Origin of the sequence: uncultured Thiothrix sp. (assembly GCF_937873765.1) — a bacterium.
Taxonomy (GTDB): domain Bacteria; phylum Pseudomonadota; class Gammaproteobacteria; order Thiotrichales; family Thiotrichaceae; genus Thiolinea.
The window spans coordinates 1-56,849 of sequence record NZ_CALMZC010000006.1 but is presented as its reverse complement, the minus strand read 5'-3'; the positions used below and the strand labels follow the sequence as shown (position 1 = coordinate 56,849).

The 56,849-nt window shown below is 45.5% G+C and carries 49 protein-coding genes, 2 tRNA genes and 1 pseudogene; 14 read left to right on the top strand and 38 right to left on the bottom strand.

Annotation, left to right across the window (positions count from 1 at the left end; all coding sequences use genetic code 11):
• The first annotated feature begins 118 nt into the window (after positions 1-118).
• Positions 119-1,582, top strand: a complete 1,464-nt coding sequence (locus Q0307_RS01360) for a nucleobase:cation symporter-2 family protein (RefSeq protein ID WP_298655345.1) — start codon at positions 119-121, stop codon at positions 1,580-1,582.
• Between the two features lie 183 nt (positions 1,583-1,765).
• Here the strand turns inward: Q0307_RS01360 and Q0307_RS01355 are convergent, their stop codons facing one another.
• The 6 genes from Q0307_RS01355 to Q0307_RS01330 are packed head-to-tail and all read right to left on the bottom strand — an operon-like array spanning position 1,766 to position 7,460.
• Complete coding sequence (locus tag Q0307_RS01355; protein WP_298655342.1) at positions 1,766-2,863, bottom strand: BMP family ABC transporter substrate-binding protein; 1,098 nt, start codon at positions 2,861-2,863, stop codon at positions 1,766-1,768.
• Between the two features lie 31 nt (positions 2,864-2,894).
• The gene (locus Q0307_RS01350; RefSeq protein ID WP_298655340.1) at positions 2,895-3,824 is read right to left on the bottom strand and encodes an ABC transporter permease; all 930 of its coding nucleotides are present in this window, start codon (positions 3,822-3,824) and stop codon (positions 2,895-2,897) included.
• A gap of 2 nt (positions 3,825-3,826) precedes the next feature.
• Positions 3,827-4,906 (bottom strand): ABC transporter permease, encoded by a 1,080-nt coding sequence (locus tag Q0307_RS01345; protein ID WP_298655338.1) that lies wholly within the window; start codon positions 4,904-4,906, stop codon positions 3,827-3,829.
• Complete coding sequence (locus Q0307_RS01340) at positions 4,906-6,444, bottom strand: ABC transporter ATP-binding protein (RefSeq protein ID WP_298655335.1); 1,539 nt, start codon at positions 6,442-6,444, stop codon at positions 4,906-4,908. The genes Q0307_RS01345 and Q0307_RS01340 overlap by 1 nt, the downstream gene beginning before the upstream one ends.
• Positions 6,441-6,854 (bottom strand): XdhC family protein, encoded by a 414-nt coding sequence (locus tag Q0307_RS01335; RefSeq protein WP_298655348.1) that lies wholly within the window; start codon positions 6,852-6,854, stop codon positions 6,441-6,443. The genes Q0307_RS01340 and Q0307_RS01335 overlap by 4 nt, the downstream gene beginning before the upstream one ends.
• Before the next feature lie 3 nt (positions 6,855-6,857).
• Positions 6,858-7,460 (bottom strand): XdhC family protein, encoded by a 603-nt coding sequence (locus Q0307_RS01330; RefSeq protein ID WP_298655332.1) that lies wholly within the window; start codon positions 7,458-7,460, stop codon positions 6,858-6,860.
• A 258-nt stretch (positions 7,461-7,718) separates the two neighbouring features.
• On the opposite strand from Q0307_RS01330, the gene Q0307_RS01325 reads away from it, so the two are divergent.
• The 3 genes from Q0307_RS01325 (at position 7,719) to Q0307_RS01315 (ending at position 10,920) form a co-directional block, all read left to right on the top strand.
• The gene (locus Q0307_RS01325; protein WP_298655329.1) at positions 7,719-8,858 is read left to right on the top strand and encodes a GTPase; all 1,140 of its coding nucleotides are present in this window, start codon (positions 7,719-7,721) and stop codon (positions 8,856-8,858) included.
• Positions 8,830-10,392 carry a dynamin family protein gene (locus Q0307_RS01320; RefSeq protein WP_298655326.1) on the top strand — a complete coding sequence of 521 codons (1,563 nt, stop codon included), beginning with the start codon at positions 8,830-8,832 and terminating at the stop codon, positions 10,390-10,392. The genes Q0307_RS01325 and Q0307_RS01320 overlap by 29 nt, the downstream gene beginning before the upstream one ends.
• 177 nt (positions 10,393-10,569) lie before the next feature.
• On the top strand, positions 10,570-10,920 hold the full coding sequence (locus Q0307_RS01315; protein WP_298655324.1) for a hypothetical protein: 351 nt from the start codon (positions 10,570-10,572) through the stop codon (positions 10,918-10,920).
• 83 nt (positions 10,921-11,003) lie between these two features.
• Here the strand turns inward: Q0307_RS01315 and Q0307_RS01310 are convergent, their stop codons facing one another.
• The 5 genes from Q0307_RS01310 to Q0307_RS01290 all read right to left on the bottom strand — a co-directional run bounded on the left by Q0307_RS01310 (position 11,004) and on the right by Q0307_RS01290 (position 17,766).
• On the bottom strand, positions 11,004-11,726 hold the full coding sequence (locus tag Q0307_RS01310) for a MipA/OmpV family protein (RefSeq protein WP_298655321.1): 723 nt from the start codon (positions 11,724-11,726) through the stop codon (positions 11,004-11,006).
• Positions 11,727-14,033 carry a xanthine dehydrogenase molybdopterin binding subunit gene (gene xdhB / locus Q0307_RS01305; protein ID WP_298655318.1) on the bottom strand — a complete coding sequence of 769 codons (2,307 nt, stop codon included), beginning with the start codon at positions 14,031-14,033 and terminating at the stop codon, positions 11,727-11,729. It lies immediately after the preceding gene.
• Positions 14,030-15,505 (bottom strand): xanthine dehydrogenase small subunit, encoded by a 1,476-nt coding sequence (gene xdhA / locus Q0307_RS01300; RefSeq protein ID WP_298655315.1) that lies wholly within the window; start codon positions 15,503-15,505, stop codon positions 14,030-14,032. Before xdhA ends, xdhB begins: the two co-directional genes overlap by 4 nt.
• Positions 15,506-15,862: a hydroxyisourate hydrolase gene (uraH, locus tag Q0307_RS01295; protein WP_298655312.1), complete on the bottom strand. Its 357-nt coding sequence runs from the start codon at positions 15,860-15,862 to the stop codon at positions 15,506-15,508.
• Positions 15,863-15,999: 137 nt separating this feature from the next.
• Positions 16,000-17,766, bottom strand: coding sequence for a hypothetical protein (locus Q0307_RS01290; RefSeq protein ID WP_298655310.1), 1,767 nt, complete (start codon positions 17,764-17,766; stop codon positions 16,000-16,002).
• Between the two features lie 77 nt (positions 17,767-17,843).
• Here Q0307_RS01290 and Q0307_RS01285 point away from each other — a divergent pair, with 77 nt between their 5' ends.
• Both Q0307_RS01285 and Q0307_RS01280 read left to right on the top strand, forming a co-directional pair.
• Positions 17,844-18,770 (top strand): DMT family transporter, encoded by a 927-nt coding sequence (locus Q0307_RS01285; protein ID WP_298655307.1) that lies wholly within the window; start codon positions 17,844-17,846, stop codon positions 18,768-18,770.
• 24 nt (positions 18,771-18,794) lie between these two features.
• Complete coding sequence (locus Q0307_RS01280; RefSeq protein ID WP_298655304.1) at positions 18,795-19,622, top strand: dienelactone hydrolase family protein; 828 nt, start codon at positions 18,795-18,797, stop codon at positions 19,620-19,622.
• 50 nt (positions 19,623-19,672) lie between these two features.
• Here Q0307_RS01280 and Q0307_RS01275 read toward each other — a convergent pair whose 3' ends face one another.
• From Q0307_RS01275 to Q0307_RS01250, 6 genes are all read right to left on the bottom strand, one after another.
• Complete coding sequence (locus tag Q0307_RS01275; protein ID WP_298655301.1) at positions 19,673-20,233, bottom strand: ankyrin repeat domain-containing protein; 561 nt, start codon at positions 20,231-20,233, stop codon at positions 19,673-19,675.
• Between the two features lie 339 nt (positions 20,234-20,572).
• Positions 20,573-22,765 (bottom strand): exonuclease domain-containing protein, encoded by a 2,193-nt coding sequence (locus tag Q0307_RS01270; protein ID WP_298655298.1) that lies wholly within the window; start codon positions 22,763-22,765, stop codon positions 20,573-20,575.
• Positions 22,762-23,136, bottom strand: a complete 375-nt coding sequence (locus Q0307_RS01265; RefSeq protein WP_298655295.1) for a response regulator — start codon at positions 23,134-23,136, stop codon at positions 22,762-22,764. The genes Q0307_RS01270 and Q0307_RS01265 overlap by 4 nt, the downstream gene beginning before the upstream one ends.
• Positions 23,133-25,898 carry a sensor histidine kinase gene (locus Q0307_RS01260; RefSeq protein ID WP_298655292.1) on the bottom strand — a complete coding sequence of 922 codons (2,766 nt, stop codon included), beginning with the start codon at positions 25,896-25,898 and terminating at the stop codon, positions 23,133-23,135. Before Q0307_RS01260 ends, Q0307_RS01265 begins: the two co-directional genes overlap by 4 nt.
• A gap of 12 nt (positions 25,899-25,910) precedes the next feature.
• Positions 25,911-26,108, bottom strand: a complete 198-nt coding sequence (locus Q0307_RS01255) for a hypothetical protein (protein ID WP_298655289.1) — start codon at positions 26,106-26,108, stop codon at positions 25,911-25,913.
• 27 nt (positions 26,109-26,135) lie between these two features.
• Entirely contained in the window at positions 26,136-27,587 is a 1,452-nt protein-coding gene (locus Q0307_RS01250; protein ID WP_298655286.1) for a putative nucleotidyltransferase substrate binding domain-containing protein, read from the bottom strand.
• Between the two features lie 307 nt (positions 27,588-27,894).
• On the opposite strand from Q0307_RS01250, the gene ung reads away from it, so the two are divergent.
• From ung to Q0307_RS01225, 5 genes are all read left to right on the top strand, one after another.
• The gene (gene ung / locus Q0307_RS01245; protein WP_298655283.1) at positions 27,895-28,599 is read left to right on the top strand and encodes a uracil-DNA glycosylase; all 705 of its coding nucleotides are present in this window, start codon (positions 27,895-27,897) and stop codon (positions 28,597-28,599) included.
• A 172-nt stretch (positions 28,600-28,771) separates the two neighbouring features.
• Positions 28,772-30,421 (top strand): efflux RND transporter periplasmic adaptor subunit, encoded by a 1,650-nt coding sequence (locus Q0307_RS01240; protein ID WP_298655280.1) that lies wholly within the window; start codon positions 28,772-28,774, stop codon positions 30,419-30,421.
• Entirely contained in the window at positions 30,418-33,549 is a 3,132-nt protein-coding gene (locus tag Q0307_RS01235; protein WP_298655277.1) for an efflux RND transporter permease subunit, read from the top strand. The genes Q0307_RS01240 and Q0307_RS01235 overlap by 4 nt, the downstream gene beginning before the upstream one ends.
• An 85-nt stretch (positions 33,550-33,634) precedes the next feature.
• On the top strand, positions 33,635-34,981 hold the full coding sequence (locus Q0307_RS01230) for an FAD-dependent oxidoreductase (protein WP_298655275.1): 1,347 nt from the start codon (positions 33,635-33,637) through the stop codon (positions 34,979-34,981).
• 29 nt (positions 34,982-35,010) lie between these two features.
• The gene (locus tag Q0307_RS01225; RefSeq protein WP_298655272.1) at positions 35,011-35,349 is read left to right on the top strand and encodes a hypothetical protein; all 339 of its coding nucleotides are present in this window, start codon (positions 35,011-35,013) and stop codon (positions 35,347-35,349) included.
• A 61-nt stretch (positions 35,350-35,410) separates the two neighbouring features.
• On the opposite strand, the gene Q0307_RS01220 is transcribed toward Q0307_RS01225, so the two are convergent.
• The 5 genes from Q0307_RS01220 to rlmE all read right to left on the bottom strand — a co-directional run bounded on the left by Q0307_RS01220 (position 35,411) and on the right by rlmE (position 40,854).
• On the bottom strand, positions 35,411-35,989 hold the full coding sequence (locus tag Q0307_RS01220) for an alkylphosphonate utilization protein (RefSeq protein WP_298655270.1): 579 nt from the start codon (positions 35,987-35,989) through the stop codon (positions 35,411-35,413).
• A 20-nt stretch (positions 35,990-36,009) separates the two neighbouring features.
• A complete protein-coding gene (glmM, locus tag Q0307_RS01215) occupies positions 36,010-37,341 on the bottom strand; it encodes a phosphoglucosamine mutase (RefSeq protein ID WP_298655267.1) in 1,332 nt (443 codons plus the stop codon).
• A gap of 33 nt (positions 37,342-37,374) precedes the next feature.
• On the bottom strand, positions 37,375-38,181 hold the full coding sequence (gene folP / locus Q0307_RS01210) for a dihydropteroate synthase (RefSeq protein WP_298655264.1): 807 nt from the start codon (positions 38,179-38,181) through the stop codon (positions 37,375-37,377).
• Between the two features lie 67 nt (positions 38,182-38,248).
• A complete protein-coding gene (gene ftsH, locus Q0307_RS01205; protein ID WP_298655261.1) occupies positions 38,249-40,174 on the bottom strand; it encodes an ATP-dependent zinc metalloprotease FtsH in 1,926 nt (641 codons plus the stop codon).
• A 59-nt stretch (positions 40,175-40,233) separates the two neighbouring features.
• On the bottom strand, positions 40,234-40,854 hold the full coding sequence (rlmE, locus tag Q0307_RS01200; protein ID WP_298655258.1) for a 23S rRNA (uridine(2552)-2'-O)-methyltransferase RlmE: 621 nt from the start codon (positions 40,852-40,854) through the stop codon (positions 40,234-40,236).
• A gap of 47 nt (positions 40,855-40,901) precedes the next feature.
• On the opposite strand from rlmE, the gene Q0307_RS01195 reads away from it, so the two are divergent.
• On the top strand, positions 40,902-41,204 hold the full coding sequence (locus tag Q0307_RS01195; protein WP_298655255.1) for a YhbY family RNA-binding protein: 303 nt from the start codon (positions 40,902-40,904) through the stop codon (positions 41,202-41,204).
• Positions 41,205-41,270: 66 nt separating this feature from the next.
• Here the strand turns inward: Q0307_RS01195 and Q0307_RS01190 are convergent.
• The 7 genes from Q0307_RS01190 to recA form a co-directional block, all read right to left on the bottom strand.
• Positions 41,271-41,347, bottom strand: a tRNA-Arg gene (locus tag Q0307_RS01190).
• Positions 41,348-41,429: 82 nt separating this feature from the next.
• A tRNA-Ser gene (locus tag Q0307_RS01185) sits at positions 41,430-41,520 on the bottom strand.
• Positions 41,521-41,588: 68 nt separating this feature from the next.
• Positions 41,589-41,789 carry a carbon storage regulator CsrA gene (gene csrA, locus Q0307_RS01180; RefSeq protein ID WP_298655252.1) on the bottom strand — a complete coding sequence of 67 codons (201 nt, stop codon included), beginning with the start codon at positions 41,787-41,789 and terminating at the stop codon, positions 41,589-41,591.
• Positions 41,790-42,073: 284 nt separating this feature from the next.
• Entirely contained in the window at positions 42,074-43,306 is a 1,233-nt protein-coding gene (locus tag Q0307_RS01175) for an aspartate kinase (protein WP_298655249.1), read from the bottom strand.
• 78 nt (positions 43,307-43,384) lie between these two features.
• Positions 43,385-46,000: an alanine--tRNA ligase gene (alaS, locus tag Q0307_RS01170; RefSeq protein ID WP_298655246.1), complete on the bottom strand. Its 2,616-nt coding sequence runs from the start codon at positions 45,998-46,000 to the stop codon at positions 43,385-43,387.
• The gene (locus tag Q0307_RS01165) at positions 45,987-46,442 is read right to left on the bottom strand and encodes a regulatory protein RecX (protein ID WP_298655244.1); all 456 of its coding nucleotides are present in this window, start codon (positions 46,440-46,442) and stop codon (positions 45,987-45,989) included. The genes alaS and Q0307_RS01165 overlap by 14 nt, the downstream gene beginning before the upstream one ends.
• A gap of 31 nt (positions 46,443-46,473) precedes the next feature.
• Positions 46,474-47,523: a recombinase RecA gene (recA, locus tag Q0307_RS01160; RefSeq protein WP_298655241.1), complete on the bottom strand. Its 1,050-nt coding sequence runs from the start codon at positions 47,521-47,523 to the stop codon at positions 46,474-46,476.
• A gap of 389 nt (positions 47,524-47,912) precedes the next feature.
• Between recA and Q0307_RS01155 the strand changes: the two genes are divergently transcribed.
• Positions 47,913-48,518, top strand: a complete 606-nt coding sequence (locus Q0307_RS01155; RefSeq protein ID WP_298655238.1) for a PH domain-containing protein — start codon at positions 47,913-47,915, stop codon at positions 48,516-48,518.
• On the opposite strand, the gene Q0307_RS01150 is transcribed toward Q0307_RS01155, so the two are convergent.
• Positions 48,515-49,054: a CinA family protein gene (locus Q0307_RS01150; protein ID WP_298655235.1), complete on the bottom strand. Its 540-nt coding sequence runs from the start codon at positions 49,052-49,054 to the stop codon at positions 48,515-48,517. The two genes, Q0307_RS01155 and Q0307_RS01150, sit on opposite strands and share 4 nt — an antisense overlap.
• Before the next feature lie 74 nt (positions 49,055-49,128).
• Between Q0307_RS01150 and Q0307_RS01145 the strand changes: the two genes are divergently transcribed.
• Entirely contained in the window at positions 49,129-49,788 is a 660-nt protein-coding gene (locus Q0307_RS01145; RefSeq protein ID WP_298655233.1) for a DUF480 domain-containing protein, read from the top strand.
• A 231-nt stretch (positions 49,789-50,019) separates the two neighbouring features.
• Here the strand turns inward: Q0307_RS01145 and Q0307_RS01140 are convergent, their stop codons facing one another.
• The 8 genes and pseudogenes from Q0307_RS01140 to Q0307_RS01105 form a co-directional block, all read right to left on the bottom strand.
• Positions 50,020-50,556 (bottom strand): pseudouridine synthase, encoded by a 537-nt coding sequence (locus Q0307_RS01140; protein WP_298655230.1) that lies wholly within the window; start codon positions 50,554-50,556, stop codon positions 50,020-50,022.
• 3 nt (positions 50,557-50,559) lie between these two features.
• Positions 50,560-51,567: an FAD:protein FMN transferase gene (locus Q0307_RS01135; RefSeq protein ID WP_298655228.1), complete on the bottom strand. Its 1,008-nt coding sequence runs from the start codon at positions 51,565-51,567 to the stop codon at positions 50,560-50,562.
• 46 nt (positions 51,568-51,613) lie between these two features.
• On the bottom strand, positions 51,614-53,065 hold the full coding sequence (locus Q0307_RS01130; RefSeq protein ID WP_298655225.1) for a dynamin family protein: 1,452 nt from the start codon (positions 53,063-53,065) through the stop codon (positions 51,614-51,616).
• Positions 53,066-53,083: 18 nt separating this feature from the next.
• The gene (locus Q0307_RS01125; RefSeq protein ID WP_298655222.1) at positions 53,084-53,851 is read right to left on the bottom strand and encodes a hypothetical protein; all 768 of its coding nucleotides are present in this window, start codon (positions 53,849-53,851) and stop codon (positions 53,084-53,086) included.
• Positions 53,852-54,002: 151 nt separating this feature from the next.
• On the bottom strand, positions 54,003-54,650 hold the full coding sequence (locus Q0307_RS01120) for a hypothetical protein (RefSeq protein WP_298655220.1): 648 nt from the start codon (positions 54,648-54,650) through the stop codon (positions 54,003-54,005).
• A gap of 36 nt (positions 54,651-54,686) precedes the next feature.
• Positions 54,687-55,316, bottom strand: a complete 630-nt coding sequence (locus tag Q0307_RS01115) for an AAA family ATPase (RefSeq protein ID WP_298655217.1) — start codon at positions 55,314-55,316, stop codon at positions 54,687-54,689.
• 57 nt (positions 55,317-55,373) lie between these two features.
• Positions 55,374-56,609: a hypothetical protein gene (locus tag Q0307_RS01110; protein WP_298655214.1), complete on the bottom strand. Its 1,236-nt coding sequence runs from the start codon at positions 56,607-56,609 to the stop codon at positions 55,374-55,376.
• An 18-nt stretch (positions 56,610-56,627) separates the two neighbouring features.
• Positions 56,628-56,849: pseudogene (locus Q0307_RS01105) on the bottom strand (hypothetical protein); the annotation flags it as partial.

Here is a 56,849-nt window from a genome sequence, read left to right as displayed (position 1 = left end):
CGCTTAAGTTACTACCGCTTTAGTGGCTCTTCAACTCCTCTGGTGCATGACCAGTTTTTGAAAATAGGCACGGTGCTTGCATTACCACTTTGACTTGCTCACGACAGAAGGTGTCATTATGTCTGAATTAACTCATCCCGTGGACGAAATTCTTCCCTTTAACCGGCTAGCAACCTTGGGCTTGCAACATGTATTAGTCATGTATGCTGGTGCAATTGCCGTGCCGTTGATTATTGGCAAGGCACTACAACTTACTCCGGAGCAAATTGCTCTGCTCATTTCTGCTGATTTATTTGTGTGTGGTTTAGTGACCTTGATTCAGTCCTTTGGCGTCACGCAATGGTTAGGCATTCGTTTACCCGTGATGATGGGTGTGACCTTTGCATCTGTTGCACCTATGTTGGCCATCGCTAAGGCCACACCCGGTATTGAGGGTGCTCAGCACATTTTTGGCGCGGTGATTGGTGCAGGGATTATTTCTATCTTACTTGCCCCTTTAGTCAGTCGCATGCTGCGCTTTTTCCCACCTGTTGTAACAGGTACGATTATTACCCTGATTGGCATTAGCTTGATGCGGATTGGGATTAACTGGATTTTCGGTAATCCCGTGGGGCCTACTGCTCCATTAGTGATCAATCCTGAACACACTGCTTGGCTAGAAACAACCAAAGCGCTCAGTACAGCCCCTACAGGTTTAGCGCTTGCCCCCTCCGTTCCTAACCCTCTATATGCACCGGTCTTAAATATCGGGATTGCAGCCTTGGTGCTAATCAGCATCTTGTTAATCACTAAATTCGCGAAAGGTTTCTTTGCAAATATCGCTGTGCTTTTAGGGATTATTATCGGTGGAGTTTTAACCGCAGCCCTTGGCCTAATGCATTTTGATAAAGTGAGCAATGCCCCATGGTTTGCTTTAGTCACTCCTTTCCAATTTGGCATGCCCATTTTTGATCCTATCCTGATTCTCACCATGACACTAGTTATGATCGTAGTGATGATTGAATCAACGGGTATGTTTCTTGCCTTAGGGGAAATGACTGAGAAAAAAATTGATCAAGCTGCACTCTCGCGGGGGTTAAGAACCGATGGGGTAGGTAGTTTATTAGGCGGGATTTTTAATACATTTCCTTATACCAGTTTCTCGCAAAATGTCGGTTTAGTCGCTGTTACGGGCATTCGTAGCCGTTATGTGTGCGTTGCTGGTGGCCTCATTCTTATTGCGCTGGGCTTAGTACCCAAAATGGCAGCTTTAGTAGAGTCTTTACCGACTATAGTATTAGGTGGTGCCGGTTTAGTGATGTTTGGGATGGTCGCAGCCACAGGGATTCGCATTCTCTCTACTGTAGATTTCAAAACCAATCGCTATAATGCCTTAGTAGTCGCGATCTCAATTGGGATTGGTATGATTCCGCTAGTAGCACCCAATTTTAAGCAATGGCTGCCACACAACATTCACCCCTTAATTGAATCAGGGATTCTGCTGACTTCATTTAGTGCAGTACTCTTAAATCTATTCTTTAATGGCGCACAAAGCGATAACAGTGCAAGTATTCAAGCGAGTCATCAGGTAGAGGCTGTGTGACATTTTATTAAGGAAGAACTTGAACCAAGGATGGTTCTCCTTTGGCTAAGCGTGGCTAAGCACTTACCGAACACCTATGTACTGACACCGACAAGATCACTGAATAATCCCAAACTGGATTAAGCAAAAATATAATTTTGTACATTCTGAGCGGAATTATCCGCCCAGAACATTTGCGCTGACTTATTTAGGTAATTTACCTTGTACACCTTGCACGTAGTAATCCATTTTGGATAAGTCTTCGTCAGTGATATTGCTACCCGCAGCGACACGTTCTTTACCATCTTGATCAAGCACTGGGCCTGCAAATGGATGCAATTTGCCAGCGATCATATCGGCTTTAGCTTGTTCGACTTTATCTGCCACTTCTTTAGGAACTGCCGCATTCAACGCGGATAAACCAATCATGCCTTCTTTGACACCACCCCAAATCGCTGTCGGCTTCCAAGTCTTATCTAAAGCTTGTTGCACTTGATCAATATAAAACTGTTCCCAATGATGAGTTACGGCGGTTAATTGATACTTAGGGCCATATTTAGACATATCCGAATTATAGCCGATGGAGTATTTACCCTTTTCTTCTGCTGCTGAAACAACTGCGGTTGAATCCGTATGATGGGTAATAATATCTGCACCTTGGTCAATTAAAGCCACCGTTGCTTCACGCTCACGGCCGGGGTCAAACCAAGCATTAATCCAAACGACTTTTACTTCTGCTTTTGGATTGACACTTTGTGCGCCCCGAATATAAGCATTAATGCCCATTACGACTTCAGGAATGGGAAAGGCAGCTACATAACCTAAGGTATTCGACTTAGTCATTGAACCTGCCACAATACCGGACAAATAGCGGCCTTCGTAAAAGCGCGCATTATAGTTGCCCATATTGGCTTCCGTTTTATAGCCAGTCGCATGCTCAAAATAGGTATCTGGAAAAGCTTTAGCCACTTTCACCATCGGATTCATAAAGCCAAAGGAAGTGCCAAAAATCAGCTTATTGCCGCTTGACGCAAGATCACGAATCACCCGCTCCGCTTCAGCTCCTTCCGGCACACTTTCGATATATTTGACTTGAATCTTGTCGCCAAACTTTTCTTCAATGGCTTTGCGGCCTAGATCATGCTGATAAGTCCAGCCCGCATCACCAATGGGGCTAACATGCACAAAGCCAATTTTTAAAGGATCATCCGCAGACACACTACCTGCCACCACCATACTGCTAGCCAACAGTAAACTACTCATCAACGTTTTAAAACGTAATGCTAAGGAATATTTAGTCATCTATTTTAAGCTCCCAAAGTCTCACAAAGTCTTAGTGAAGTTCATTATGCCAAGGCTGACCCAAGGACGCGGGTGCATTTAAGCGAATGACCCCAGCATCACGTGAGATCAGCACTAACACAATAATCGTCGCCAAATATGGCAACATGGATAAAAACTGCGAAGGAATTTCTACACCCAATCCTTGCACATGGAATTGGGCAATCGTGACACCCCCAAATAATAAAGCCCCAATCAATACCCGTCCGGGTCGCCAAGTCGCAAACACTACTAACGCCAAGGCGATCCAGCCGCGTCCAGCCGTCATCCCCTCCGCCCATAACGGGGTATAAGCAATCGACAAATACGCGCCACCGATGCCCGCCATCGCACCACCAAACAAAACGGCTAAATAACGAATCCGAATGACTCGATAACCCAAAGCATGCGCGGATGAAGGTGACTCCCCCACCGCACGCAAAATCAAACCTGAGCGGCTTTTATATAAAAACCACCAAATCCCGACAAAAGCGATAATGGCTAAATAAACCAATATATTATAAGAAAACAGCAATTTTCCCACGACTGGCAAACTACTCAAAACTGGAATACTAATTTCTTTTAAACCATCTAAAGCCACACTGGTGTAACCCTGCCCAATGAAGGCACTTAAACCAATACCAAAAATAGTTAAAGCCAAACCTGTCGCCACTTGATTAGCCATCAAGCTCAAAGTAATAAAGCCAAAAATCGCAGCCATCCCTGCACCGGCTACAGCTCCCACTAGAATCGCCAACCACAACTGTCCGGTTTCTGCAGCCGCCATAAAGGCAAATATAGCCCCCACCACCATCATGCCTTCGACACCCAGATTTAACACGCCGGATTTTTCTACGACTAATTCACCCAAGGCAGCGAAAATTAAAGGCACTGCGGCAGCTACGGTTGCTGCTAGGATTAACACCAAGGTATTCATATCCATGATTAAGCAGCTCCTACTGAAGCTTTTGATACCCAGCGTAATTTGAATTGAATTAAGACATCGGTGGCTAACAAGAAAAATAAAAGCATGCCTTGAAAAACACCACTCACTGCTGCGGGCAAAGCCAATTGCATTTGTGCAGACTCACCACCTAAATACAATAAAGCCATTAGTAAACTGGCGAGCACAATCCCTACTGGATGTAAGCGTCCCACAAAAGCAACAATAATCGCCGCAAAGCCATAACCGGGTGAAATTGGAATTAATAACTGCCCAATAGGCCCTGCGACTTCAGATGTACCGGCTAAGCCAGCCGCCGCACCACCTGCAAGTAAACCTAACCAGACCATTTTTTTCTGCTTAAAACCTGCATATAGCGCCGCTTTCGGTGCTAAACCTGCCACACGCATTTGAAACGCGGTTAAGCTCCAACGAAAGAAAATCCCAGCAGCGATTAGGGCTAAAACGGTAATAAAAAGCCCTGCATGAACCCGTGTACCCTCCATCATAATCGGCAGAATAGCTGAGCTTTCAAATAACTTAGATTGTGGAAAACCATAGCCGTCCGGATCACGCCATGGGCCATGAATTAACCAACTCAAAATTAGATTCGCTACATACACCAGCATTAAACTGACTAGAATTTCACTGGTATTAAAGCGCGTGCGTAAAAAAGCAGGAATACTTGCCCAGAACATACCGCCTAAAGCTCCCGCAATAAACATCAGGGGTAATAAAATCCAAGCATTAGTCGTTTCATGCAGCCATAAGGCCACACCACCTGCCGCAATTGCACCCATGATCAATTGACCTTCCGCACCAATATTCCAAATATTCGCACGGAAACCAACCGCTAAACCCAAAGCAATTAAAGCTAAAGGTGAAGACTTAATAAGAAGCTCGCCAAAACCGTACCAATCGTTGATGGGTTCAACAAAGAAGGCATGAAAGGCTTTTAGTGGAGGTTGACCTAAAATTGTAAAAACAATCATCCCCACCACCAGCATTAAAGCCATCGCCAATAGCGGTGAAAGATAAATCATTAAACGCGAAGGTGCAGGACGTAGTTCTAAGCGCAGCATTAGGCAACCCTCTGTTCAGTAACATGACTAGTGCGGGTACCACCCATTAATAAACCAATTTCTTCAACACTAGTCTGAGCTACTGGTTTAGCTGGTGACAATTGTCCACCCTCAATCACTGCAATCTGGTCACAAATTTCGAATAGCTCATCTAGCTCTTCAGAAATTACCAAGACTGCAACACCCGCCTGACTTAAATCCAATAGAGTCTGACGGATAAAGCTAGCAGCGCCCACATCTACCCCCCAAGTTGGCTGAGCAATAATGAGAACTTGAGGATTAAGCATCAATTCGCGCCCAACAATATACTTCTGCACATTGCCACCGGATAAGCTTTTGGCAGCAGCTTGTGGGCCACCGGCCTTCACATTAAAGCGTTCAATACAGGCCTTGGAAAATTCACGTATTTTAGCGTATTGAATCCAACCCTTTGGGGCCAAACCATTCGCATAGCCGGTCAGTAAAGCATTCAACTCTAAAGGCATTTCTGGCACTGCACCGCGCCCTAAACGCTCCTCAGGCACAAAACGTAAGCCTAAGCTACGCCGTTCTGCAGCATCTAGTTGACCGGCTTCCTGTCCTTTTATTAAAACCTCTTCACGTCGCCCCGGCTGCTCACCACTTAAAGCATACAAAAGTTCTTGCTGACCATTGCCGGAAACACCTGCAATACCCACAATTTCTCCCGCATGTACGCTTAATTGAACATGTTTTAAGGAAGTACCAAAAGGATCCGTAGTCGCACGGCTGAGATCATTGATAACCAAGCTTGGCTCACCCAAAGCCCGCGTACTCGCTCGCCGATAAGCTGGTAGTTCTTTGCCAATCATTAATTCTGCCAAGCTCTTGGAGCTTTCTAGTTGCGGATTGGCCATACCAGTCACCTTACCCCCACGTAATACCGTAGCAGTATGACAGAGCTCACGAATCTCATCTAATTTGTGACTGATATAGAGAATACTGCAGCCTTCAGCAGCTAAGCGCCGCAAGGTTTCAAATAATTTACGGACGGCCTGTGGAGTAAGTACTGAAGTCGGTTCATCCATAATCAGCAATTGTGGCTCTTGCAATAGACAACGCACAATTTCCACACGCTGCCGCTCACCCACCGACAATAAATGCACTAAACGATCCGGCTCTAGCGGTAAACCATAACGATTCGATACTTCAACAATGCGTGCAGAAAGTGCTTGCATATCCTGTTTTTGATCCAGTGCTAAAGCGATATTTTGGGCAACCGTTAAAGTATCAAACAGTGAAAAATGTTGGAATACCATCCCAATGCCTAAAGCACGTGCCTGAGCAGGGCTGCGGATTTTCACGGCTTGTCCATTCCAAAAAACACTGCCTGTATCGGGTTTCACTACTCCATATACAATCTTCATTAAGGTGCTTTTGCCTGCACCATTTTCACCCAAGAGTGCATGAATCTCACTAGGCTGCACGACTAAATCAATATCTTGATTTGCCACCACTGACGGATAACGCTTAGTAATGCCACGCAGCTCTAAGCGCGGTGGAGCAGCAATAAGACTCATGTATGTTCTCCTGAAGCAGCTGTGCTCTCTTCACGCAACTGCAATAACTGTGCCGCTACACTAATTGCAATCGCTGCGGGCTGTTTGGCTTGAATACCACTGATACCAATCGGACAGACTAATTTAGCAACTTGCTCAGAGCTTATACCTTGATCCAGCAAACGCTTACGAAAACGCACTGCTTTGGTGGCTGAACCAATCAAACCCACATAAGCTAAATCCGAGCGCACTAATAATTCAGCACAAAGCTCTAAATCAAGACTGTGCTCATGGGTCATAACTAAGCAAAAACTATTGGGCGGTACTTGGTCAACAGCGAACACAGCAGGATCTATGACTGAATAACTGAGGCTAGCTTGTCCCTCTAGTAAATTAGGGAATAATTCAGCCCGATTATCTACCCAGTGAATATGTCAATCTAACGGCAATAAGATCTGTACTAGCGCTTGAGCCACATGCCCTGCGCCGAAAATAACTAGGTGGGCTGAGGATGGTACGAAACTTTCAATTAACAAGAACTCTCCCACGACTGGCTCCAGCAATTGAATGCCATGCTTAGAGGAGGCCTCAACTAGATCTCTGCCTCGCCCTGTATGCGGCCATAATTGCGGATAGGAGCGCAAGGTGGTACTTAGCCCCTGTTGCCAACGTTCTAGTAAAGTCTCAAACCATACTACATTAGCTAGTGGAAAATACTCGTAATGCACACTGGCTACCCCACCGCAACACTGATCCAACTGAGATCCAAGAACGAAAATTTCCAGACTACTAATCGCTTCTGGCTGTGCCAAAAGACTACGAGCACGTTTGCTAGCTTGCCATTCTAAACGGCCACCACCAATCGTTCCGCAACAACCTCGTGCAGTCATTAACATACGCGCACCCGCTTCACGTGGCACAGAGCCTTGTGCTTTCACCAAAGTAACTAGCACACAAGGCTGTTGATCATAGATAGCCGCTTGCAGACCGCGCAGCCAATCAGGTAGACCAATGATAGAACGTATAACGGTTGGCATCGTATCGAGTGCACTTATACAGCGGAAGGGTTGCCTGCAGATTATTACAGCTAAGCCTTGTATTCAATGGATTTCTCAGTTGCATACAAACTCAACAACTGGTCTATGAACTTGCTTAGTGAAAACTCCAGTATAGATAGGCTAAACACTGCTGCAGTGGCAAATCAGGCATTAAATAGCTACTGGCTTCATCCAGACAACTTGCTTTACCCAGATTATCCCCTACATTAGACCCTATACAAACGATAAGGCTAGGGCATGAATTGGTCTGAACGCATCGCGGCTTGGGCGAATCCGAGCAAAAATCTAGAGCTGGAACATGTATTTGCTCAGCAAGCACAAGCTTTACCAATTTTGTGGTTACTAGGCAAAACCGGTGCTGGTAAATCCTCCTTGATTCAAACACTCACTGGCGATAGTAAGATAGATATTGGCAATGGCTTTCAGCCCTGCACTAAAACTGCCAATGTTTATGATTATCCACAAGATAAGCCTCTATTACGTTTTTTAGATACTCGTGGTTTGTCAGAAGCCGATTATGATGCACGTGAAGATATAGCGGCTTGCGAAGACCGCAGCCATGCGCTCTTGATTGTGATGAAGGCCGATGATCCTGAGCAAAATGATGTCATTAAAGCTTTAAAACACATTCGTGCTTCTAACAAAATTAAAAATTATTTGCTGGTGCATACGGGTATTCTACAAATTCCCGACTTGATTCAACGTCAACAAGCAATTACCTATAATCAAGCTCAAGTTGAAAAAATCTTAGACCGGCAAATTGATCAAGTCGCAGTTGATTTCATTGCGGATAACCCTGCTCAATCAGGGGTTTCTGAGTTAAAACAAGCTTTAGCGGATTTACTGCCGATTTTGGCGCAATTCAATGATGAACAATTACAGGCAACTCAAGAGGAGAAAAATTTCGCGCATTTGAAAAAGGAAGTACTGTGGTATGCCGGAGCAGCGGCTGCAAGTGACGTACTGCCAGCAGTGGGTTTAGTTGCGGTTCCCAGTATTCAAGGCAAAATGCTACATAGCCTCGCGAATCAATATGGAGTGGAATGGGATAAAAAACTATTAGGCGAATTAGCTGCTGCCTTAGGGGCAAGTTTTGGAATTAAATATGCAGCGCGCTTAGGTTTACGCCAATTGGCCAAATTGATTCCAGTGTATGGGCAAACGCTTGGAGCGGCAACCGCCGCTAGTATAAGTTTCGCTACCACTTATGCTTTAGGGCGTGCAGCAAGTAAATATCTCTACCAGCACACTCAAGGCGAAACGGTTGATCAAGTCGAATTACAGAGATTATATGAAGATGCCATGAGCGCGCTATTGCCTAAATTAAACAAGGATAAAGACGAGCAAGATGCGGCAAACTCAGACCAGTCTCAGTAGTTTCCTGCGCTTGTCTGAGCGCATTGCACCCTTTTTAGCCCTCTTGGTTGGCATTCCAATTCTAGTAGTTTTCGGTTTTGGGCTAGTGTCGATTTATCGCGAAGGCTATTTGCTGGCATTGGTAATCTTAATTACTGTCCTCACTTTTTTAGCCGCCGTACCACTATTTTTCCTGCGCCGCCAAGTCAAAAAAGGCATTGATACCAAGGACTTAAGTGGTGAAACTTGGGTCAAAGCCTCACAAAACTGGACGCCGTTTGATCTGCAAGTCTGGGCTATTTTAAATAAAAGCCTTGAAGATAAGCTCGCAGACAATGCCGATTGGTCTATGCTACGGCCTTATAGTTTAGAACTAGCCTCAATAGCTGCCGCACAGTATCACCCTACTCGCTCACGGCGTGAATTAGCTTTTACGATTCCCGAAGCCTTGCGTATGACTGAGGAAGTGAGTCGGCGGTATCGGGTTTTGATCATGCAGCATGTGCCCTTGGTGGAAAAGCTGAATCTGTCGATGATGCGCATGGTTTACGACCATCGGGATAAACAGGAAACACTTCAAAATGTCTGGAATATTTATCGTTTCATTCGCGCCTTCACACCAGCCGGTTTAATTGCCGAAGCACGTGGGCAACTCTTAGATCATGTTTTCACTGGCCTAAAAGATGAAGTCCAAGCCAAGCTTAAACAAGCGCTGCTACAAGAAGTGGCGAGTGTCGTAATTGATTTATACAGTGGCCGCTTCAAGGTTAGCAATGAAGAATTAAGCGCGAGTGAGACTTTAAAAGCTGATCAAGAACGCTTAGCCGTACCACTTGAGCCACTGCGTGTATGCTTAATTGGACAAGTAAGCGCTGGCAAATCTTCAATTATCAATGCCTTAATTGGCTCAATGGCCGCGGAAGTGAATCAATTACCCTCCACACGCACCGCGACAGTCTATCAAGCCAAATTGGACAATGAGGTAGATGCCATGCATTTGGTGGATCTGCCCGGTTTGGATGGGCAACCTGAAAATGATAAATATTTGCTTGAGCAAATGATGCAAAGCGATGTGGTGCTTTGGGTACTGAAAGCCAATCAGCCCGCTCGCGCTTTAGATACGAAATTTAAAGAGCAATGGCAAGCTTGGCTAGATGCGCCCAAACAACGTGCACGTCGCCAACCGATTTTGCTCGGTGTGCTCAATCAAGTGGATCGCCTCGCTCCACAGAACGAATGGCAACCACCTTATGATTTAACTAATCCAAATAGCCCTAAAGCCAAAAATATTTGGGATGCTTTGGACTACAACCAAAAACTTCTTAAGTTCCAGTCGATCATTCCGCTATCAGTCAGTGAAGATAAGCCCCCTTATAATTTGGATGAACTAGAAAAACTCTTAGACCAGTATTACGAGCAAGGCATGCAAGTGCAGCTCAATCGCCGACGCATTGAAGCGAGTGATAATTTTTCGGTGCAGGAACAGTTTAAGCGAGCTTATCGGTTGGGGAAGTCGTTGTTTAGCTCAACATTAAATAAAAATAATCTCCCATAAATTTTTAATATTTACTTCTTAAGTTCTCATTTCAAAAATAGAATGAAAATTAATCATAAATTAATCTTTAATTCATTTTTTCAGTTGATCATTTTTTGAATAGGCCGTAATCTCCTTAAGACTTTTTTAAAAGATCTAACGCCTATTTACCTCACTCAAACATAAGGAGTGTCGGCAATGAGTATTAGAAAAATTAAAGCAAACACGGCAGAAATAGAAGGTGACTATGTAAAGGTTGAGACACATTCTCAACGTCTGATTAGTTTCTTAAAAACCTTCCTGATTCTTGCTGTAGTTTGTATCTTGATATCCCAGTTTTTTCCAAACTTTGACATAATTTTTGGCCTTGTCATAACGTTTAGTATATCAGCTTTAGCAGCAGCTTTTGCTCCCGGTCAAATATTACGAGACATTCCTTTAGTGGATTTAGTTGAAATAAAACGCTATCGAGGAAAAGATAAAGTTACTGTTGTTTTAGATGATGAACGAGTTAAACGTAATCAAAGCAACAAAAAATTGAGTCAATAAATTTTCAAGAGTTTGGTAATGAAATTGTGTCAGAACCAAGCTCTAAAACTCAAACTAATTTAGAAGTGATACGTTCAGTCCTCTTACCACCGATACCGTAGCCCCAAAGCCCCACTCCAAACACTGCTCCGTTCAATAATCGGGCTATCTCTAATCTCTGCATCATAAGCTGTAATCGCAGCATCAGCGACTAGCGTTAATTTTGGACTTAAAGGCTGTTCGACACTTACCCCCGCTTTAAAAGCAAACGCGGCATCGGCTTGATAAGCAGGGCGATCTGCTTTAACCTCATCAGCGTTCACCCCCACATAATAATCAGTGACTTTATCTGATAACCATTGAACTTCCCCATAAGGGCGGAAAATAGCTTGATACGGCTCAGGATTAAAAGTATAGCGGACTTTTAATTGCGTGCCTTTGTGCGCTGTCATATCTTGGGCAATATCAAATAAAGTAACCCCATTCATTATTTTCCATGCACCACCGACCCGCAAATTAATCGCTTGATCTAGTTCCTGCATATCTTTTAATTGCGCACTGCCACCACGCTCGTGATCCCAATCATCTAAACCCGCACCGATATAATAATTAGCACGTGATGTTTTTAGCAGGCTCAGTGCTGGACCCGGAATATCAAAACCTGATTTATCCGCTAATACTGGCTTTGCACCTAATTGCAGATCACCACCTACGAAGGGTGATTGGCGTGCAGTCAGTGCTAAACCTAGATCCCATTGCTTCGCAGACTCTTCTGCTACGGCTAAGCAAGGTAAAAGTACTAAACCAAGGAGAGCAATTTTTTTCATTTAATTAACCTTTTTCTTTAAAGACTCAATCGCTATTAATACCGCTTCTGGAGTGGCAGGCGCATTTAAACCGCTGCTGTATTGATAATGCCCGACACTTTCAACTGCATCTTTGAGCGCAAAAAACACCGACATCGCTAACATTAACGGTGGCTCACCCACTGCTTTGGAACGATAAATAGTAGCTTCTCGATTCGGCTTTTTATCTACCAAACGTACATTAAAACGCTCAGGTATATCACCCGCCACTGGAATTTTATACGTAGAGGGGGCATAGGTGCGTAAACGTCCCTCTTTATCCCACCACAACTCTTCAGTGGTTAACCACCCCATGCCCTGCACAAAACCACCTTCAATCTGCCCAATATCAATAGCAGGATTTAAGGACTCCCCCACATCATGCAGAATATCGACTTGCTGCACCCGATACTCACCGGTCAAGGTATCCACTTCAACCTCTGAAACTGCCGCCCCATAAGCGAAATAATAGAAAGGCCGACCACTCATGGTTCGCGGGTCATAATGAATTTTTGGCGTTTTATAAAAGCCCGTTGCTGATAGAGAAATACGATTAAACCACGCCAAATGTGCCAGTTCTGCAAAGCTCATTGCCGCTTGAGTCCCCACACGCACTTGCCCCGCTTGGAAACTAATCTCACTAGCTGGTACTTGATAACGCTCAGCCAGAAACTCCACTAAGCGCTGTTTCAAAATCTGCGCGGCGGCTTGTGCTGCCATCCCATTCATATCCGAACCGGAAGATGCGGCTGTCGCTGAAGCATTCGGGACTTTTTCAGTGCTGGTAGCCGTACAACGAATCTGCTCCAGTGGAATTTGCAACTCTTCCGCAACAACTTGAGCAACCTTGGTGAATAAGCCCTGCCCCATTTCAGTACCGCCATGATTGAGTTGTACTGTACCATCGTTGTAAATGTGTAGGAGTGCACCCGCTTGATTCAAAAAAGTGGCCGTAAAGGAAATACCAAACTTCACGGGAGTCAGTGCAATGCCTTTTTTCACCCCTTGATGTGTTTGATTAAAAACCCGTAGCGCCTCACGCCGCTGCCGATATTGTGCAGTGTCTGCTAACTCAGCAACCAGTTCATGAATAATATTATCTTCAAGCTGCATGCCATAATGAGTACAGTCACGAATACCCTCCTTACCATAGAAATTTGCTTGGCGTACTGCTAAGGGATCAAGCTGCAACTGGCGGGCAATTTCATCCATGACATACTCAATCCCCATCATCCCTTGTGGACCACCAAAGCCACGGAAGGCCGTATTGGATTGTGAATTGGTTTTGCAACGATAAGACACTATCGCGATATTTTCGAGGAAATAAGCATTATCCGCATGGAACATTGTCCGATCATTTACCGGCCCCGACAAATCCGCCGAAATGCCACAACGCGAAGCATAATCCAGCTCAATTCCTTGAATCACACCCTGCTCATTAAAACCCACCCGATAACCAATATCAAAGCAATGGCGCTTACCTGTCATCATGATGTCATCATCACGATCCACTCGATACTTTACCGGCTTACCCGTTTTCTGGGCTAATAAGCCTACTATGCAAGCAAAGAAGCTCGGCTGACTTTCCTTGCCGCCAAAACCGCCTCCCATGCGTCGACATTCGATTACAATATCCTTTTGAGTACGCTTGAGAACAGTCGCGACAATTTCCTGCACATGATGCGGATGTTGGGTACTACTATGAATCAGCAAATACCCTTGTTCTTGCGGCAAAGCAAAGGCAATTTGTCCTTCTAAATAAAATTGTTCTTGACCACCTAAAGAAAAACTACCGCTTAATTGATGAGGGGCTTGGTCAATAGCAGTGCTTGCTGTACCGCGTTCCAAGCGTTTGGTAGGTAACACGAATTGTCCAGCAGCAACTGCCGCACGAATATCCAAATTATGCGGCAAAACCTCATAATCAATCTCCGCCAATAATACTGCACGCCGCGCAGCTTCGACTGAAGTAGCGGCTACGGCAAAGATGGCTTGGCCGATATATTCAACCTTATTCACGGCCAAAACGGGCTCATCCTTTAAAGCGCCACCTAGATGATTTTCGCCCGGAATATCTTTAGCTGTAATGACGGCGACGACTCCAGCGGCTTGACGGACTTGGGTTAAATCAATCTGCTTTAACAGGGCATGCGCTTTGTTACTGATACCTACAGCAGCATAGAGCGTACCTTTTGGCTCTGGTAAATCATCGATATAACGTGCTTCACCACTCACATGCAGATGCGCGCTTTCATGTTGTTGATCTTTACCCACATATTGAGGACTCATAGCTTAGCCTCCACATCTAGGAAAAACTTACGCAGTAAATTTGCCGACACTAGGGAGCGATACTCCGCACTAGCTCGCATATCCGTTAGCGGTTGAAAATCCTGCTGCAAGGCTTGAACTGCCTGCTCAATAGCGCTTTCACTCCAGATTTGCCCGCATAAAGCTTGCTCAGCTTGCAAAGCACGCTTAGGCGTAGCGGCCATGCCACCAAATGCCATACGAATTTTAGTCACTTGCTTCTGCTCCAACTCCACAGCAAAAGCAGCACATACGGCTGAAATATCCTGTCCGAAGCGTTTGGAGATTTTCCAAGTGCGGAAGTATTGCTTGGGTTTCGCTAAAGGTATACGCAGCGCTCGCACAAACTCACCCGCCTGCAAATCTTTCTGCTGATAGCCTAGGTAAAAATCCTCTAAAGCTAAGCGGCGGGTTTGCGTTCCTTGCTGTAAAACAATTTGCGCGCCCAACGCTATCAAGGCTGGCATGGAGTCACCAATCGGTGAGCCATTCGCTATGTTCCCAACTAAAGTACCTGCATTGCGAATCGGTAAAGAGGCAAAGCGCTCGTATAAATCTTTTAGCTCTGGATACTCCGCAACCAAAGCTTGATAGGCATCCTCTAAACTAACAGCTGCACCCATTTCTAAATAATCAGTTGTTTTGGCAATTTTATTTAGCTCTGCAACTGCTCCCAGATAAACCAATTGCTTTAAGTCACGATGCTGTTTAGTGACCCATAAACCTATATCCGTGCCACCAGCCAGAATACGCGCCTCTGGGTTGGTCACTAAATAATCTGCTAGCTCTTGCAGCGCTGTTGGTGCATAAAAACTAGTATCCTGATACTCAAAATAAAGACTTTGTGGCGAATTGAGCGTTTGTAGTTGCTGAATTAACTCAGCTTCCCCTAATGAGCTACCAAAGGCGGCTGAAACCGCTGTTTGCTGTTCACTGGGGATGTGCTCAGCATAGACATGCATCCTTTGCCCTGCTTCTAAAATCGGACGATAGCCAGTGCAACGACACAAGTTACCGGAAAGTGCCGAACACAAACGCTCGCGGCTGGGCGGTGCTTCAGTTTTATACAAGGCAAATAAAGACATGACAAAACCGGGTGTACAAAAACCGCACTGGGAGGCGTGGCAAGCAATCATCGCTTGTTGAATGGGATGTAAACCTTGCGGCGTTTTGAGGCTTTCGACGGTAAATAAAACCTTCCCATCTAGCACTGGCAAGAATTGGATACAGGCATTCACCGCTCGATAGCGTAATTGACCTTGCTGCAAATCAGCGATTACCACGGTACAAGCACCACAATCACCTTCTGCACAGCCCTCTTTTGTACCCGTGCGATTCAAGTGCTCACGCAAAAAATTCAGTACAGTCGTGGTCGGCGCAATATGCGTTAAATCAAACCGTTCACCATCGAGCATAAAACTTAAGGTATTTCGAGTCGCATCTGCTTGCATCATTTAGCTCCCCCGATAAGTTGAATAACTCCACGGTGAAGCCAACAACGGCACATGATAGTGCGCATGTGGGTCTGCAATTCCAAAGCGTAGTGGGATTACATCCAAAAATGGAGGATCAGTTAGCGTGTCTGTTTTAGACCAGAAATAATTGCCCATTTGAAACTCTAACTCCCAAATGCCAATTTCTAGCTCTGTATCAACCAATAAGGGCTGATCACAACGCCCATCATGGTTGGTGATTGCAGTTTTGATGAGACTACGTGTGCCATCAGCAGCACAACGATATAAGTGAATGTGGACTCCAGCCGCTGGGCAACCATGTGCGGTGTCCAAAATATGAGTCGTTAGTTTGCCCATGCAGAGACTCCCTATCGTATTGAGGTGCTTTGCAGTATACCGTTTATTTTTGCTTTAAAACTATTGGGAGGAAATTACTTCGGCTTACACGAGGCGAAAAACCTAAGAGCGCCCTAGAGCGCTCTTAGGTTTTGGGCTTAATTCGAGGGTGAAATCGTGAACGTATATTCAGTAGGCTGATCTGGCAGGACATTAATCACTTCAGTGCCATTCATGCTTTGATAATTTATACGTACCCGCACGGGTTGAGGCGGTACGCGAAGCTCTGCTGAAGAGACATTATTAAAGGACTGAATCGGTTGGCCTTGCAGGGTCATGACTGTGAAATTCACACGCATCGGCTTACGATCTACGCCAGAAATTGCGTATAAATTCAAACGACCACCATTTTGTTGAGCCGGTGTTTGCTGCTGCGGAACTTGTTGAGCCGGGACTTGTTGTGGAACTTGGCCACCTTGTTGAATCGGCTCGACGGATGGAGGAACGGGTACTGGCATCGGATTCTGACCAATAATTTCAGTTGCAGCGAAAACAATCTCACTCACGCGCCCATTGCCAATTTCGATCATCCGACTTTGGCGTAAACCTTGAATACCCGCAGTGACTTCATAAGTGCCAGCGGGCAAATTGATTTCACCATTCGGTGCTGGCCCTACGGTAGCCACTCGCTCACCCGCACGATTGCGAATCACAAAGCGCGCTTGATCCGGTAAACCTTCGCCGGTATTTAAACGCAAGCGTAATAGACCTTGCTGTATTTGTTGAGGCGCTGGTTGTGGCTGGACAGTTGGAGTTGGTTGAGCTTGTTGTGGTGGAATCGGCGCATTCCCTACTGTATTGAGAATAATATTTTCGCGCACAATACCATTGGCCGACACTTGAATAGTTCGGGTTGCCTCTTGGCGGCCTTCTGATTTAACGGTGATCTTGTAAGCACCCGGCTCCAGTGAAAACTCCGCACCGTCAACATAATTACTTTTCGCGACATGCTGGCCGTTTTGTTTTTGCACATAAATATTTGAGCGAATGGAACGATTACCTTCCGCAGCACGTACTGCAATAAAAACCTGCCCATTGGCATTGGTAGCCACGGGATTAGCCTGTGTTTGCGGTTGAGGCACTGTAGTCATCGTTGTACTGACAGGCGAGGTAGGCATTTCAAAGCGTGCATTAGTTAATTTATCGGCATAGACCTCTAATAAGCGTGAAGCTTCTTTACCATTAGCTTTGACCTTAGCTAAATATTTGCCCGGTGGTAGTGAGAAATTCGTAGTTTCACTCCCTGAATAGGAAGCTACTTGCACACCATCAGTGTCATAGACTAAGAACTCACCATCGATTTCACCATTCGGGCTAGATATATCGACTATGGTTAAACCTAATTTACCGAAAGCCGTCGGCGTCGGCTCGGTCATCGCTGTAGTGGTTGTAGTATCCGTCTGAACCGTTGTGGTGGTAGCAGTTGGAGCAGTCGAGTTAGTCGGTGTAGTCGTACTGGTAGCGGTGCTCACCTTCGTGTCACTACCTGTTAGTGCGCTGGTCGTTCCCGTAGTCAGTTGCTCAGCAGGTGCTTGCGCCGTAATCCCATTTGGATTTGTTGGCGTTTCTTGCTGTTCACCTTCTAGCGTAATCACCTCCGAAGGATTCGTGGTATTACTTGGTAGGGTAATATCCTGTGTAGTTAAATTGGGGCTAGTCGAAGGCGAAGTGCTGCTAGGCAAAGTGCCAGTACCTGTTTCTGTGCCTGCAATGGGAGTACCGGTTCCTTCTGGCAGAATGGGAGCATAACCAGTATCTTGAGTCACCAATTTACGGTCACTCAGCATGCTTTTCACCCCAATGAAAGCAAAAATCGCCAGTATTCCGAATACCACCCCTGCAATAAGCAGTTTGCCTTTACCCATGTTCCTAATCACTCCTGCAATTTTGTTTATTCGGCTATGATAGCCGAAATTCGTAGCCACACACAGAATGCTCACTTATGAATAACAGTTTTCTCGACCGCTTCTCGCCCTATCTTCTTTTGGTACTCGCTGCAAGCTTCTGGGGCGGCAACTTTAATATTGCGCGTGCTTTCAATATGGAAATTCCGCCAATGGGCTTATCTTTTTGGCGTTGGACAGTGGCGGGCTTAGTGCTATTACCCTTTGTTTGGCAACCGATGCGCGAGCAATGGTCTGCTTTTAAGCAGCATTTTGGCTTAGTACTGGCCTTGGGCATTTTAGGTGTAACAGGGTTTAATACCCTAGTTTATTTAGGTTTACAGACAACCACTGCAACCAACGGTGTATTAATGCAGTCGGTCAATCCTATTTTTATTATTGCTTTTTCCAGCCTACTGTTAGGCGAATTTGCTACCAAACGCCAATGGATTGGGATTATTTTATCTTTGCTCGGTGTATTGGTCATTTTGATTCAAGGCCAAATCGCTAATCTATTCAAGCTCAATTTTCATGCGGGTGATTTAATTATTTTGCTTGCTGTCATGGATTGGGCTTTATACACCGTGCTGTTACGCATGTTGCCTAATGAACTCAAAGGTTTGCCTATTTTAGGTTATACGATTGCCATTGGTTTATTAGGCATCCTGCCTTTGTACTTAGCTGAGATGATATTAACCAGTCGGGTGATGCCTTTTAATTGGACTAGCATTAGCAGTGTACTTTATGTGGCGATTTTCCCTTCTGTTCTGTCTTATTTATTCTGGAATCATGGCACCCAGCGGATAGGCGCGAATCGAGCAGGTCAATTTGCACATGTGGTGCCGATTTCAGGAATTTTAATAGCGGTTTTATTGCTTAGCGAACAACTCCATCTTTACCATTTGCTAGGGATTGCCCTAGTAGTAGCAGGGATTGTACTCGCTAACTATCGGCAAAAAACCGCTAAACTATTTAAATCAGCCTAATTACTATCAAGCGAGGAGAACACCATGTGTGATTTGAAAGGTTGCGGAACTCAAGCCAATTTGCCGCCGATTCAGCTCGACTCCCAACAACGACGCTTATTTTTACAAGGCTTAGCGTGTTTACCTTTGGCCACAGTCTTGTCTTATCCAGAACTCGCTCAAGCAGCCGCTGCCAAAACCGAAGAGGTATCGATCACTCTAGAGATGGATAACAAGGTTAATGCATCGCTTGCCCTACCCGCCGCTGACAAAGCGCCCGCTATCATTCTGATTCATGAATGGTGGGGGCTAAACGATCAAATCAAAGCGGTCGCTGCTGAATTAGCCAATTTAGGTTATGTCGCCTTAGCTGTAGATTTATATGCTGGAAAAGTCGCAAAAACCCCAGAAGAAGCTAAAGCTTTAATGGGTGACTTAGATCCGGAAATTGCTAAAGAAACTATGGTTGGCTGGGTTGATTATCTGAAAAAGCATGAACGCGCCAATGGCAAAGTGGCGACCTTAGGCTGGTGTTTTGGTGGTGGCTGGTCTTTGAATACCTCAATCGCCACCCCAGTAGATGCCACCATTATCTACTATGGCAATGTCGCAAAAGGCGCTGAAGATCTAAAAACCTTAAAAGGCCCTGTTCAAGGGCATTTCGGTAAGCTTGATAAAAATATTAATCAAGAAATGGTCAGTGGCTTTGAGCAAGCGATGGAAAAAGCTGGCAAAAAAGATAGCCTCACTGTGTATTGGTATGAAGCGGATCATGCTTTTGCCAACCCAACGGGTGCACGATATGACGAAGCAAATGCCAAACTCGCTTGGGAGCGCACTCTTGATTTTCTAAAGACTAACTTAGCGAGCTAAACCTTTAAACTAGCCTGTATGCACACTGAACTATGGGCAGGCTAGTGACTTTAATCTTCTTCAGCTTGTTTGAGCACACTACTAATCGCCTCCAGCAACTGGATACCTTGTTGAGCTAAATCACGTGGTGTTTGCCCATCTTCATTTTTAATTTTCGGATCAGCCCCACGCTCCACCAATAACTCGGTCACATCCACATAGCCTGAACGTACCGCTAGATGCAATAAAGTATCTTGGGTCTCACCCGTAAGTAAATTAGGACTTTTCCCTCGATCCAAGAACATCGCAGCAATTTCAGCATGACCATTCGCCACCGCGCTTATCAGACAACTATCCAAAAGCTTGGCCCCATGCTCTATTAAAATTTTCACAGCATTGGCTTTACCTAGCATACTTGCTGCACACAGGATAGTTTGCCCCGTACCAGTGACTTGATTAACATCAGCACCTGTTTGCAAAAGCTCCAGAATGGGTTCTGTTTGATCGGCTAAGACCGTTTTAATGAAAGCTTCGGCACGCGCACGCTGCTCTTCTGTGCCTGACTGGGGGAAAACCGCCCCAGAAAGAATCAACAAGAACAAAAATGCCGAACGGATCGCTGCCATCATCATCAACCCTCTTCCTTTTGAGTTATGCTGCTTAAAAAACTTCCTTATCTTTTTAGCATAGATGGATAATTCCAAAATACGGGAGTTATTCAGGTAAAAAGCAGGAAAAACAGGATGAATGGAAGCTATTCTCTTCCACCTTAACAGGCTTGCTTGACAATCAGGCAACAACCAATTATGTAACTGATTTTAAATACATAAAACTCTTATAAGTTTCTTGACTAACAAAACTATAAACATTCAAGCACTAAAAAATTCAGTGTGAATATTACCAAAAAACTGTGTTAAACGATGGATGTTTCTTTTTTACACATTTGCAGCAGCTAACCTAATGACCCAAGTTTAATACTTTAGACGAGCATAAAAAGTTTTTTGGGCAGCCGCACGTGCCTCTCCCAGCGTATGAATACCCTTCTCGGCCAATAAGGGAATCATTTTCATGAAAATTTCTGCAGTTACCATTGCATCCCCCATGGCGGTATGCCGGCCAATAATATTCACATTAAAACGTTCAGCGATGGCCTCTAAACGATGTGACTCTTGATTGGGATGCACGACCGCTGATAGCAATAAAGTATCCAGCACAGGATGATCAAAAACCACCCCCGTTGCCTGCTCTTTTACTTGAAAACAACGCATATCAAAGGCTGCATTATGCGCAACCAATACTGTTTCTTGAGCAAACGTGTGAAATGCGGGCAGAACCGATTCAATGGTAGGTTGTCCTTTGACCATTTCTGGAGTAATTCCATGGATTGGAATCGTTTCTGGTGGAATCGGTCGTTTTGGATCAATCAACTGCTCGAAAAATTCATTATGCAACAGCTTGTTGTTTACAATGCGCACGGCACCAATCTGAATCGTTTCATCCCCACCGGCTGGATTAAGCCCAGTAGCTTCAGTATCAAAGACGGTGTAAGTCAATTCAGTCAGGCGACTGTCATCCAGAGAGCGCGAATGCTCTGAACTTTTAAATAGGTCAAAATCATAATATTCTGGGCGACTTTCGCTGCGTAGATAAGTACCAGAAGATAACTCCTCCTGTGGAGCCGCTAAAGGCAATAATAAACGGAAGAAAGCTCGGCCTGTTTCAGGCTCACGCTCAACCCAAGAATCCCCACTATGCCGAGTCAAAACATCTTGCACGGTGAGAGACATAGTTTCAGTACCGACTTTAATCTGCTCCATCTCCCAACCAATCACTGCTTTAGTGCCTTCACCTAAAGGTGACCAGAGCATATCTAAACAAGCCCGCTGGCCATTACTTTGCAAACGTAGTTGTACCGCTTGAACTTGGCACTCTGCTTGTAATTTGCCGGCTAAATGCACCAAGGCTTGTAAAAGGGAAAAGCTCTCTACTTTTAACCATAAATTAGTGTCAACATTATCGGCCTCAGCTTTTACCGGCAAAGAGGCCACGATTCGGCGGGTAGCGGCTTCAATTAAGTCAGCACCATGCATTTCTTCTAAAGGCCAGCGCGAACGCAAAGTATTCGCCGAAGAAGTTTGCATTTCTTCAATACGTTTACCGAGGCTATGGATTTCATCACGCACCACACTCAAGAGACGTTCACGCATCTCTGGTTCTAGGTCGGGATATTCTAAAACCTCTACTGCGGCTTGTGCATTGGCAATCGCTGCACGACTGCCCTCTGTTAAGGAATACAGCACGCGATCCTTTTCTGAATCATCTTCAAAATCACGAGTGATGTTATCCAGCATTAATACAAACCCAGTAAGCTCATTAGTTTGGGTAGGTGCATCATCTGAACCTTCGGCTGGCATTTTCACAGCACGCACAGGCGTCATTTGCACCCGCAATAATTGCCCTGCTTGAGTAGTCGTCACGAATTGCGCGGACGGCATTGCAGCACCACGCTGTAAACGATGTTGGATATTTTCCAAGGCATGTGCGACTAGCTTGCGATCAAATACACTGTAAATTGAGCGCCCTAAGCCAATTAACTCAACGCCACCTGCTACCGAAGGCGCTTTAGATAAAGCCCGAAACTGAGTACGCGCACGATTGTTATACAGCAGAATTCGCCCATCTAAATTACACACCACTACACTTTGGGTTAGCTCAGACATTAACGCGGCTAAACGATTCTTTTCTAATTCTGTATTACGACTTGCTTCCTGTACACGTTGATCCATTTCTTCGCGTAAGCTTTCGCGTTGCTCAACTAACTGATTAATTAATTCGGTGAGTTTCTTATTTTCTGGGCTACCATCAGGCACTAATTTACGCTTAACATCGGTTCCTAATAAGACTTGAGCATTTTCTAATAAGCGTGCTGGTGCCGTCATAAAATAGCGGACTAAGTAACCTAGTATTACCCACACGGCAATTAAAGAAGCTGCCCACATAAGAAATAACAGAGCAATCCGTGGCCCAATCGCTGCTACGGCAGCAGCTCGTTCATTTTCCTCTAAAGCAGCCCAAATCAGGCCACCTGAAACGAATAACCAAATCAAACAGACTAAGCCAACAATGGCTGTGCCCGCTACAATGCGCCAATCCGTTTTTCTCATGCCACAGCACCCAATAACTCTCGAACTTTCTGTGCTAATTCTTTAGTAGAAAAAGGTTTAACCATATAAGCATTCGCACCTAAGGCGATGCCTTTCGCCATATCGGTATCGCGGCCTTTGGCAGTCAGCATTAAAATAATAATGTCCGCATTGTCAGGATTAGCTCGAATTTCTTGGCAGACTTCAAAGCCAGTTTTCTTCGGCATCATCGCATCTAATAGCATTAAATTAGGCTTTTCTTGAGCCACAGCATCCACAGCTTCTTGACCATCATGCGCCACACGCACTTGATAGCCTTCACGCTTCATTAAAAATTCTAGGGAAATTAAAATATTTTGCTCATCATCGGCAATTAATACCTTTGCACTCATGCACGCTCCTCCTCTATTAGCGCTAACTCCTGAGTATCCTTTAAGCGAGGCAAGAAAAAGCTAAACCGTGCTCCTGCCCCTAACTCAGAATCCAACCACATCCGTCCACCAAAATGCTCGACAATTTGGCGACTAATCGGCAAGCCTAAACCTGTCCCTTGCGGACGATCCGAAAACTCGCCAGCTTGCCGAAATTTTTCAAATACCTGCTCTTGCTCATGCTTGGCAATACCTTTGCCATTATCTTGGACTGCAACCGTTACGCCATCCACCGCATCAGTGATATATACATCCACTTTACCACCGGAGTGTGGAACAAATTTAGCCGCATTGGATAATAAATTTAGCATCACTTGCATTAAACGATCGGGATCAGCCCGAATCGGGGCGATCACTTCATGACTATCATACAAATTTAAACTTAAACCATTTTCTAAATAAGTTCCGGAGATGCTATTAACCGCCTGCCGCACTACCGCCTGAATATCTACATCGCTGTTATGCCACTCCGCATGCCCTGCCTCAATCTTAGCCATATCCAACACTTGGTTTACTAAGCGCCCTAAGCGCTCTGCCTCACCGACCACGATTTCCAGAAATTGCCGCCGCTGCTCAGCTTCCATCTCATCATCGTCAAGCATCATTTCAGTGAAAGCACGAATTGAGGTTAAGGGAGTACGTAGCTCATGGGTGACAGAAGACATAAAGTCATCTTTGAGCTTATCAAGGCTTTTAAGTTGTTCATTAGCAGCACGCAATTCTCTAGTGGCCTTCTCTAAAGACAAAGATTTTTCTTCTAACGCTTTGGAGTAAGCACGAAGTTGTGACGCTTCTTCTAAGATACGCATTACATCATCTAAGTCGAGCTGCTCCTCTTCCACAACTGAAGCGACCATCATGCGTGCCGAACCAGTACCAATGGCTCCAGCTAGTTGCGTTTCTACATATTGAACGAGCTGCGCATTTGCAGGGATATCCTTGGTCTGACTTAAACCTAAACGGCGCGCATAATCAGTAAATACGCGCTCAGCTTTATCTAAACCTAAAAAGCGCTCTGTGAGATTACGTAAATCAGCTAGTTTAGCGCGCCCTTGCCAAAACACAGGATGCGTACTCGCAGTCCGCTCAAACACGTCGACAAATAATAAAGCTTGGCTAGCTTCCCGCGCCTCCGGTCTTGTCCACAAAGATACTAGAACATAAGCGCTGATATTCGCAAACAAGCTCCAGAACAAAGCATGCGTGAGATTATCTAAACCTTCTAAGCCAAACAATTGCTCAGGACGCAGCCAAACTAAGCCAAATAAGCCTTCATGCATGAAACCCGAGTCAATCCAGCCAGACTTGACTAAAGAAGGTAGTAATAAGGTGTAAATCCACAAGGCAAAGCCCAGTATTAAACCAACCAAAGCACCTTGGCGATTACCGACTTTCCAATACATACCACCCAACATCGCAGGCGCAAATTGCGCGACAGCAGCGAAACTAATCAATCCGATGCTAACTAAAGCATAAGCCTCACCTGCCATCCGGAAATATAAATAACCGAGCAGCAAAATGCCTAAAATAGCCACGCGCCGAATCATTAATAGTAAGCCTGTTAAATCCCCACTAGCACGACTACCAAAACGCTCTGTACGTAATAAAAAGGGCATCACTAAGTCATTACACACCATCGTCGAGACAGCAATCGCCTCCACAATCACCATGCCAGTCGCAGCAGATAGCCCACCCACAAACACAAATAAAGCCAGCCATTCATAGCCATGTGCTAGTGGCAAAGACAAAACGAAATAATCAGGATCAGCTTGGCCTTGACCAAAAAATAACAAGCCGCCAATGGCAATCGGTAAAACAAAAATATTAATCAGCAATAAATACAGAGGAAACACCCAACTGGCGCGTTTGAGATGACGCTCATCCACATTTTCCACCACCATCACTTGGAATTGGCGTGGTAAAAAAATCACTGAAAGCATGGCAAGTAGAATTAAGGCAAACCACTGCGGATAGGCAAAATCATATTCACCTTGGCCTAGCAGTAATAAAGGTTTGAGTTTTTCATCGGCTAAAGCTTGAGCAAATAAATCTCCCATCCCATTAAATACACCATAAACAACAAAAATACCCACAGCTAAAAACGCAACTAGTTTCACAATGGACTCAAAAGCAATCGCAGCCACCATGCCCTCATGGCGCTCTGTAGTATCTAAATGGCGAGTACCAAATATAATCGTGAAGCCGGCTAGTGCTAATGCAATATATAAAGTGCTATCACCTAACCATAGACCCATCTCTGGACGAGGTTGGCCTAAGGGCGTGGTGAGCATCGCATAGCCACTCGAAATCGCTTTGAGCTGCAAAGCAATATAAGGGACAATACCAACAACCGTGATGAGGGTGACTAAACTAGCCAGTGTGCGGCTTTTGCCATAACGACTGGCAATAAAATCAGCGATGGACGTAATTCGATAAGTTTTAGCAATACGGATCATTTTACGCAGCACTAGCCACGCTAAGATCATCGCGAGCATCGGGCCTAAATAAATCGGTAAAAACCACAAGCCTGTATTCGCAGCGCGCCCGACACTGCCGAAATAAGTCCAAGCTGTACAATACACCGCCATCGACAAGGCATAGACCCACGGGCTTGCAATAATCGAACGCCCTTCGGCGGCACGTTTATCCCCAAACCATGCAACTGCAAATAGAATCAAAACATAGAGAAAGGAAGCTGCAATGACCAGACTACTTGAAATCATCCTTAGCCCTCCTCATCTCTCATCGGTTTCCATTAACCACGCTAAAACTGCAATCATGCCTGCCCAAATCATAAATAAAGCCGCAGGAAACAAAGGTATTCCAAGAATAGTGATATCTTTATCCCATAGTGCCAACAGAGGAAAATTTAACAAGGCACAGCCAAAAGTAAACAGCGCGACTAATCGTGCTGAGGTCATTCCGCGTAACATAAAACATCCCTCCACTCTTTAACTTGCTTAACGCAGCGCATTAGCTTGATAGCGCTGAGCAAGCGCATCTTGAAAATGACTAGCCACTTCAAAGGCATTTTTTAAATGCCGTTGCTCGAAATCTGACAACTCATCCGGCGAAACTTGATTATCTGCTAATTGCCCCGCTTCAATCTGCCGTGCTTGATGGCGCAAGCGTGTCAAACTAATAAACTCAAAGGCATCCAAGACATTCGCCAATACATCATTATTCACTTGATTTGCTTGCCCCAAAGCTTGCAAGCGTTCACGTGTATGAGTGACTGGCAAACCTGCTGCTAGGGTATGAACTCGCGCCACATCAATGATCGGCACTACGCCCCGCTTTTTCATATCTAAGGTTTTTTCGCCATTCGCTTGCTTCTCCAGCACAAAGCCTTTGAAAAAACCTAAAGGTGGGCGGAAATTTAGGGCATTCGCTGCCATATGCGTCAAGAACAAAGTGCTTTTTTGCGTGCGGCGTAGAATGCTCTGATGCAAATCTTCAAATAAAGCCGCATCACCGTATAAACAACGCAAATCAAAGAAAATAGTCGAATATAACAAGGCTTGCGGATCAGGAGTTTCAATCCATTTAGCGAAATAATTGCGCCAGACGGATAAAGGCTGCCGCCATTGCGGATTGGAAGCCATAATGCCGCCCTTACAGTATTCATAACCGCAAGCATCTAAACCATCACAAACAAAATCAGCTAACTTACGGAAATACTCGCCATGTTCAGCCTCTTGATAATCATTGGCAAGGATTAAGCCATTATCCTGATCCGAATAAGCGGTTTGCTCAAAGCGGGCTAAAGAACCAGCGACTAGAAAAGCATAGGGTATAGGTGGAGCACCTAATGCCTGTTCAGCTAACTGCAGAAGGCGGCGCGTAATCGCTTGCCCAATTGAACTAATCGCATGTGAAACATGATAACTAGTGAGGCTTTTGACCATACTCACCAAAGCTTTAGGCCGATGTAGGCTCAGTTGTTTTAAAGTCTCAACATCCTTAGCGAGATAAATATCACCAATTAAATAAATAGCATTATGACTATGGCTACGCAGTAAATCCGTACCACCAATCACACCCAAAATTGTCTGTTGATGTGGATCGACCACAGGAATATGCCGAATATTATGCTGAGCCATTAAGAGCATGGCTTCCGTAGCAGGTGCTTGTGGCGTCAGCGTCATCGGCTGGGGACTCATGATACTGGCAATCCGATCTTGAGGATCATGTTGACTCGCGACCACACGCACTCGAAAATTTTGATCGGTAACAATGCCGGTGAGTCTATGGTTACGCACGACCAGGGCTGTATGGCTATTAGCTGCGGTCATCTGTGCAGCAGTGGCTTGAATACTGGTTTCTTCATCCACAGTAACAGTAGGACGCACCAAATCCTGAACTTGCACAGTTAATAAAGAATAATCAGCTGCACGCTTTTCAGCATCCATCTTCTCCTCCTCAGATGTCCGCTTATCGAAATAGGTTTATGCTGTGGTGCTTTCGCGCTAATTCGGGCGCTTTGCTAAAATAAAAAAGCGCGACATAAACTTAGTTATTTTACGCTGACTAAGTACATGCTGGCTTTGATGTTTAGCAAGATAAACCCAGTCAGTAAGTCTAAGTATTTGTTGTCTAAATAGTTTCGCTAAAAATCAATGCTTTTAGTCGCTGTTATTGAGTTTAACAGTATAAGCTTTTTTTAACAGTGAATCCTACCTGATTGGGTAGAACTTTCTAATAACTGGAGGCTGATTAATGTCAGTAGCTTTTAATGTTCAATTCCAAACCCTTGACCCTTCTTGGCAAATTGCGTTAGCGGCTGAATTTAACAAACCCTATTTGCGCGAGTTAGAAGCTTTTCTAGAAACTGAAACTGCCGCAGGCAAAATAATTCTACCACCGACTGAACTCCTTTTTTTAGCACTCGAAGCCACACCCTTACATGCCGTTAAAGTCGTCATTCTCGGTCAAGACCCTTATCCGACTTTAGGGCATGCACATGGTTTGTCCTTCTCTGTACGCCCTAGCGTTAAACCCCTACCTCGCTCCTTAAATAATATTCACAAGGAAATGCTTACAGATCTAGAGATTGACAATAAAAATGTGGGTTATTTATTAGCTTGGGCCGAGCAAGGTGTGTTACTACTCAATACAGTATTAACTGTGGAAGCAGGTAAGGCTGGGAGCCATCAGAAAAAAGGCTGGGAGCCATTGACTGATGCAGTGATTCAAGCAGTGAACCAACAAGCTCAGCCTGTAGTATTTATCTTTTGGGGTGCACAGGCGCAAAAGAAGGCTGGGTTAATAGATCAAACTAAGCACCATATTTTAAGCAGTGCGCATCCTTCGCCTTTATCAGCCAAGCAAGGTTTCTTTGGTAGTAAACCCTTCTCCCAAGCCAATAGTTTTTTACACAAGCAGGGACGTTCAAGCATTGATTGGCAACTCCCTAAAAACTAAAGGTCTTTAGTGAATGACTCAGTGGTCTAGAGGTCAAGCCTGTCGGTCTAAAAGGTAAATTTTCGTAAGGAAACTACCGCTCAGCACAGGCTTCCGTTATCCTACTGACCCATAGTCATTTTGATAGTAGCTACTACCGTCATTAATTAATTTTTGAGCTAAAAGAATTATTATGAAATCAGTCAGACGCATACCTCGGATCACGATCTGCAGTCTTCTTGGGCTAGCTGTAGCACTGAACCCGATCCTGATTAGTCAGGCACAAACGACTCCAAGCCAAGCAACAACTGGCTCAGTCCCTAGCTCCACTAGTGAAACAGCTCCTGCTGTAGTTGCTCCTGCTCCAGCTAATACGGATACTAAACCGGCAGCAGCTCAGGGTGGTAAGCCAGCAGGTGGAGCTTCAAAGCCCGCGCTCACGGTCACCAGTGTTAGCCCACAAAAAGACTCTTGGGATACTACTATTCAAGCCGATGGTGTGATCAATCCTTGGCAAGAAGCGATTATTTCCGCAGAAATTGGCGGTCTGCGCATTACCGACGTGTTGGTGGATGTGGGTGAAACCGTCAAGAAAGGCCAATCTTTAGTTAAACTTTCCCAAGAGACCGTCCAAGCGGATATTGCCCAACAACAAGCAGTAATTAATCAGGCCAAAGCGGAAGTTTTAAAAGCCCAAGCGGGAGTTGCGCAATCTGAGGCAGGTGTCGTACAAGCTCAAGCGGGCGTTACCCAAGCAGAAGCGGGCTTAGTACAAGCGAATGCCTCTATTAGCCAAGCTCAAGCAGCTTTAGGCCAAGCAGAAGCAGGCATCGCACAAGCCAATGCAGGTTTAGTACAAGCCAATGCTAATTTCACTGAAGCCAAAGCAAATGCAGATCGGGCGCGCCAACTAAAAACCAGTGGTGCTTTGCCGATGCAACAAGTCGATCAGTATATTACTGGTGAAGCCACCGCTCGTGCTGGCATTGACAGCCAAAAAGCCACTATTGCCTCACAAAGAGCGGCTTTAGATGCGCAAAAAGCGGGAGTAACGGCGCAAAAAGCGGGGCTATCTGCCAAGCAAGCCGAAGTTAAATCGCAAGAAGCCGCTGTTGAATCGAGTCGCTTGGCGGTAAAAGCTCAGGAAGCCGTTTTGGAAGCACAAAATGCTGCTTTAAAAGTTCAACAAGCCGCTTTAAGAAGCCAAGAAATTCGCCTTGGTCAAACCACGATTGTAGCAGCCGATGATGGTGTCATCAACGCACGCACGGCTGCTTTAGGCAGTGTGGTGCAAACTGGCGCAGAACTCTTTCGTATCATTCGTCAAAACAAACTGGAGTGGCGTGCTGAAGTCTCGAGTAATGATTTGGGGCAAATCCGCGAAGGTCAAACCGCTAGTGTCACCATTAATACTGGCGAGGTCATAGAAGGCCAAGTACGCCTAATCTCTCCACAACTGGATGCGAATACGCGGCGCGCTTTGGTGTATGTGAGCTTGCCTTCAGGCAGCAGTGCACGAGCTGGCATGTTTGTTCAAGGCACTATTCGCCAAGGGCAAACAGACGCTTTAACTGTACCGCAAGCGGTAGTGATTTTACGAGATGGTCGACACATCGTGTTTGAAATTGGTGCCGATAATCGTGTGATTCAGCATGAAGTAAAAATTGGCCGGCGTGTGCAAGATCGAGTTGAAATCCTCAGTGACTTGCCAACAGATATTAAATTGGTCGCGACCGGTGGCGCTTTCCTCAATGATGGCGATTTAGTGCAAATTGCAGGTGCAGGTGCAGGTGCAGGTGCAGGTGCAGGTGCAGGTGCAGGTGCAGGTGTGAAAAAACCATGAATATTTCCGCGTGGTCAATACGCAACCCTGTCCCTGCTCTCTTGCTGTTCATGGTGCTGAGTATTCTTGGCATTCATGGTTTCCGCTCACTAACTATTCAACAATTTCCTGATATTGAATTGCCCGTCATTACGGTGAGTGCAGGGCTTGAAGGGGCTTCTCCTTCACAATTAGAGACCGAGGTGACTCGCAAAGTCGAAGATGCAGTCGCCTCTTTAGATGGGATTAAACATATTCAATCCACCCTCACGGATGGTTCTTCGGTAACCGCGATTGAATTTATTATCGATAAGAATATCGAGACTGCTTTAAGTGAAGTGCGCAATGCGGTGGATGGGATTCGTGCAGATCTGCCGGGCAGTATGACTGACCCAATTGTGGGTAAAGTCACTACCTCTGGTAATCCGATTGTAACCTTCACAGTCGCCTCAGACCGTTTGGATGAAGAGGCTTTGTCATGGTTTGTGGATAATGAAGTATCCAAAGCCATGATGGCAGTGCCCGGTGTAGGTAAAAGCAGCCGCATTGGTGGGGTTGACCGCGAAGTACAAGTGAATCTCAACCCGGCTTTGATGGCAGGTTTAGGGATTACCGCTGATGCCGTATCACAAGCTCTCGGACAGATGCAAAAAGATGCTTCCGGCGGACGAGGGGATGTCGGTGGTTCAGTTCAGTCAGTGCGTACTTTAGGTGCAGTAAAAACGGCAGATGATTTAGCTGCGTTGCCGATTCCACTCGCCGGTGGGCGTTATGTGCGCTTAGATCAAATTGCTAAAGTTCAGGATACTTATGCTGAGCGTGCCATGTACGCACTCTGGGACGGCAAACCTGTCGTCGGCTTCCAGATTACGCGGGTTAAAGGTGCGGGTGAAGTGGATACGGCTGAGCGTGTGCGTGCGGCTGTGCAAAAGCTTAATGAACAGCATCCACAAGTCAAAATTGTTGAGGCATTTGACCGAGTTACCTCAGTTAAAGATAACTATGAAGGCTCCATGCTACTGATGTATGAGGGCGCAGCCTTAGCGATTTTAGTGGTCTGGTTATTTTTACGAGACCTCCGCTCGACATTAGTTTCAGCAATTGCCCTACCCTTAGCCATTCTACCGACCTTTGCAGCTTTGTATTATATGGGCTATACCATGAATATTCTGACGCTGCTCGCGCTGGCCTTAGTTGTGGGGGTCTTGGTCGATGATGCGATTGTGGAAGTGGAAAATATCGTCCGCCATTTACATATGGGAAAGACACCCTTCCAAGCCGCGATGGAAGCAGCCGATGAAATTGGCCTCGCCGTAATTGCCACTACAGCTACCTTGATTGCAGTCTTCCTCCCTACCGCATTCATGGGCGGCGTAGTGGGTAAGTTCTTTGAACCTTTCGGCATGACTGCGGCTATTTCAGTGTTCTTTTCGCTGGTGGTAGCACGGATGCTCACACCGATGATGGCGGCCTATATTCTCAAAGCCCCGAAAGAGCATCAGCAAAAAGACGGTTGGATTATGACCCACTATCTGCGCTTGATGAAATGGTGTTTGCGGCATCGGTTTATCACCTTGATTTTAGCGATTGCCTTCTTCATTGGCTCCATCATGTTAATTCCTTTATTACCTAAAGGCTTCATTCCACCGGGTGACGAAGGTATTACCGGTGTCACGGTTGAGCTGCAACCGGGCAGTACCTTAGAAGAGACACGCATTATTGCAGAAGAAGCTCGTCAGAAAATTGTATCCGTTCCAGAAATCAAGCATGTGTTTTCTATCGTCGGTTATGAAGCCAGCCAGCAAGGCCCCTTCGGTGGTGGTGGGGGTACTGATGCCCGTAAAGCCACTTTAACCATTGTCCTCACGCATCGTACTGAGCGCTCGCTGACTCAACAGGACATCGAAAACTTGATTCGCAAAGCGATTCAAGACCTACCGGGGGCACGGATTAAAGTGGGCTTAGGTGGCAATGGTGAGCAATTACAAGTTACTTTGGCCAGCGATGATGCCAATGCGCTTAACTCCAGCGTCACCGCCGTAGAAAAAGATCTGCGCACACTCACCGGCTTAGGCAATATCACCTCCAATGCCAGCTTACAGCGCCCAGAAATTCATATTACCCCGAATTTTGCGCGCGCAGCAGAGTTAGGTGTGAGCACACAAGCCTTAGCTTCTGTAGTGCAAATCGCAACGACGGGGGACTTTGAAAGCCGCTTACCCAAACTCAATTTACCACAACGGCAAATTCCCGTGCGGGTACGTTTAGATAAACAAGTACGCACTGATCTGCAAGCGATTCAGCAACTCCGTATTCCGGGGCGGAATGGTGAAGTGCCTTTATCCGCAGTAGCGGAGGTGCAATTAAGCAGTGGCCCCACTCAAATCCAGCGCTTAGAACGCAGGCGCAATGTGACGATTGACGTTGAGTTAAATGGTCGAGGTTTAGGTGACGTGGTAGCCGAGGTCGAGCAACTTCCTAGCATTCAAACCTTACCGCCTAGTGTTTCTCGTCCACCTGCAGGTGATGTGGAAAATATGCAAGAGCTATTTGGTAGCTTTGGTGGTGCGATGCTGATTGGAGTGATGATTATTTATGTGGTCTTAGTACTGCTATTCCATGACTTCATGCAACCGATCACCATTCTGATGGCTTTACCTTTGTCACTCGGGGGAGCATTTGTAGCTTTATTGCTCACACACAGCAGTTTTTCCATGCCCTCAGTGATTGGCCTCATTATGTTAATGGGGATCGTGACTAAGAACTCCATCCTGCTAGTGGAATACGCGATTGTAGATATTCACATGCGCGGCATGCAGCGTTTTGAAGCTTTAGTCGATGCTTGCCATAAGCGTGCTCGCCCTATTGTCATGACAACGATTGCTATGGGTGCTGGGATGTTGCCAACTGCTTTAGGTTTGGGGGTAGATCCCAGTTTCCGTTCACCGATGGCGATTGTGGTGATCGGTGGATTGATTGCCTCAACCCTGCTGAGCTTGTTGGTGATTCCAGTGGTATTTACTTTTATTGATGATCTACGCCGTGGCTTGCGTTGGGTTTTCATGCGGGGAAAACCAGAGGTGCATGGATCACATAAAGATCCAGATACCGCTTTGCCAATAGTTAGCACCCCTACAACTCAAGCTTAAACCAGCAACAGAGGCCAGCTAAGACTGGCCTTTTGTTTTTTTTAAGTCTAAGATTTTCCTATTAGTATCAACCATAGTGCATATCATGACTTTTTCACGCCGTGAATTTTTAGCCAGTTTAGCCGCTTATCCCTTAGTTATGAATACTAGTTTACAAGCCGCTGATGCTCCAACCATTTTGATTATTGGGGCAGGTATAGCAGGGCTGGCTGCTGCGCGTAGTTTGAGTGATCAAGGCCTAAAAGTAACCGTGATTGAAGCTCGTGAGCGTACTGGCGGACGCATCCACACCAGTCGTGTGTGGCCTGAGTATCCTCTGGATCTAGGTGCTTCTTGGATTCATGGGCAACGGCAAAATCCCATCACTGAGTTAGCCAATGCTGCTCAGGCTAAGCGTATTGCCACCAGTTATGATAATGCTGAGCTGTATATTGATGCGCGCCTGAAACAGTTGGGTGTCCAAGGTACTAATGAAACAGCCATGGAAAACTTAGTAAGTAAAGCGCTTAAGCAAGCGGCTAATTTAGATACGGATATTTCCTTACAGGCGGCGGTCGAGCGTGTTGTAAACAAGCCGCTTGGCTCTGCTTATCAAGCGCAATTAAATTTCTATTTAAATAGTACTTATGAGCAGGAATACTCAGGCTCTACTCAGGAAATATCAGCACAAACGGTTGAGGATAATGAAGAATTTAGTGGGGCTGATGTCTTGTTCCCACAGGGTTACGATCAAATCCCTAATTATCTAGCGCAAGGCTTGGATGTACGCTTAGGTCAAATCGTCTCTCGTATTAATTACACTAATGCAGGCGTTACAGTCAAAACCCAAGATCAGACTTACAAAGCCGATTATGCGATCATCACAGTACCGTTAGGAGTATTAAAGCGGAAAACAATTCAATTTAATCCATCTTTACCGGCTGCAAAACAAGCAGCAATCCAGCGTTTAGGGATGGGCTTATTAAATAAAGCTTATTTAAGATTCAATACGGTGTTTTGGCCAAAAGATATCGATTGGCTAGAGTATCTATCCCCTGATGCGGGCTGCTGGGTAGAATGGGTTAGTTTTGCCAAAACTGGCGCACCAGTTTTACTTGGTTTTCATGCTGCTGATCGCGCACGTGAAGTAGAAGCTTGGAGTGACCAAGCTTTGATCGCTGATGCTATGAAAGTTTTGAAAGCAATGTTTGGCAATGCTATTCCACAACCAACAAGTGCACAAATTACACGTTGGGCACAAGATCCTTTAGCCTATGGCTCTTACTCGTTCAACGCAGTCGGGAGCAGTAACCAAGATCGCCAAGCCTTAGCGAGCAAAAGTGGACGTTTGTATTGGGCGGGTGAAGCTACTCATAGTGCTTATCCCGGCACGGTGCATGGTGCTTATTTAAGTGGTGTACGTGCTGCTAAAGCCGTGCTTAAATTGGTCTAACTCTTTCTTTAAGCAGAGCGCAGCGCATCATGTTCGATCACAAAGATACCCCTATGAATCACGACATCCGTGATTTTCGCCAACCGATGGTTACATCTATCGGTATCATGTTGGGCTTTTTGATGAATTTCTTGGCGCAATGGGCGATTGCTGATGATGACAGCTCAGCGATTCAAACCGTAGCTGATGCGGTAGTAGCGATTACCTTATTAATCGGTATCGGCTTAATGATTTTTACTTTATTCAAGCTCTTAACTAATCGCTATGACACCGCCAATGCTGGGCTTTATTATCAGGGGATTTTTCGCTGGTATATGGCCGCGATCATTGTATCGTTTGGCGGGTTGGGAGCTTCATTATTTATCTAGCTAACAGTGACTCTGTGAGTTGTCTGAATTTAATTAAGTTCAGACAACTCCTTACCTATTGTTAACCAACCTTCTTCACAAATTGTGTCAAGATCACAATCTGCTGATCATTCACCCGACCTTCGATATGCTCAGCATTATCACGTACTAAAGAAATATTGCGCACCGCCGTACCACGCTTAGCAGTAAAATTAGCCCCCTTGACCACCAAGTCTTTAATCAAAGTTACCGTGTCACCTGCTTGTAAGATTGCACCATTGCTATCGCGATGCACGACCCTATCTTCATCTGGCTGAACTATATCAGCTTGCGCCCAAGCTAAACTTACCTCGTCCAAATACAGCATATCTAAAGCTTGTTGCGCCCAAGCCTCATTAGACAAACGATTCAAGATCCGCCAAGCCAAAACCTGTATTGCAGGAGTCTGACTCCACATACTATCATTTAAGCAGCGCCAATGTTGCACATCTAAAGATGCTTCTTTGGGCATTTGGCTTTGGCAACTGGCACAAAGCCAAGCGCACTCATCCGCTTGATTACCTGCTTTTGGTGCTACTACGAAGCTAGAGAGCTGTTCAGTGGCTGCACAAAGTTCACACTGATTCTGACTACGCGCTATTAATTCGGACTCAATCGACATATTAAGATACTCAAAAGGTTTTAGGCAGCATGACGGACAACATCAGCGATAGCTTCGGCTAAGCGTTTGGTTTCAGCGCTATCTTCACTTTCAACCATCACGCGAATTAGAGGCTCAGTTCCTGAAGCACGTAGTAATACACGCCCACGCTCGCCTAACTCAGCCTCGGCTTGTTTGACAGCACCCTGAATCTGCACCGACTCATCCAAATTGATGCGTTGTTTGATCGGTACATTGACTAGCTTTTGCGGATATTTGCGCATAATTTTCTTTAAATCATGCAAGGATTTACCGCTATAAAGCATCGCACGTAGCACTTGTAGACCCGCGACAATACCATCCCCTGTGGAAATATGCTCACGCACAATCACATGCCCAGAAGACTCACCGCCTAGGACACATTGATGCTTGAGCATTAACTCCATCACATAGCGGTCGCCTACTTTAGCACGATAAAATGGTACACCTAGACGAGTTATAGCCTTTTCTAAGCCTAAATTACTCATTTGCGTACCCACTACTCCCGCTTGTAGATAGTCACGACCACGCTCTTGAGCAATCACGGCCAACGCTTCATCGCCATCAACGACCTCACCCAAATGATCAACCATAATTAAGCGATCACCATCACCATCTAAAGCCAAACCTAGATCAGCCCGATATTTCAGCACTGTCTCGCGCAAAATAGCCGTATCGGTCGCACCACAGTGGTCATTAATATTGAAACCATTCGGTTCATTCGCAATGCTAATGACTTCCGCGCCCAATTCTCTGAAAACATCCGGAGCCACATGATAAGTAGCGCCATTCGCACAATCGACCACAACCCGTAAACCTTTTAAGGAAAGCTCGGTAGGAAAAGCGCGCTTACAAAACTCAATATAGCGACCCGCGGCATCATTAATCCGTACTGCTTTACCTAACTCATTAGAGACTACCGTCACCAAAGGTTGGTCTAAATAGGTTTCGATTTCCTCCTCCACTGCATCAGGTAATTTCATGCCATCCGCTGAGAAGAATTTCACACCATTATCATGATAGGGATTATGGGAAGCACTAATTACAATCCCCGCTGCTGCACGAAAAGCCCGTGTTAAATAAGCAATCGCTGGGGTTGGCATAGGCCCTAGTAAACGCACGTTAACCCCTGCTGCCGCTAAACCAGCTTGCAAAGCCGACTCCAACATATAGCCAGAAATACGTGGATCTTTACCGATTAATACCAGTGGATGCCCATCCCCTGCTAATACTTTGCCAGCCGCCCAACCCAACTTGAGTACAAAATCGGGAGTCATGGGGGCCTGCCCAATCGTGCCACGCACGCCATCTGTACCAAAATACTTTCTAGCCATCACTGAAATCCTGCTTATATTCTTAGGGCTGCTTTATAGCACAGCTTGAGCTATTTTTAATGCCTCAACCGTGGCAGCTACATCGTGAACCCGCACAATTTTTGCACCTTTTACGGCTGCAACCACGGCAGCCGCGACACTTCCCTGTAGGCGCTCAGCAGCTGGGCGTCCATTTAATAAAGCTCCAATCATCGCTTTACGAGATACTCCCACAAGAAGTGGTAATTTGAAGGCGTCAAAAGCTTGTAAATTGCGGAATAATGTGAGGTTATGCTCCAAGTTTTTACCAAAACCAAACCCTGGATCCAAAATCAAGCGTTCACGGGCGATACCGGCTTGCACGCAAGCATCAATACGCTCTTGGAAAAATTCACCGACTTCTCGCACTACATCCTCATAATGCGGAGCTTGCTGCATAGTCCGAGGTTGACCCTGCATATGCATCAGGCAGATTAAAGCCTCTGCTTGTGCACAAACCCGTAAACTATCTAATTCTTGTAGGGCACGAATATCATTAATGATTTCAACCTTGTAGTGCAGAGCTGCACGCATCACTTCGGCTTTGCTGGTATCAATAGAAATTGGAATCTCGAAATGTTCACGAATAGCCGCAATCACAGGAATAACTCGCTCTAACTCTAGATCAAGACTGACGTCTTGTGCACCCGGTCGAGTTGATTCGCCCCCAATATCAATAATATCTACCCCTGCTTGAATCATAGCTTCAGTTTGTTGTAGGGCTGCATCTAGGCCATAGAAACGCCCACCATCGGAAAATGAATCGGGGGTGATGTTTAAAATACCCATCACTTGAGTACGTGCTGTGCTGAGATCGAACATTTTCTCGCCTCCAAAAACAAAGGCGTGGAATAATCCACGCCTTCATTAACTAAATAACTAACGCTGCTTAGTGTGAACCCGCAGGATCCCCCACGACATCACCAGAACCTGCTTGCGGCAGACGCACGGAGGGTGGGTTACCTTTACCGTTATCATCTGTTTCTGTCCAATCAGCAGGTGGTTTCGGCTCTTCACCACGCATAATGGCATCAATCTGATCACGGTCGATAGTTTCGTATTTCATCAAAGCCCTCGACATGGCATGCAGCTTATCCATATTATCAATCAGAATTTGCTTAGCACGTGAATAGTTACGCTCAATCACACCACGAATTTCTTCATCAATGGCATGTGCAGTGTCATCCGACATTTGCTTATGCTGGGTGACCGTGCGGCCTAAGAACACCTCACCTTCATCTTCAGAGTAAGCTAAAGGTCCCATCCGATCTGATAAGCCCCATTTAGTCACCATATTACGTGCAATATCGGTAGCACGTTCGATGTCATTAGATGCACCAGTGGTGACTCGCTCAGCACCAAAAATTAACTCCTCAGCAATACGCCCACCATATAGACTAGAAATCTTACTCTCTAAGCGTTGCTTACTATTGCTGTAACGATCTTCCACTGGAAGGAACATGGTTACACCTAAAGCACGTCCACGAGGAATGATTGTCACTTTATAGACAGGATCCTCTTCTGGCACATTAAGGCCGACAATCGCATGACCCGCTTCATGATAAGCCGTCATCCGTTTCTCTTCCTCATTCATTACCATTGACTTACGCTCAGAACCCATCATGATTTTGTCCTTGGCCTTCTCGAACTCAATCATGTCTACCGTACGTTTGTTGGAGCGTGCAGCAAATAAAGCCGCTTCATTCACTAAATTAGCCAAATCTGCACCAGAGAAACCCGGTGTACCACGTGCAATTAAGCTTGGCTTTACATCATCACCTAAAGGTACCTTACGCATGTGCACTTTTAGGATCTGCTCACGACCACGCACATCAGGTAAAGGCACGACTACTTGACGATCGAAACGACCGGGACGCAATAAAGCTGGGTCTAAGACATCAGGACGGTTAGTCGCAGCAATCACAATAATGCCTTCACTACCTTCAAAACCATCCATCTCAACCAATAATTGGTTTAAGGTCTGCTCGCGTTCATCATGACCACCTCCTAAACCTGCACCTCGTTGACGACCGACCGCATCAATCTCGTCAATAAAGATAATGCAAGGGGCATGCTTCTTCGCTTGCTCGAACATATCGCGCACCCGTGAAGCACCCACACCGACAAACATTTCAACGAAATCAGAACCCGAAATACTAAAGAAAGGTACTTTTGCTTCGCCAGCAATCGCTTTAGCCAACAAAGTTTTACCTGTACCGGGTGAGCCTACCATCAGCACACCACGTGGAATCTTGCCACCTAATTTTTGGAACTTGCTAGGATCGCGTAAAAACTCGACTAACTCTGCAACTTCCTCTTTAGCTTCGTCACAGCCAGCAACATCATTGAAATTTACTTTAACTTGGTCTTCAGTCATCATGCGCGCACGGCTTTTACCGAAAGACATGGCTCCACGTCCACCGCCGCCACCTTGCATCTGACGCATAATATAAATCCACAAGCCAATGATGAGGAGGAAAGGTACCCAGCTAATCACAATATCCCAAAAAATAGAGCGCTCTTCGGGTGCAGCCGCAGTTACTTTCACATCATTAGCTAATAAATCGCTAACCATTTGAGGATCATCAGGTGGTGTATAAGTAGTGAAACGCTCACCATTCGTGGTCACACCAATAATTTTTTGCCCTCTGATATCCACTTCCTTAACGTTCTTACTGCGCACATTTTGTAAGAAGTCAGAATAAGACATAGCGGAAGCTTGATGACCAGGCTGTACGCTAAATTTGCTGAATACTGCAATCAAAACGAAAGCAATAACAGCCCAGATAAGCAAATTTTTGGTTAAATCATTCAAGAGACTATCTCCATTTCCGGTCTGTTGACCCTCACGCTACCTTACAGGTTTCTGTAATATTACACCAAAAACCCTTGTCCAAGCACATAAACTTCACGACTACGGGGTCTTGAGGCGGCTGGCTTGCGAATTTTTACCGTTTTGAAATGTTGGCGGACTTCTTGTAAAAACTTATCAGAGCCATCGCCCTGAAAAAGTTTCACTAAAAATGCTCCACCCGGCCTTAAAACTTGCTGCGCCATCTCCAAAGCTAACTCACATAAATAAATCGCTCGGGGTTGATCCACAGCATCCATACCACTCATATTGGGAGCCATATCAGAAAGTACAAGGTCTGCTTTCTCATCACCCAATAAATTAAGTAACTCCGCTAAAACAGCATCTTCCCGAAAATCCCCCAACACAAATTCAACATTAGGAATTGGCTCAATCGGCAAAATATCACTCGCCACCACTCGACCTGTACGTCCAACCAATTGCACCGCAATTTGACTCCATCCCCCTGGTGCTGCTCCTAAATCCACCACTTTAGTACCTGGACGCAACACATGATCTTTATCTTGGATTTCTTTGAGCTTATAAACTGCGCGTGAACGATAGCCTTCTTGCTGAGCTTTTTTCACATACTCATCATCGAAATGCTCACGTAACCATTTGTGACTGCTTTTGCTTCTTGCCATACTATCAACTTACTACTTAAACTCGCGCCTTTTTGGGAAGAACGGTTATGGAACTCACGGACGCACAAAAAAAGCGCTTAAAAGGTTTAGCGCACGCTCTCCATCCTATTATTTTAATTGGCCAACAAGGTCTTAAAGATACCATCTTGGTGGAGTTGAATAATGCTTTGGAATACCATCAATTAGTAAAAATCAAAATTAATGCAGGTGATCGGGAGTTAAGAAATGCAATTCTCGAACAAATTCTCGAACATGCTAGTGAGGCGGTTTTAATTCAAAAGATTGGGAATACCGCGGTGTTATACCAACGTAATCCTGAACGCCCTTATTTACTCTCTTCCTCCCAATAGAACCTTCGGGTTTTATTGGTCTAAAACAAAAAAGGCCTGCATCATTTAATGCAAGCCTTTGGTATATGGCGCGTCCAGAAGGATTCGAACCTCCGACCGCCTGGTTCGTAGCCAGGTACTCTATCCAACTGAGCTATGGACGCTTTCTGAAGGCACGTATTTTGCGCATTTCAATTGAGTAGGTCAAGAATTTTTTTAAGTTTCTTTGCACTACTGATTCATAAATGGCGGAGAGGGCGGGAGTCGAACCCGCGATGAGCTTTTGGCCCATGCTCCCTTAGCAGGGGAGTGCCTTCGGCCTCTCGGCCACCTCTCCGTACAGAGAAAATCGTGTTTATTTATGAAGGCCGCAAGGATACATGGCTTACCAGTTTTGGTAAAGAGTTAATTTGAATTTTCTTCGCTTACAGCTGATTCTGTGGTCTCATGATGAATCCGCTCGTAAATTTCTTCACGATGAACAGCAACATCTTTGGGTGCGTTAATGCCTAGGCGTACTTGATTACCTTTGACTCCCAATACAGTGACGCTGACCTCGTCGCCAATCATCAGGGTTTCCCCTACCCTACGAGTCAATATCAACATAACGCAAATCTCCATATCGCTGTATTTAATTCACCGAACTTCTTATAGAGTCTGTGACCCCAATACTCAGAACAGCAGTTAGTTGCTCAACATTCCCACATAGCGACTGAACTGAGCCTTAACTTTTATATTCCCTGTTGTACTTTTACCATTAAGTGGTAAAAAGCAACAGGGAATTATTTAAGATTTAAAGATTTTTTTCTATAGGTCTTCATAAAAAAGCCGCCACAGTTAAGGACTTAACTGGGCGGCCTTTAAAAACAGCAAAAACTTAAACTTTGTACTTAGGCGGATAAACCAAAGGCTTTATGCAACACACGCACTGCTAGCTCTAAATACTTTTCATCAATGACTACAGCTACTTTAATTTCAGAAGTAGAAATCATGTGAATATTGATGCCTTCGTCCGCTAATACTTTAAACATCTTGCTCGCTACTCCAGCATGTGAACGCATACCTGCACCGACGATGGCGACCTTGGCAATATTCTCATCACCCTCCCAACCGGTTGCACCTAAAGCTTCACAGGTACGTGCTAGAATTTGTGTGGCTTTGGTGTAGTCATTTTTATGCACAGTAAATGTGAAGTCAGTCGTACCGCCCGCACCACCTACCCCAACATTCTGCACAATCATATCGACTTCGATATTTGCTTCAGAAATCGGCCCTAAAATTTGATAGGCTACACCCGGACGATCTGGAACACCTTTGACGGTCAATTGTGCTTCATCACGATTAAAGGCAATCCCACGAACCGATACTTCTTCCATTACTTCATCCTCACGAGTGACCAATGTGCTTTTGCCCTCATCGTTTTCATCAAAACTCGACAGCACACGAATAGGCATATCATATTTATAAGCGAACTCTACTGAGCGGATTTGCAAAACTTTGGAGCCTTGGCTCGCCATCTCTAGCATCTCCTCCAAACTCAAAACTGGAATATGCTTAGCTTTCGGCTCAATCCGTGGGTCAGTGGTATAAACTCCATCCACATCCGTATAAATTTGGCACTCATCCGCTTTTAGAGCGACCGCTAAGGCCACACCGGTGGTATCAGAACCGCCGCGTCCTAAAGTCGTAATGCTGCCATCGGCAGTCACGCCTTGGAAACCGGCCACAACGACGACTTTACCTTCGCTCAAATCTTTGCGAATAGGAGAACCATCAATATCCATAATCCGAGCTTTAGTATGCGCATCATCGGTCAGAATACGCACTTGACCGCCGGTATAAGAACGAGCTGGTTGGCCTTTTTTCTCTAAAGCTAGAGCCAACAAACCAATTGTAACTTGTTCACCTGTGGCTAAAATAGCGTCCTTCTCACGCTCAGAACCCGTTGGATTCACTGCATTAATCAGCGCCACCAGCTTATTAGTTTCCCCCGACATTGCAGAAACCACCACCACGACATCATTACCCTTCTGCCGCCAACGGATGACCCGATCAGCCACCGCCGCTATACGCTCCGGCGAACCAACCGAGGTACCGCCGTATTTTTGTACGATCAGTGCCATGACTTACCTTCAATCTATAAAAATGACAACCCCCTCACGTGAGGGGGCTAAAACTATAATCTTTTTTTCAAAGAAATACTAAACGCGTTCAGCAACCCAAGCTTGAACCGAAGCTAAAGCCTGTGGTAGGGCAGCTACATCAGTCCCGCCACCTTGTGCCATATCAGGGCGTCCACCACCTTTACCACCTAACTGACTAGCAACAAAGCCTAGCAAATCCCCTGCTTTAACTTTAGCCGTTTCATCTTTAGTGACACCAGCCACAAGGCTTACTTTTCCATCTGCTACCGCTGCTAAAATTACTACGGCTTTACCCAGTTTATTTTTTAGCTGGTCAACTGTATCACGCAAGGACTTCGGATCAGCACCTTCTAAATTCGCAGCCAAGACCTTAATACCCGATATATCCAGCGCTTGATCCGCTAAATTAGAACCTGCTTGCGAGGCAATCTTGCCCTTCAGTTGTTCTAACTCTTTTTCTAAAGCGCGGTTACGTTGGATCAATGCTTCAGTTTTCTCTAAAACCTCGTTGCTGCTCGACTTTAATAAGCGCGCCACATTGCCAAGACGAGTATTGACTTCATTTAACCAAGCCAATGCATTTGCGCCTGTAACTGCCTCAATCCGGCGAATCCCCGCAGCAACGCCACCTTCACTCACAATTTTAAACAAGCCAATATCACCTGTGCGCTCCACATGGCAACCACCACATAACTCGGTGGAGAAGCCAATCTGCATGACACGCACAATATCGCCATACTTCTCGCCGAATAGTGCCATCGCACCGGCTGCTTTAGCTGACTCCATATCCATCAAGTGTGCAAAAGCCGCTGCATTCGCGCGAATTTGCATATTTACAATTGCTTCCACTTCAGCGATTTGCTCAGCCGTGACAGCTTCTGGGTGCAAAAAATCAAAACGCAAGCGCTCTTCATTCACTAACGAGCCTTTTTGCTCAACATGCGCCCCTAGAACTTGGCGCAAGGCAGCGTGCATTAAATGCGTAGCGGAGTGATTAAGAATCACCGCTTTACGACGAACGCTATCCACCTCAGCCGTGACAACTGCACCTACTTGAATGCTTCCGGTTTCTACTTGGCCGAAATGAATAAAGGTTTTGCCCTGCTTTTGCGTATCAGTGACCCGGAAAGAGCCTGTATTGGTTTTTAAATAGCCTGTATCACCAACCTGACCGCCAGACTCCGCATAGAAGGGCGTATTAGCTAACACAACCTGCCCTGCTTGCCCAGTGCTTAAACTGTCTACGACTTTACCCACACTAAACAAGCCAATAACTGGGCTAGTTTCGCTTAAAGTGTCATAACCGTGGAAATCAGTTTCGCTATCCACGGCTAACTTATCATTGTAATTAGTACCAAATTTACCGGCAGCCCGTGCACGTTCACGCTGTGCATTCATAGCTGCTTCAAAGCCTAGTTCATCGAGCTTCAGATTACGCTCGCGCGCAATATCAGCGGTCAAATCGAGCGGGAAACCATAGGTATCATAGAGCTTGAAGACCGTCTCACCATCAATCGTGTCGCCAACTAAGTCAGAAATCGTGTTTTCAAGGATTTTCATTCCTTGTTCTAGCGTCTCCGCAAAACGGCGCTCCTCCCTCTCTAAAGCCTGTTCAACTTGGGTTTGTAGCTTCGTTAATTCAGGGTAAGCAGAACCCATTTCATCGACTAAAGGCTGCACTAATTTATAAAAGAAGGGCGCTTGCATACCTAGTTTGTAGCCGTGCCGAATCGCCCGCCGAATAATCCGGCGCAACACATAACCACGCCCTTCATTAGAGGGTAAAACCCCATCGACCACTAAAAAAGAGCATGAGCGAATGTGGTCAGCAATAACCTTTAGTGAAGCACTATTGGAATCAGTACCTGCTGCTGTTAACTCATGTGCTGATTTGATGAGGGTTTGAAATAGATCGATTTCATAGTTGCTATGCACACCTTGCAGGATAGCCGCTAAGCGCTCCAACCCCATGCCTGTATCAACCGATGGCTTAGGCAAGCGTCGCATTTCACCGTCTTTGGTGCGCTCAAACTGCATGAAAACGAGGTTCCAGATTTCGATAAAGCGGTCGCCGTCTTCTTCTGGTGTGCCCGGAGGGCCGCCCCAAATATGTGAGCCATGATCATAAAATACTTCAGTGCAAGGCCCACAAGGCCCAGTATCACCCATTTGCCAGAAGTTATCGGAGGCATAACGTGCGCCCTTATTATCACCAATCCGGCTAATACGCTCGGCAGGAAAACCAATCCCATCTGACCAAATCTTAAACGCCTCATCATCTTCAGCGTAAACCGTGACCCACAAGCGCTCTTTAGGTAGTTTTAAGACTTCGGTGAGAAACTCCCAGCAAAAACGAATGGCATCTTCTTTGAAATAATCGCCAAAACTAAAATTGCCAAGCATTTCAAAAAAGGTGTGATGCCGAGCGGTATAACCGACATTTTCAAGGTCATTATGCTTACCACCTGCACGTACACAGCGTTGTGCTGTGGTAGCACGCACATAAGAGCGCTTATCCAATCCTAAGAACACATCTTTAAATTGCACCATCCCTGAGTTGGTGAATAAAAGCGTGGGATCATTGCCAGGTACTAAGGAGCTAGAAGGCACGATTTCATGGCCTTGACTAGCAAAATAACCTAAAAACTTCTGTCTTAACTCAGCACTTTTCATGGAAAACCGCATTAATTGTTTCTAAATAAAAGCCCCTCCCCGCTAAAAAGCGGCTTTGACGGGCACGTTCGAGCCAATCAGTGGGGAGAGTATAGCCAAATTTTTTCTGCCGTTGATAGACAGCCACAGCTTGCCAATCAATTTCAGCTTCGTCTAATACGGTTTTAGCTAATTTAGACTCCACCCCTTTTTCGCGCAACAGATGGGTGAGTTTTAGCGGACCGTAACCTTTTGCAACAGAAGAGCGCACCAGCATTTCTGCATAGCGTTGATCGTTCAAATAATCAGACTGCGCTAGCTTATCTAAGACTTGCTCAATCAGGCTACTATCTTCTGTTAAACTGGCTAATTTTTTTGCTAATTCAAAACGCGAATGCTCACGTAAGGCAAGCACTCGCAGCGCTTTGGCAAATAGTTCAGCTTCTGTCGCAGAAGCCGACACTATAGCACCTGTAGAGACAGATGGGAGGGCATTACATCAATTCATCCGCTGGCAAATCATCATCTTCTTCCACTGCAGAGCTAAGAATAGGGGCAGTTAAGGCTGCAGCACGAATCGCTTGCTCAATCGTTTTCGCCACTTCGGGATGTTCTCTCAAATAAGTTTTAGCATTATCTTTGCCTTGACCAATTTTTTCACCATTGTAGCTATACCAAGCGCCTGCTTTACCAATCAAGCCTTGATTGACACCTAACTCAATTAGCTCACCCTCACGCGAGATACCTTCACCATAAAGAATTTCAAACTCCGCCTGTTTAAAAGGTGGAGCCATTTTATTCTTTACAACTTTCACGCGAGTTTCATTCCCGATAACCTCTTCGCCTTTCTTGATAGAACCAATCCGGCGAATATCTAAGCGCACCGAGGCATAGAACTTGAGTGCATTCCCACCGGTAGTCGTTTCGGGGCTACCGAACATTACACCGATTTTCATCCGAATTTGGTTGATGAAAATAACCAAGGTATTCGAGCGCTTAATATTACCGGTCAACTTACGCAAGGCTTGCGACATTAAACGCGCTTGTAACCCCACATGCGAATCGCCCATATCACCTTCGATTTCAGCCTTAGGGGTTAAGGCTGCTACTGAGTCGACTACAACAATATCGACTGCGCCTGAACGCACTAGCATGTCAGCGATTTCTAAAGCTTGCTCACCCGTATCCGGTTGGGAAACCAATAAATCATCCACATTTACGCCCAACTTGGCAGCGTAGCTTGGATCTAAAGCATGCTCTGCATCCACGAAAGCGGCTGTACCACCCGCTTTTTGACACTCTGCAATCACTTGCAAGGTCAAGGTAGTTTTACCCGAAGATTCTGGGCCATAAATTTCAATAACACGCCCTTTGGGTAACCCACCAATCCCTAGGGCAATATCCAAAGTCAACGAACCTGTCGAAATCGCTTCAATATTCCGTACCGCAGCAGCGTCGCCCATCCGCATGACTGCACCTTTGCCGAACTGACGCTCGATCTGTCCTAATGCCGCCGCCAATGCTTTTTTCTTGTTCTCATCCATGCCGGTCACTCCTTATAGCTGAGTAAAATTAATCTGTTTGAACGGGCTAATTATCACATAGTTGAGATCGGTATAACACTAAAACAGATGAAAAAAACGAACAAAAAACAAACCTTTTATTTTGAACCAAAAATAAATAATAAATAATTGATTAAATTAAATTTTTTTCATATAAATACCTCAATATACTAGCTAAAAAATCATCAAATGTGAAAATTACAAGCTGTTCAAGCTACAAAACAACAATAGAACTAAGTTTATTCTTTAGCCCATTCCTAAACGCTTAAAACCGACCGTTTAAACGTAAAAACCATTGATCCACTTGGCTTGTGCTACACTCGAATAACATTCTAATAAATATAATTTTTAGCAAAAATAAGGAGGTAGGAATGTTTAAAAAATTAGCTTCTGAAGCTTTAGGTTTAAGTGACATTGGTGTAATTGTTGCCCCCACTGACTATGACAAGGTGGACGCTGATGACTATTTGTTTCATGAGGACGGCGAAAAAATCTTCTTTCTGATCAAATCCAAGAAAGATGAGTATTGCTTCACCAATTTTGCACTCATCCACGTTGATGGTGATTCAGCCGTTTCTTCTAAGCGTATGATTAAACGCTATGACTACGCTAGCTCTTTCATCGAGCAAGTGCGTATTGAAACAGCCGGTACAATTGATATGGATATAGAGTTAAAATTCATCATCGCGGGTATCACTTTCAGTATTGATGTGCGTAAGACTTATTTAGAACAACTCAAAGACATCTACAAGAGTCTGATTAGTATCCACAAGCGTCAAGTTGCGGACGGAATATGTCGTGATAATGTGAGACAAGCGCTTAATGCCATTTCATCGATCTATAAGCTAAACACAGCTACTAATGGTGAAGTTGTTGGGCAATTTAAAGAATTACTCAGCCAAATCAATACTGCCCTGTTAATTACTCATACCAAGCGTGACTATACCGAAGTGTTCAACAAATACATTCACAACTAATTGATTGCTTCACCACCAGAAGTCGGATAGGCGTCCTCATCCAACTTCTGGCGTGTCAATAAATCATCGATCAACCTCAAAGCCTCCAAAATGGCTTGCTCACGGATTTGTTCGCGATCACCTTGGAAATAAAAAGTCTGCGCCCATTCTGCTCTGTTTTTTATAACCGCAGCAATACAAACCATACCGACTGGTTTATGCATACTACCACCGCCCGGCCCAGCAATCCCACTTACAGCAACAGCCACCTGAGCAACCGATTGCTGAAAAGCACCTTTTGCCATCTCCAGCACTACTGCTTCACTTACCGCTCCATAAGCTTCAATAGTTTGCGCAGGTACATTCAAAATGCGTTGCTTAGCTGCATTACTATACACAACAAACGCACTATCAAACCAAGATGAACTACCAGCGACCGCTGTACAAGCCTTAGCCACCCCACCGCCCGTGCAAGACTCTGCAATAACTAACGACCAATTAGCTTGTTTAAGCTGACTCGCTAAGTTTTCAACTACCTCATAAACAGAATCTTGCATACTAAGCAGCGCTCCTAATGCGTAAAAAATGTGCTTATATTAAACTGACAACATGAATAATTAGAGTCTGAACCATGCAAATACTTGATGACACGCAGAAACCACCTTTTAGTGCTGAAGAGCTTCGTATTCTAGGAAGTTTAATGGAGAAACAACTAACCACTCCAAACAATTACCCGCTAACTATTAATTCTTTAATGCTCGCTTGCAATCAAAAAACCAGCCGTGACCCCATTATGAATTTGAAAGAAGGTGAGGTTGGGCACATTGCACGTAGTTTGATTGAGTACGGTTGGCTCGTGATCCAAAACAGTGGACGTGCACAGCGAGTTGAACACAAGGTACAACGTAAATTAAATTTAACCCCACAGCAGCAAGCCGTTTTAGCCGTACTCATGTTGCGTCGCCCACAAACTTTAAATGAATTGAAGACTCGTACTGACCGGATGGCCGAATTTACGCAACCTGAACAAATCCGTACTATACTCGAAGGTTGGCTAAAGAATGAGCAATCCCTAGTGATGAAATTACCGCCACAAGCCGGACAACGTGAAGAACGTTACTATCACACCCTGGGTACTGAAACCTTAGCAAACCTACAAACAGAGATCTGTAGCGCTAAAACAGATGAATTGCCTGAATTAAGCACATCAATGTATGAAAGCTTATTAAAACGTATTGAAGATCTAGAACGTCGGATCGAGTACTTAGAAAGTTCAGCCGTAAACGGTTAGAATAAATAACCAAACAGGATAATTTTCATCACTTGTGCATTGCAACAAAAATCAATACTATGAGTTTCATAGCACGAAGCAACTGAAATTCAGCTTGATGTTAAGTGTAAACAATTTGTCGGCGCTCGCAGCTTAATAGGTACATGACTCCTCCTCTCCTCCAATCATATACCGCTGCGAGCGCTTTTTAACTTCTCCCTTGGTTAATTGCAACCTCGCTAAGACGCTGGATTAGGCAAAACGCCAACTCCCACAGGGCAGCCCATCCAGCGTCCATGCATCCACCTGATACCGAATCAAACGTAAAGTCGGAAAACCTAATGCAGCCGTCATGCGGCGTACCTGCCGATTCCGTCCTTCACGAATTTTTAATTCCAGCCAACTATCTGGAATAGTATTTCTTACTCGAATGGGTGGTTGACGTGGCCATAAATCCTTAGGTTCCTCCATTAAACGCACTTCAGCAGGCAAAGTCCAACCGTCATTTAGTTTTATACCTTTACGCAAAGCAACTAAAGCCTCTACGGTCGGTATACCTTCGACTTGCACCCAATAGGTTTTGAAAGCTTTATATTTTGGATCTGCAATCCGTTGTTGCAGGCGGCCATCATCTGTTAGCACCAACAAACCTTCACTATCCCGATCTAGACGCCCTGCTGCGTAGAAGTTCGGTGCACTAATGAAGTCAGCTAAAGTTTGTCGGCCACTCTGATCGGTAAACTGGCAAAGCACATCATAGGGCTTGTTAAATAAAATAACGCACGCCATAAGCTAGGGCTTTAACAACAAAGGCTGAAAACCAGCAGTTGCATAGGTTTCAAAGCCTTGATCAGTGCGCCAAATAAAGAAGGCTTTAAGTTGATGCTGATCGGCAAAGGTTTTGCCTTTAACCTCACCCATTGCCATCAACATGGTGGAATAAGCATCTGCTAAAGTAGTATTGTCAGCCACCACGGAAACAGAAGCTAAACTGTGTCTAGCAGTGTAACCGGTAGTAGTATCAATCGTATGTGAATAGCGCTTACCATTCTCAATGAAAAAATCGCGATAATCACCTGAAGTGGATAAGCCAGCATTGACTAACAGCATGCCTTGCTGCACAGCATTACCTAAATCTACTGGCTTCTCAATCCCAATTCGCCAATCATCACCACGCGGGCTTTTGCCTAAGGTATGCACTTCTCCACCCAATTCGATCATATAATCCTTAATACCTTGCCGCTCAAAATATTGCCCCATTAAATCGACTGCATAGCCCGGTGCAATTGAGGCTAAATCTACATACATATCAGGCAAGGCCTTGCGCAAGGCAGGCGGCTGTTCTTGGATGAATAATTTCTGATAACCCACTTTAGTTAAGGCTGCTTGGATTTCAGCATCAGATGGCTTAGTTACCATTTTTTTCGTACTACCAAAGCCCCATACATTCACCAGAGGCCCGACCGTGATATCATAAACACCCTGACTGAACTGGCTGACTTGCTGAGCCGCTGCGACTACTTTGACTAAATCTGCAGACACTGGAAACCATTCAGTGACTTGTGCTTGATTAAAACGCGAAATCTCTGAATCTTTACGCCAATTCGACATTTGCTCATCGATACGCACCAAAATTGCTTCCACCCCTGCACGCAAAGCATTGGCATCTTGCGTTACCTGTGGGTTAGGCATAAAGGTAATATGCCAAGTCGTACCCATGCTCTCGCCTTGTAAGCGCACGGCAGTAGTTTCTTTGGAATCACAAGCTGTGAGCAAAACTAACAACGCTAAGGCCAGCATCCAAGCTGGCCTTAAGGTGCATTGATGTAGCAACCGCCCAAGCAAGTTAGCGACCTTTCACAAGTGGTACAGGATCACGCCCTGATGGATTGGTAAAGCGATCATTGAGACGTTGTACTAAGCGATCCACTGAATGACGAATACTATCTAAACGTCGACGGTTTAAATTGCCCCAACCGGCTGGTTTAGTTTGGAAAATCGAGCGAAAGAAGCCTGTACTTTTCTTGAAAGCCGCCTGTAAGTTGCCATAAGCCTCTTCAGTGCCTAGCGACTTACTCACATAACTGCGTACTTTGCTACGAATTAAGAAGTGAATAATTAGTAGAATCAAAATCGGAATAGCAATAACAATAGTTGACATCACCGAGCTTGATTGTACTTCAGCGAGCCAAGGAGGATTGAAACTTAAACCTTGCCACCAACCCAGCCAAACCGTTAAGGCAATACCACCGACGGCTAAAGCAGCAAAAGCAATCCCATCCCAAATTAAAGTATCACGTCGCCAGCGTTGCAATAGGGTACGCAAGCGGGGCACAGCTTGCTGTTCAATTTGATTACTGGTGGATTCTAGGTTACCGATAATGCGATACACTCGCTCCACATTTACACCATCAATGCGCTCCATAATGCGCTGATAATCGGCATCACGCTTAGCCACATAACGTGCCCATACTGCTTCATCAGGCACCGGTACCGCTAAACGATCATTAAATAGAATATGGAAACTACCTGCCGACAAGCCACTTTGTACGAGTGCCTTTTGCCAAGAAGCGACGATGTCTTCAAGATTATCTTCCCGCGCGGAAGTATCAATTTGATTTAAGATAAACAGGAATTTAGAATTATCATTACGCCGCTGCGTACCACGCACTAAATGCTCTAAGGTATCCTGCATTGCGCCTGGTTCAGGATGGCGCGCATCAAAAAATACTAGGACTAAATCAGATAGCTCAATAATATGATCCGTCAAGCGTAAAATTGCTTTACGCTGGGCATCAGCATCAAACCCGGGCGAGTCAATCAAGATACGCCCACGTAGCTTTTCGCTAGGTGCTGCCTTCATTTGCAGATAGTTATCAATACGTGAACCTTCTCCCGCACTGACCGCTTCGATTTCTTCGCCGATTTGGTAGAACGGAAAGCGTGGGTCACCATCTAATGCTAAACCCGGCAAAGTACGCTGTGTACCATCTGGGCTAAAGGTAATCACGGTAAAACGATCATCGACGGCTTGATTGCCGGTGCGTTGTAGTTCTAAACCCAAATAAGTATTAATAAAGCTCGATTTGCCCGCTGAAAAGGTGCCTAGAATCGAAATCAGTGGCCACCATGAAATCTGGGTTGCATAAGACTCCCCTGGGGCTAGTAAGCCAATTTTCTTAGCCACCACATCGAGCTCACGATACTTGCCAACAACGTCCACCATAGTGGGATTTTCACGCTTTAAATGCTCTTGCAGCAAATTTAGACGTTGCTCCATGCGTTTATCAGGGGTCATGCGACAATCCTTTATTTATTAATGCAAACCTGCCAAAGTTGTAGCCGCTGATAAGTTAATTTGTGAGCGACCCTCTGCTTGAGGCTTGGTAGGTTGTTGTAAGGGTTGAGTTATCGGAGCAGCAGTAGACGGCGCTGGTGGCGCGGTCGGCGTCATTCCCTGCTGTCCCGGATAAAGCCAACCGGTATTATAGTACGGACTATTGTAATAAGGTACTAGCGGTGCAGTTGGCAGAGATACCGGTGGAGCATCATTACCACCACCAAATGGCATAAAGCTATTAAATAAGCGCAATGGCTTAGAAATACTGCGGTTCATGCTCCACATATCATGTTGCATATTATAAGCCGAAGCCGCCATATTCTGAGTGGATGCGTTCATCTGCGTCACATCATTAGACATACGTTGCGTACTGTTATTCATTGCATGCATCGTGCTAGACATGGCGTTGGTAGAGTTAACAATACTGGCCATCTGCCCTGACATCGTAGTCATACTGCCAGAAATACTTAGCATGCTACTATCAACGGAGGCACTTAACTGCACAATTGTTTCAGCTAAACGATTCACATCACTGGTCAGACGTTGAATCAGATAAAACCCATAGCCTGCCAAAATTATAAACGCAATTAAGGAAGGGTAAACTAAAAACTTGAGTAGTGTAGTTGCGTTCGATTGATTCGTTTCAAATTGGCGCAAATCTTGCTCAACATCGCTTAATTCGTGCTCGACACTCTTCAACTCTAAATTAACTTCATCTAAAGAAACCTTAGATTGAGTCGACATGTGTGTGCTCCTGTGGTTTGTAAAGGAGCTTCAGTAGGAAACCCCAAACAATAAAACATTAGGTTGCTCTACAAATGGCAACCTGCCTTTTTATCTTTGGTGGATAAGAGATGAAAGGGCATGTCCGTGGACATGCCATAGGTAGATTTTGTTATTTTATCACAGCGCCAATTTCAGTGGCTTTAGCAGGATCAACGACATCCGCATAAACTTTAATGCTTTGTAATTCAGTGATCCGACCTTGCTCAGCTAACCAAGGCGCGATTTCTGCATATAAACTAACCGCTTCAGCACTCTTACCTTGCTTCCAAAAGACGTTAGCTAACTCCCCCTTATAATCTGGTTTGTTATCTTTTTTCAACAATGACAGATAGAAGCCGACCGAACGGTCATATTCACCGCTCCAATAAGCTTCACGGGCTGCTAATAATAAATCTTCCGCACTAGAATTCTCATTGACGGCTTGGTCATCAGTTGTAGCAATAGCACCAACAGCAGCTTGCTCAGCCACTGAAGCAGAGGCAGCTTGAGCCTGTTCGCCACTAGCAGTAGCTTGGCCTAAATTAGCATCAGCACCATGGTCTGCAGGCATCGCTGCTGCCGCCTGAGCCTGATTTGAAGCTTGTTCATGTCCAGCAGCACCTTTTTGAGCCTGCATTTCATGTTGGCCAGCTTTGGCTTGATGCTCTTTCTTAGGTGGTGCACCACTGCCCACCATCCAGTTTAAAATGATAGCAATAGCTGCCAGTATCCAAGCAAACGCTATGGGATGCACTAATAGCCAACGAAAAGCTTTCATGGATATCTCCTATCTCCAAACCCCGAATACGGTTAGTTAATTAATAAGGTGGTAAAGCTCCCGCCCCAAGGCATCAATTTCAGCTGCTGCCTTAGAGCGCGGTTCCATTTCAAATACCGCCAAGCCTTCACTAAAGGATCGCCGGTAGCTTGTTCTTAAATAAAGGCGTGAATCCAGTAAATGCAAACCCTCTAGCAGACCCAGCGCTTCCGCTGCTTCTGTGGTTTCGCGCACACTGGCATGTGTATCTGCTCGATTGAGTAAAGCGAATAACTGAACGGGGCGCTGCTGACGAATCTCGGTAATCATCTTCAAAAATCGTTGCGTCGACCAGACATCTGCTTGGCTAGGTGACACTGGAATCAAGATATGATCAGCTCGCTGAATGGCTAATTCAGTAGCGTGCATATCGGCCAATCCAATATCCACTAACACATGGGTATGCTCGCCCTCATACCCTAGCACATCTACCTGACGCTTTGGTTTGAGCATAGGTAGATGGCCTTCCTCAGCACGAATTTCGAATGCATCAGAAGTCGTGGACTGTGGGTCTAAGTCATACACCAGAACATGCACATTTTGATGAGTTGCTGCCCAAAGGGCGAGGTTAAAAGTTATTGTACTTTTACCTGTACCGCCTTTGAGATTGCCAATTAATGTAATCATGCACGCTGTTCGCTTACTCCTAGCTATGAACCTTAACTCATAGCAGGATCACTCCGCTTATTGAGCCGGAGCCGGTTGTTGTGGTTGAGCAGAGACTTGGGGCACTGCTTGGCGTGGATGCAGCATACGCCCACCTTGCATCTGCATGCGGGGTTGACCCGCAGGCATAGTGTACATGGGCGGCATAGCTTGCGGCATCATCATAGGCATTTGGTTAGCTGGTGGAACCACAGGGATAATATACCAATATTGAACTTGTTGCTGATAAGGCATTGCCATCGGCATAACAGGCATAGGCATCATCGGAGCCATGGGGCGACCTTGCATGGACGGCTGCATAGGCATAACCACTTGATTAGGCGCTTGTGTCAATTGCTGTTCTGGTGCAGCAGGCTGTGCTGGCATCTGTGGCGCTTGTGGCTCTGCAAGTGGCTGTGGTATTTGAGTAGTTTGCGTAGGTACACTCGCTTGGCTAGGCATGTCAGGCATTTGTAACTGAGCCGGCCCTTGAGCAGACTGTGCTGGGGCAGTCGGTTGTGCTGGAGCTTGTGCAGTTTGTTCAGGCGCATCTGGTTGTGTCGGCACCTGAGTAGCTTGCTCTGGGGCAGTTGGTACTGCTGGTTGATCAGGCAAAGTTGGCATTGCTAGCTGACCTGCTGGAGCTTGCTCTGGCACAACTGGTTGAGCTGGAGTTTGATTAGTTTGCTCAGGAACCACGGGAACTGCTGGTTGATCAGGCAAGGTTGGCATTGCTAACTGACCTGCTGGAGCTTGCTCTGGTACAGGTGCTTGCGCGGTTTGCTCTGGAGCCACTGGCTGTGCAGGTGCTTGCGCGGTTTGTTCTGGAGTCACTGGCTGTGCTGGTGCTTGCGCAGCCTGTTCAGAAACCGCCGGCTGTGTCGGAACTTGAGCAGTTTGCTCAGGAGCAACGGGTATTGCAGGTTGCTCCGGCTGGGTTGGAATTTCTAGTGGAGCTGTTGCTTGAGGAGCCACAGGGACACCTTGCTCTACAGTAATGCCACCTTCTACAGGTACTGGAGTCGCATAAGGTCCGGGAGGGGGAGCTGGCATATCGGCAGCTTGTACCGTCACAGCTACACTCCCTGTGGTTGGCGTAGCTGTTGCGGTTGTATTGCTACCAACTGCTTCAGCATTAGAACCCGGTGCCGCCATTTCGACAGGATTAACAAAAGGCCCCGGAGGTGGCAAAGGCAAATCAGCTGCCAGCACTGCGTCTGAGGCTAAAGCTGTTGCGATAGCCAACGCAACTAGATTTCTATTAAGCATATTCATTAAAGAACTCCTTAAAATTTAAATATCTTTTTTCAGCTTGATGCCTCTGCGTTTAGCAGGTTTGGCAGTTCCTGCCGACTCATTATTTTCGCTTTTTTCTAACTCGACCTGAATTAGTTTTTCTGGGTCGGGTGAAGCAGCATCAGATTTTGTTAACTTGCCACGTACTTTACGTTTAGGTTTAACTGGCTCTGGCTCTGGCTCTGGCTCTGGCTCTGGCTCTGGCTCTGGCTCTGGCTC

Coding starts and splice junctions, on each gene's coding strand:
- Q0307_RS01360 (WP_298655345.1), top strand. CDS start 119: ATGTCTGAATTAACTCATCCCGTGGACGAAATTCTTCCCTTTAACCGG.
- Q0307_RS01355 (WP_298655342.1), bottom strand. CDS start 2,863: ATGACTAAATATTCCTTAGCATTACGTTTTAAAACGTTGATGAGTAGT.
- Q0307_RS01350 (WP_298655340.1), bottom strand. CDS start 3,824: ATGGATATGAATACCTTGGTGTTAATCCTAGCAGCAACCGTAGCTGCC.
- Q0307_RS01345 (WP_298655338.1), bottom strand. CDS start 4,906: ATGCTGCGCTTAGAACTACGTCCTGCACCTTCGCGTTTAATGATTTAT.
- Q0307_RS01340 (WP_298655335.1), bottom strand. CDS start 6,444: ATGAGTCTTATTGCTGCTCCACCGCGCTTAGAGCTGCGTGGCATTACT.
- Q0307_RS01330 (WP_298655332.1), bottom strand. CDS start 7,460: ATGCCAACCGTTATACGTTCTATCATTGGTCTACCTGATTGGCTGCGC.
- Q0307_RS01325 (WP_298655329.1), top strand. CDS start 7,719: ATGAATTGGTCTGAACGCATCGCGGCTTGGGCGAATCCGAGCAAAAAT.
- Q0307_RS01320 (WP_298655326.1), top strand. CDS start 8,830: ATGCGGCAAACTCAGACCAGTCTCAGTAGTTTCCTGCGCTTGTCTGAG.
- Q0307_RS01315 (WP_298655324.1), top strand. CDS start 10,570: ATGAGTATTAGAAAAATTAAAGCAAACACGGCAGAAATAGAAGGTGAC.
- Q0307_RS01310 (WP_298655321.1), bottom strand. CDS start 11,726: ATGAAAAAAATTGCTCTCCTTGGTTTAGTACTTTTACCTTGCTTAGCC.
- xdhB (WP_298655318.1), bottom strand. CDS start 14,033: ATGAGTCCTCAATATGTGGGTAAAGATCAACAACATGAAAGCGCGCAT.
- xdhA (WP_298655315.1), bottom strand. CDS start 15,505: ATGATGCAAGCAGATGCGACTCGAAATACCTTAAGTTTTATGCTCGAT.
- uraH (WP_298655312.1), bottom strand. CDS start 15,862: ATGGGCAAACTAACGACTCATATTTTGGACACCGCACATGGTTGCCCA.
- Q0307_RS01290 (WP_298655310.1), bottom strand. CDS start 17,766: ATGGGTAAAGGCAAACTGCTTATTGCAGGGGTGGTATTCGGAATACTG.
- Q0307_RS01285 (WP_298655307.1), top strand. CDS start 17,844: ATGAATAACAGTTTTCTCGACCGCTTCTCGCCCTATCTTCTTTTGGTA.
- Q0307_RS01280 (WP_298655304.1), top strand. CDS start 18,795: ATGTGTGATTTGAAAGGTTGCGGAACTCAAGCCAATTTGCCGCCGATT.
- Q0307_RS01275 (WP_298655301.1), bottom strand. CDS start 20,233: ATGATGATGGCAGCGATCCGTTCGGCATTTTTGTTCTTGTTGATTCTT.
- Q0307_RS01270 (WP_298655298.1), bottom strand. CDS start 22,765: ATGAGAAAAACGGATTGGCGCATTGTAGCGGGCACAGCCATTGTTGGC.
- Q0307_RS01265 (WP_298655295.1), bottom strand. CDS start 23,136: ATGAGTGCAAAGGTATTAATTGCCGATGATGAGCAAAATATTTTAATT.
- Q0307_RS01260 (WP_298655292.1), bottom strand. CDS start 25,898: ATGATTTCAAGTAGTCTGGTCATTGCAGCTTCCTTTCTCTATGTTTTG.
- Q0307_RS01255 (WP_298655289.1), bottom strand. CDS start 26,108: ATGTTACGCGGAATGACCTCAGCACGATTAGTCGCGCTGTTTACTTTT.
- Q0307_RS01250 (WP_298655286.1), bottom strand. CDS start 27,587: ATGGATGCTGAAAAGCGTGCAGCTGATTATTCTTTATTAACTGTGCAA.
- ung (WP_298655283.1), top strand. CDS start 27,895: ATGTCAGTAGCTTTTAATGTTCAATTCCAAACCCTTGACCCTTCTTGG.
- Q0307_RS01240 (WP_298655280.1), top strand. CDS start 28,772: ATGAAATCAGTCAGACGCATACCTCGGATCACGATCTGCAGTCTTCTT.
- Q0307_RS01235 (WP_298655277.1), top strand. CDS start 30,418: ATGAATATTTCCGCGTGGTCAATACGCAACCCTGTCCCTGCTCTCTTG.
- Q0307_RS01230 (WP_298655275.1), top strand. CDS start 33,635: ATGACTTTTTCACGCCGTGAATTTTTAGCCAGTTTAGCCGCTTATCCC.
- Q0307_RS01225 (WP_298655272.1), top strand. CDS start 35,011: ATGTTCGATCACAAAGATACCCCTATGAATCACGACATCCGTGATTTT.
- Q0307_RS01220 (WP_298655270.1), bottom strand. CDS start 35,989: ATGTCGATTGAGTCCGAATTAATAGCGCGTAGTCAGAATCAGTGTGAA.
- glmM (WP_298655267.1), bottom strand. CDS start 37,341: ATGGCTAGAAAGTATTTTGGTACAGATGGCGTGCGTGGCACGATTGGG.
- folP (WP_298655264.1), bottom strand. CDS start 38,181: ATGTTCGATCTCAGCACAGCACGTACTCAAGTGATGGGTATTTTAAAC.
- rlmE (WP_298655258.1), bottom strand. CDS start 40,854: ATGGCAAGAAGCAAAAGCAGTCACAAATGGTTACGTGAGCATTTCGAT.
- Q0307_RS01195 (WP_298655255.1), top strand. CDS start 40,902: ATGGAACTCACGGACGCACAAAAAAAGCGCTTAAAAGGTTTAGCGCAC.
- csrA (WP_298655252.1), bottom strand. CDS start 41,789: ATGTTGATATTGACTCGTAGGGTAGGGGAAACCCTGATGATTGGCGAC.
- Q0307_RS01175 (WP_298655249.1), bottom strand. CDS start 43,306: ATGGCACTGATCGTACAAAAATACGGCGGTACCTCGGTTGGTTCGCCG.
- alaS (WP_298655246.1), bottom strand. CDS start 46,000: ATGAAAAGTGCTGAGTTAAGACAGAAGTTTTTAGGTTATTTTGCTAGT.
- recA (WP_298655241.1), bottom strand. CDS start 47,523: ATGGATGAGAACAAGAAAAAAGCATTGGCGGCGGCATTAGGACAGATC.
- Q0307_RS01155 (WP_298655238.1), top strand. CDS start 47,913: ATGTTTAAAAAATTAGCTTCTGAAGCTTTAGGTTTAAGTGACATTGGT.
- Q0307_RS01150 (WP_298655235.1), bottom strand. CDS start 49,054: ATGCAAGATTCTGTTTATGAGGTAGTTGAAAACTTAGCGAGTCAGCTT.
- Q0307_RS01145 (WP_298655233.1), top strand. CDS start 49,129: ATGCAAATACTTGATGACACGCAGAAACCACCTTTTAGTGCTGAAGAG.
- Q0307_RS01140 (WP_298655230.1), bottom strand. CDS start 50,556: ATGGCGTGCGTTATTTTATTTAACAAGCCCTATGATGTGCTTTGCCAG.
- Q0307_RS01135 (WP_298655228.1), bottom strand. CDS start 51,567: ATGCTGGCCTTAGCGTTGTTAGTTTTGCTCACAGCTTGTGATTCCAAA.
- Q0307_RS01130 (WP_298655225.1), bottom strand. CDS start 53,065: ATGACCCCTGATAAACGCATGGAGCAACGTCTAAATTTGCTGCAAGAG.
- Q0307_RS01125 (WP_298655222.1), bottom strand. CDS start 53,851: ATGTCGACTCAATCTAAGGTTTCTTTAGATGAAGTTAATTTAGAGTTG.
- Q0307_RS01120 (WP_298655220.1), bottom strand. CDS start 54,650: ATGAAAGCTTTTCGTTGGCTATTAGTGCATCCCATAGCGTTTGCTTGG.
- Q0307_RS01115 (WP_298655217.1), bottom strand. CDS start 55,316: ATGATTACATTAATTGGCAATCTCAAAGGCGGTACAGGTAAAAGTACA.
- Q0307_RS01110 (WP_298655214.1), bottom strand. CDS start 56,609: ATGAATATGCTTAATAGAAATCTAGTTGCGTTGGCTATCGCAACAGCT.